Below are 57,221 nucleotides of genomic sequence, written 5' to 3' on the forward strand. Positions count from 1 at the left end.
ACCATTGCGGCACCATCCGATCCCGCCCACGTCACCGGCCTTTTCAAAGAGCATCTCGGCGACATTCGCACGCAAGGTGAGGTCGAAGTCTCGCTTGCGGGACGCCCGTTCCGGATCAAGCGCGAATTCCTCGACGACGTCGCCGAGCACGAGCTGATGAAAGACGTCGCCGGCCTGCATAAGGCGCTGTTGGTGATGCATTCTCCGGTCGACGATACCGTCGGTATCGACAATGCGACGAAGCTCTTCGTCTCCGCCAGGCATCCCAAGAGCTTCGTCTCGCTCGACCATGCCGATCATCTCCTGACCAAGCCGGCCGACGCGCTCTATGCAGCCGACGTGATCGCGGCCTGGGCGAGCCGGTACATCGACGCGGCCAAACCTGCGAAGGCGATGGATCTCCCCGAGGCGCCGCGCCGGGTCGTGGTGCAGGAGACCCGCAAGAGCAAGTTCAACCAGACCATCTCCGTCGGTCCGCATCAGCTCGTCGCGGACGAGCCGGTCGCCGCCGGCGGCGAGGATGCCGGCCCTGGTCCTTACGATCTCCTGCTCGCTGGCCTCGGGGCCTGTACCTCGATGACCATGCGCCTCTATGCCAACCGCAAGTCGTTGCCGCTCGATCGTGTCACCGTCTCACTGAAGCATTCCAAGATCTATGCAAAAGACTGCGCGGAATGCGAGACGCGCGATGGCATGCTCGACCAGATCGAGCGCGACATCGCGATGGACGGCGCGCTCGATTCCGAGCAGCGCAAGAAATTGATGGAGATCGCCGACAAGTGCCCGGTGCACCGGACGCTGACGTCGGAAATCCGCATCGTGACCAAGGCCGAGGATTAGCGCGACTGCGCTAGAAGCACGACGCCATTGTTCGCACCGCCGCGGTGATCTCGCTCTCGCGCCAGGCCGCGAAGCCGAGCAGCAGGCCGTGGTCGCGCGGCCTGCCCAGTGCCAAGCCGGACAGGGCACGCGTTTCAACGCCCGCTTCGACCAGCCGCTTGACCGCCACCTGATCAGCGCGACCGCGCTTGAGACGCGCGACGAGCTGAATGCCACCGGGGGGCACTTCGGCAGAGAGCACATCGCCCAAATGGCGCTCCAATCCCTCCACGAGGTGATCGCGGCGGGCGTGATAGATCCGGCGCACCCGGCGCAGATGCGCCAGGAAATGCCCGTCGGCAATGAACTCGGCCAGCGCCTCCTGGATGTGGCTCGCGGCGATCAGTCCGATGTGCCGCTGTACGATCTCGAGAGTACCGACCATGGCCGGCGGTACGACGAGGTAGCCAAGCCGGATATCCGAGGTCATGACCTTGGAGAACGTGCCGACATAGAACACGCGGCCGTGGGCATCGAGTCCCTGCAAGGCCGGCACCGGCCGGCTATCATAGTGGAATTCGCCGTCGTAATCGTCCTCCACGATCCAGGTCTTGCCGGGCCTGCTCAGGCCAAGAAACTCCCTGCGGCGCGAGAGCGACATCAGGCGGCCGGTCGGGTGCTGATGCGACGGCGTCATGAAGATCAAGGTCGGGGCCGCCAAGCCACGAATCCGCTGCATGCCCTGCTCGTCCAAACTCATCCCGATCACGCGCGCACCGGATGCGCGGAAGGCGGCCGCGGCGCCGGGATAGCCGGCATCCTCGACCCAGACATCGTCGCCGGGGGTGATGACGGCGGCCGCGATCAAAGTCAGCGCAGCCTGCGCGCTCGGCAGAATCAGGATCTGATCCGCCGTCGCGCGCACGCCCCTGCTGGTCGCAAGATAATGCGCCAGTGCCTCGCGCAGGCGCGGCCGATTGACCGGTCCGAGCTCGCGCCTCGCCGCGCGCACAGCGCTGCGGCGCAGGCAGCGCGCCCAGACCTCGTTGGGAAACTCCCTGAAATCGCCATGTCCGGGACGCAAGGGTCTCAGTCGCGCCTGATAAGACATCGGCCAGTCGGTCTGCGTGAGGCTCGACGCCCAGGGCGAAAGCCGCGGCTTGCCAGGGCGTATGCGAGATGCGACGGCGCCAGCCTCTGTGACGCGCTCGCCGCCGTCGACCGCAACCATCGGACGGCGGCCGTGCGAGGCTTCGAGATATCCCTCGGCGGCGAGTTGCTCGAACGCATAGCTGACGGTGTTGCGCGAGACGCCGAGATCGCTCGCAAGCCCACGGCTCGACGGCAGCGTGCGGCCTTTGACGAGACGCCCGGTCGCGATCAAGCTTCGGAGCTGGCTCGTCAGTTGAGCCACCGGCCCCTCGTCGTCGGCCCGGTTCAGGTCGATCAGGGCGGAGATCATGCTGTCCGGAACTGGCACCCTATTCCTTTCCGATCTGGCACTGTTTCAGGTGCCAGACGAGATGCTATCCGCTGGACTGGACTGCTTCAAGGACCTCCGAAATGAACTCCCTATCCCCCCGCGCAGCCGTTGGCCTGTTTCTCATCGTCGTGCTGGCTTGGGGCATAAACTGGTCGGTGACGAAGCAACTCGTCCAATTCCTTCCACCACTGTGGGCTTCAGCGATCCGGAGTTGGATCGCGCTGGCTGGATTGTTCGTGATTCTCGGGCTCAGCAACAATCTGATGATTCCGGAGCGTCGCGACATCCCGGTGGTCCTGAGCGTTGCACTGCTGCACATGACCGTGTTCTCGGTCCTGGTTGCGGCCGGTGTGCGCTTCCTACCCGCGAGCAAGGCCGTTGTGCTCGGCTACACCACGCCACTCTGGGTCGCGATCGCCGCGCCGCTGCTCGGGAAGGACACTTTGACGGCGCCGAAGCTCGCCGGCGCGCTGCTGGGCCTGATCGGCCTGATCGTCATCCTGAACCCGGCCTCGATCGACTGGACCAACACCAATGTCGTGCTCGGCGCCGGCATGGTGATCCTGGCCGCGATCTCATGGGCCGCGAACATTATCTATATCCGCGCCCATCGCTGGATTGCCTCGCCGCTCCAGCTTCTGATCTGGCAAGTGCTCGTGGCAACCATCGTGCTATCGGTGAGCGCGACCATCGCGGATGGCCTGCCGCATGTGGAGTGGTCGTGGAGACTCGTTTTGCTGTTCCTGTATTCCGGGCTGATCGGGACGGTGCTCGCCTATTGGGCGATGTCGATGGTGAATAAGAGCATCTCGGCCCTGACGACCTCGCTCGGCACCACCGCAACGCCGCTCGTCGGCATCGCCAGCGCCGCGATCCTGCTGGGCGAGCCGATCGACATGAGTCTGGTGATAGCGGCCGCGCTGATCATCACCGGCATCGGGCTCGCAACGCTCGGCGATCGCCTGCTGCGTGGTCAGGCTACCGCGAAGGGCTGAACGCGCAGCATCCCGCGCAATCCCGCCGTCGTGCCGAGCAGGATGCCGGCGACGGCGACGAATGAGCCGAGCGCGAGCGTCGACACGCCGGTGAGCCCTTGGCCGATCGAACAGCCGAACGCCATCACGCCGCCGATGCCCATCAGTGCGGCGCCAGCCGCCGATCGCAGCATATGGCGTGGCGAGGAATAGCCTTCGAGATGGAAACGGCCCGTCGCAAGCGCGGTGACCAGACTGCCGGCGAAGACACCTGCAACCGTCGCGATGCCGAAATTCAGCGTCAGGCCCGTCGAGAGCATGGCATATTGCAGGCTGTCCGCGATCGGCGCGACGAAGGTAAGCGAGGTCACGGGGACGGGGTTGAAATCATCCGCGCCGAGATAGCCGGTGACGAACCAGCCGCCGGCGACGAGGAGACCGACGACGACACCGGCTGCAATCTGGCCGGGCGAACGTCGGAACGCTGGGTGCGCGAAAGCAAACAGGATCAGCGTGACGACAACGACAGCAGCAGCCATTGCGCGCGAAAGCGCTTCAGCCGGACCGAACATGGCGAACAATGACGGCAGCGAATTCACGTTGACCGTGGTTTGCGAGGCCTGGACCACGGCGATGCGCGCCGGCGCGATCAGGCCCTTGAGCGTCATCTGCGCGGCGATGGCGAGCACGACCACCACGACGAAGGAGCGGAGATTGCCACGACCGAGCAGCACCAGCGCGCGCGAACCGCAGCCGTTGGACAGTACCATGCCGTATCCGAACAGAAGTCCGCCGAGAAACAGCACCGGCGTCGAGAAGGACTGTTGCAGGTAAATCGACTTGCCGAGATTGACCATGCCGGTGCCGGCGAGGAACTGGCTCGCTGTGGTCGCAACCGCGATCGCCAGCGCATAGGTTCGGACCAACCGCCCATCCCCCTCCGACAACCAGCCGCGCATGCTGCTCATCAGGCAGAAGCCGCTGAGCAGGCCGACAGCGCCGTAGACCAGGCCGACGACGAGGCCGGCGAGGATGATGAGTTGGGGAGACGAATCCATGATCAAGGTTTCAGGATCACGCGATCCCGCGAGGAGCCTGCAACGGCGACATAGGCCTCCTTCGCGCGTTCGAGCGGATAGACGGCGTTCGCCTTGATCGGAAACGGTTTCAGGTGCCCGCTCGCGAAGCCCGGGCCGAGGTCACGCAGCACAGCGCCTGTCGCGATCGACGACAGGCCGAGCGTGTCGATGCCGACATAGGTGTGTTGCCCGCGGTAGAATTCGAGAATGTTGAACTGCACGATGCGGTCGATGGCGGCGATCAGGATCTGGCGGCCGCGAAGCGCGAGCGACTTGTGCGCCGCCTGGAAATAGGGATCGCCGACCGTGTTGAAGACGATGTCGGCGCCTTTGCCATCGGTCAACTCGCGCACGCGTGTGGCGACGTCGGTCGCGGAAGCGTCGATCACCTCGATGGATGCATTGGTGTGGCCCTCATAAGGTTCCGCCTTGCGCACCACGCCGATGATACGCGCGCCCTGCCAGGTCGCGATCTGCACCGCCGCCTGACCGACCTTGCCGTTGACGCCGAACACCAGCACCGTTTCCCCGGGCTTTGGAATACCGGCGCGGCGAAAACCCTCCATGGCGGTGACAAAGGGCACGCCGATGCCGGCGGCCTCCTCCCAGGACACGGTCTTCGGCTTCTCCACCACCGCGTCGGATTCAACGACGAGATGGCTGGCGTGAGTGCCGTCGCGGCGGATGCCGAGATCGCCGGAGGAGCCGAACACCTCGCGGCCCATCGTACCGGCCGGCCCGTCGATCACCACTCCGGCGTAATCGCGCCCCGGCGTGCGCGGGAAGATGGCATAGGCCATTAGCCCAGTCGCGGCCTTGACGTCGGACGGATTGACGGCGGCGGCCTTGACCTCGATCAGGAGATCGTTCGGACCGCGCGCGAGCGTATGAGGCTCGACGCGAGGTGCAATCCCAGCGGCGTTCTCGGCCTTGGCATTGAGGCGGACGCAGCGCGCCTCGACGGCTTTGGGATCGGCTGACGACATGGAAAAGATCCGCGATTTCTCGCGGGCCTTGTCGCCTTTGGGGGCGGTCAAGTCAATCCGTCAAGTCAATCCCGTCAACTCAATCCTTCGGCCGCTTGTCGTAGAGCCGCTTCGCCTTGCCGAGCGAGCGTTCCAGCGTCGCAGGCGCAACCACCCGCACGTTGGAACTGATCCCGATCGTGTTCTTGATATGGGTTGAGATCCGATCGGCATGGTCGAGGAGACCCCGGCCATCCCAACTCTCCGGCCGCGCCTCGGCAATGATGGTCAACTCGTCCATGCGTCCTTCCCGAGTCAATTCCAGAATGAAATGCCCGCCGCACCAGTCGGTGGCGAGCAGAACCTCCTCGATCTGGGTCGGGAACAGGTTGACGCCGCGCAGGATGATCATGTCGTCCGAGCGCCCCGTGACCTTCTCCATCCGCCGCATGCCCGGCCGCGCCGTGCCCGGCAGAAGCCGCGTCAGGTCGCGGGTGCGATAGCGGATCACCGGAAAGGCTTCCTTGGTGAGCGATGTAAACACCAGTTCGCCCTTCTCCCCGTCGGGCAGCACCGCACCGGTGTCGGGATCGATCACTTCGGGATAGAAATGATCCTCCCAGATATGCAGGCCGTCCTTGGTCTCGATGCATTCCTGCGCGACGCCGGGGCCGATCACCTCGGAGAGACCGTAGATGTCGGTCGCATCCATGTCGAAGGCATCTTCGATCTCGCCGCGCATCGCATTGGTCCACGGCTCCGCGCCGAAGATGCCGACCTTGAGCGAGCATTGGCGCGGATCGAGCTTCTGACGCTTGAACTCGTCGAGGATCGCCAGCATATAGCTCGGCGTCACCGTAATGATGTCGGGCCGAAAATCGTTGATGAGCTGCACCTGCCGCTCGGTCATGCCCCCGGAGATCGGCACCACAGTGCAGCCGAGTTTTTCGGCGCCGTAGTGCACGCCAAGCCCGCCTGTGAAAAGACCGTAGCCATAAGCATTGTGGATGATCATGCCGGTGCGGCCGCCCGCGGCGCGGATCGAGCGTGCCATCACGTCCGACCAGGTGTCGATGTCGCGTTGCGTATAGCCCACCACGATCGGCTTGCCCGTCGTGCCGGAGGACGCATGCACGCGCACCAGTTTCTCACGGGGCACGGCAAACATGTTGAAGGGATAATTGTCGCGCAGGTCCGTTTTTACGGTGAACGGAAATTTCGCAAGCTCCGAGAGCTCGCGAAAGTCGGACGGGTGCACGCCGGCCGCGTCGAAGGCCTTGCGATAGTGCGCGACGTTGTCGTAAGCGTGCTTCAGCGACCAGGCCAGCCGCTGCACCTGGAGTGCCATGATCTCGTCGCGCGATGCACGCTCGTGCGCATCCAGCTCGGCCTTATAGGTGTTGCCACCTTCCTTGAGCCTCGTCAGAGCCATCCTCGTTTCCCCGTATCATTGCTTTTCTTTATTGATCCTGCGCCGGCAGCCAGTTTCCGGGCATGACCCGCGAATGCCCGCGGAATTCGGCGATGACTGTATCGCCGGCGGTGACGCGCACGTCATAGATGCCGGAGCGGCCGCCACGCGTGACCTCGCGGGCCTTTGCGACGAGGCGATCGCCGAGCTTGCCTGGCTTGATGAAGGTGATCTGGCCCTGCGCCGCCACGACGCGGTCGTTGTGCGAGTTGCACGCGAAAGCGAAGGCGGAATCGGCCAGCGTGAAGATGAAGCCGCCATGGACGATGCGCTGACCGTTGACCATATCCGGCCGCACATTCATCGCCAGCGTCGCGAACCCCGGGCCGATCTCGACGATCTCCATGCCGAGTCCTTTGGAGGCATCGTCCTCCGCCCACATCGCATCGGCGCAGGCGCGGGCAATATCCTCGGGCGACAAGGCGGCTTTGACGTTCACGCGCTTCTCCCGTCCGATTGTTTGGACACGATGTTCTGCTGCCTGGCTAAAACTGTCAAACGTGGTCGTAGTCGACCACGACCCGCTCCGACGATGGCTTGGCCTGACAGGTCAGGACAAAGCCGGCCTTCAGCTCCCAGGGTTCCAGCGAGTAGTTGATGTCCATCGGCGCCTCGCCCTCCACCAGTTTGGCACGGCAGGTCGAGCACATGCCGCCCTTACAGGCGAAGGGCAGATCGACACCGGCGCGTAGCGCGGCATCGAGGATCGCCTCGTCCTCTGCCACCGGCACGTCGCGGCGCTTGCCGTCGATGATCAGCGACGCGATCGCTTTCGGCGGCGCGTCCGGCGCAACGATCTTCTTCGGCCGCGGCTTGCCACCGAACTCCGAGACAAACCGCTCGACATGGATACGCTCCTCCGCGATGCCGAGATCGCGACAGGTCGCCTCGATGTCCTCGCTCATGCCGGACGGACCGCAGATGAAGACGTGATCGACGCTTTCCGCCGGTACCAGCGAGCGCAGCAGCACCCTCACCTTGTCGCCGTCGAGCCGGCCGTGCAGGATCGGAATGTCCTGTTCCTCGCCCGAGATGACGTGGAAGATCGAGAGGCGGTCGATGAAGCGATCCTTGAGCTCTTCGAGCGCCTCGAGGAACATGATGTTGTCGGTCGTGCGATTGCCGTAGAACAGGAAGAAGCGGCTGTCGGCTTCGCGCGCGAGGACGCCCTTGACGATCGACAGGATCGGCGTGATGCCGGACCCAGCGGCAAAGCCGACATGGATGCGGCCGCCGCCGGCCGGCGGGATCACGCCGAAGCGTCCCGTGGGCGTCATCACGTCCAGCGCGTCGCCACACTTCAAATCGTCCGCTGCCCAGCTCGAAAACGCGCCTCCATCAACCTTCTTGACGGCGATCCGTATCTCGCCGTCGTCGGGGCCGGAGCAGATCGAATAGGAGCGGCGCACTTCCTCGCCATCCAGCATGGTGCGGAGTGTGAGGTATTGACCGGGCGTGAAAGCGTAGTCGGTCGCAAGCTCCGTCGGGATGGCGAATGTCAGCGATATGGCGTCCGACGCCTCGCGGCGGAGGTCGTTGACGGCCAGGCGATGAAAGCGTGGTGCGACTGCTGACATGGTCAATGACACTTGAAATAATCGAAGGGTTCGCGGCACGCCCTGCAGCGCCAGAGTGCCTTGCAGGAGGTGGAGCCGAATTCGGACAGCAGCTCGGTATTCGCCGAGCCGCATTGCGGGCACACAACGGCTTGCTCGCCGAACAGCGCGCGGCGTGAATTCGAGGCCTGCGGCGGTGCGATGCCGTAGGCATGAAGCTTCCGGCGGCCCTCTTCGCTCATCCAGTCGGTGGTCCAGGCCGGCGACAGCACGGTGCGGACCTTTGGACTGCGGAAACCGGCGCGCTCCAGCGCGACCTCGATTTCCAGCGCGATCATGTTCATGGCCGGACAGCCCGAATAGGTCGGGGTGATCGCGACCTCGACCTGATCGCCGTCGAGGACGACATCACGAAGCACGCCGAGATCGGCGATGGTCAAAACCGGGATTTCGGGATCGACCACGCTCGCCGCGGCATCCCAGGCCCGTCGGCGCAGGTCGCTATGGGGCTCCAGCACCGTCACCATGTCTGCCCCGGGAAGGTACGCTGTATCGATTGCAGCTCTGAGAGGAGATGGCCGAGATGCTCGCTGTGCCGGCCCACGCGGCCGCCCTGCTGCATCCAGTCGTTCTGCGGCAGCTTGAGCGTTGCTTCGCCGATCACATCCGAAAGTGTCGTCAGCCAACGACCCCGCAAGGTGCCTGGGTCTACGGCGATACCGGCATGGATCAAGGCGTGCTCGCCGTCGTCGACGGCAAACATCTCGCCGGTGAAAGCCCAGAGATGATCGATCGCAGCCTGCGCGCGGGCATGGCTCTCGTCGGTGCCGTCGCCGAGCCGGATCATCCACTCCGAGGAATGCCGCAAATGATAGGCACTCTCCTTCTCCGACTTCGCGGCAATCGCAGCGAGCGTCGTATCGCGCGAGGTCATCATGGCGCGCCAGTAGAGATCGGCGAAGGCGGAATAGAAGAACTGCCGCACCAGCGTCTGGGCAAAGTCGCCGTTCGGCTGCTCGAGGAGCAGCAGATTGCGATACTGCCTGACATCGCGAAGGTAGGCGAGCTTGTCTTCGTCGTTGTCCTTGCCTTCGGCTTTGGCTGCGTAGGTGTAGAGCTCGCGGGCCTGGCCGATGAGGTCGAGCGCGATGTTGGAGAGCGCCATGTCCTCTTCCATCATCGGCGCATGCCCGCACCATTCCGACAGGCGGTGGCCGAGGATCAGCGCGTCGTCGGCGCGGCGTAATGCGTAGAGCACCAGCGGTGTTTCGGAGACCTCGATGTTCGCCATCACATGTGTCCTACTTCCTCAGGCACCTCGTAAAACGTCGGGTGGCGGTAGATCTTTGATTCCGCCGGCTCGAACATCATGCCCTTCTCGGCGGGATCGCTTGCGGTGATCGCCGTCGACGGCACGACCCAGATCGAAAGGCCCTCACCGCGACGCGTGTAGATATCGCGGGCGGCTTGCAAGGCCATCGTGGCGTCGCTCGCATGCAGCGAGCCGACATGCTTGTGCGCGAGCCCGTTGCGGCTGCGAATGAAGACTTCCCACAGCGGCGTGTTCGGCGTGGCCATCGCGATCTCCCTACTCTGCCGCTTGTGCAGTTCGACGCTGCGCGCGCTTTGCGGCATTGCTAGCTGCCGCCTCGCGCACCCAGGCGCCCTCATCGTGCGCCTTGCGGCGTGCCGCGATGCGATCCCGGTTGCATGGGCCGTTGCCGGCGAGCACCTGCTTGAACTCGGTCCAGTCGATCTCGCTGTAGCGCCAGTGCCCGTCGGCGTCCTGAATCATGCCGGGATCGGGAATGGTCAGGCCGAGATATTGCGCCTGCGGCACGGTGGCGTCGACGAACTTCTGCCGCAGCTCGTCATTGGAGAAGCGCTTGATCTTCCACTTCGTCGAGGTGTCGCTGTGCTGGCTGGTGGCATCGGGCGGGCCGAACATCATCAGCACCGGCCACCACCACCTATTCAAGGCATCCTGCGCCATCGCCTTCTGCTCGTCCGAGCCACGGCACAGCGTCAGCATGATCTCGTAGCCCTGGCGCTGGTGGAACGACTCCTCCTTGCAGACGCGGATCATCGCGCGGGCATAGGGACCGTAGGAGCAGCGGCACAGCGGTATCTGGTTCATGATCGCGGCGCCATCGACCAGCCAGCCGATGGTGCCGATGTCGGCCCAGGTCAGCGTCGGATAATTGAAGATCGAGGAATATTTTGCCTTGCCCGCGAGCATGGCGTCGACCAGCTCTTCGCGCGAAGTGCCGAGCGTCTCGGCCGCGGCATAGAGGTAAAGCCCGTGGCCGCACTCGTCCTGCACCTTGGCGAGCAGCGCGGCCTTGCGGCGCAAGGACGGCGCGCGCGTGATCCAGTTGCCTTCGGGCAGCATGCCGACGATTTCGGAATGAGCGTGCTGGGAGATCTGGCGGGTCAGCGTCTTGCGATAAGCCGCAGGCATCCAGTCGTTCGGCTCGATGCGCTCCTCGGCATCGATGCGCGTCTGGAACTGCGCAGCCTTGGCCGCATCCTCGAGGCCGCGATCATCGGTCTCGGCCGTGTTCAGCGCCTGGGTATACATGCGCATCCTCCCATTTTATTGAGAGGCAATATATAACAAGAATAAGATCACGCAAGATATTTCTGTAACGTAACAATCAAGTCTCGAATCTCCTCTCCAGGAGTTTCCGCGCCAGCGGCAATGGCCCCTTTTCATTGGTCCCATGACCATCAAGCCATTGTTCCGATGGGACAAGCAGCGCGCGATAGATGTCGCCGCACAACGCACGGGCGGCCTTGCCTGGCCAGTTCGCCGGAAGCAGGCTTTCGGGCAGCAGCGGATCGCGCAGCACGACTCGGCGATAATGGTGGATCAGGAGGATGCGCGCCGTGAAGGCGTCGGCCTCGGACAAGTCGCTGCCGCGCGCGATCGCGGCGCGCAGCGGCTCGAACGTCTTCATGAACTTGAGATAGGCGTCCGCGGTGCGATCCAGCGGCCAGCTCGCACTGAGCAGCCGGCGACCACTGTCATCCTCGGCCGAGACCTCCAGACGGATGGCGCCCGCGGCCTCGCCGGGCACTGGCACGCCTGACGGGGCGACCCACACGCCCGGCAGCGGGCTGCCGAAGCCGGCATTGCGGAGCGCCTCGCGCGAGGCATCGCGATCCTCGCCATTGCCGATCAGAAGCAGCTCGAAGCGCCCGGTCCAGTCGGATGGCGGCGGATCGTAGATATGCCGCGTCGCGGCCTCGAATATCTGGCGGCCCTTGTCGGCCAAGCGGTAAAAACTATTGCGGCCGACCTTTTCGCGCGTCAGCCAGCCATCGGCAGCAAGCCGCGACATCGCGGTACGCACCACGCCGCTGTCGATGTCCAGGGTCTCGAAGAATTCCAGCAGCGTGCCGAGCCATACCGAACCGCCACGCGGCACGATGGCATCACCGAATACCGTGATGACGATAGAGCCGGTGCGCGACGGCTCGCGCTTGAGCTGATCGATGATGCGGGACAACGGATGCGCCATGCGCGAGGCATAGCGCGTTTGGTGCGGGCACGACAATGGACGGGTGCGACGCTCTTCTCCCTTGCCCCGTTCTTACGGAGAGAGGCAAAGAATTACCGATGCGGATCGGGATAGACCACGCTGCGCCAGCCGCTGCGGTCGAAGGGCCGCCAGCTGCCTTCCTTCTGCGCAAGGCGATCAGCCACCGCGAAGACGGCGGCGGGATGATGGCCCATGCCGCAATGGCTGCTCTCGATCTCGATGCTCTCGGTCTGCGCGCCCGTCTTCTCCATGCAGCCCTGCCAGGCGCAGACGCCGTCGGTGCGGCTGAAGATCGCCGTGGTCGGCACCGGCGGCGGAACGGCGAGATCGCCGCCGAACTGCGGGTCGACCTCGTTGGACTTCCGGCCGCTCGCCCATTCATAGACTCGCCAGGCATTGGTCGAATGCGGATCGCCGGCAAAGGGGCTGCCGAGCGTGATCACCTGGCGTACGCGGTCGGGCATCATCTTGGCGAGTTGGCGCGCATAGAGACCGCCGAGGCTCCAGCCGACCAGGCTGATCTTGCGGCCGTGCCTGTCGCTGAGCTCCTGAACCAGATCCACCATCGCGTGCTGCACGCCCTCGCGCAGGCCATAGTTGCGGCCCTGGCGCCAGCCGCTCACCGCATAGCCCTTGCCGGACAGAAAGGTGCGCAGTGCACGCGTGGACCCGTCGGAGGCCACGAGGCCCGGCAGAACCAGCACCGGATGCCCATCGCCGCGCGGCGCGAGGCTGAGCAGCGGCAGCGCGCCGAGGAAGGCGCCGAACTCGTGGATCGCTCGCCCTTCCAGGAACATCAGGGTGCGAGACGGCGGGCTCAGCGTCTGGGCAGTAGCGGTCATCCATGGTCCCCTTGGGAAAATTGCTGAAAAGGCCACCGGTTGTTTGCCGGCAAATGGGTATGGGATTCCAACACGCCGGCTTCTTGATCGTTCCGCAACGCAACATGAATCAGCTAGGCAGCGGGTTCCCGACATTCAAGCGGGAGACACCCCGGGCCACAATAGGCCCGCGCGTTAATGCTGACGTCCGTGACGCAAAAGTCACAACAATCGAAGCAGGAATTCTACGGAGTAAAGCGCAAGACCCGCCAGCCCGCCGATCAGCGAGCCGTTGAAGCGGATGTATTGCAGGTCGCGGCCAATGTTGATTTCGATCAGCGAAATCAGCTGCGCCATATCCCACGATTTGACCTGGTCGGAGATGAAGGTCGAGACGCCGCTCTTCTGGTCCGCGACGAAACTGCGCAGCACCGCGACCAGCCCCTTGTTGATCTCGCCGCGCAGCTCGGCATCGCCCGCAAGCGCTTCGCCCGCCGCGACACACATGCCCGCGAGATGATGCTGCAGCACCTGCGTCTCGCCGCTTGCACTACGTTCGATGAAGGACCGCGTATTGGCCCAGACGGTGCGGGCGAGATCGGCAAGCTCGGGACGCGCGAGCAGATCGCGCTTCAAGCCGTCGATGCGGTCGATATAGGCCTGGTCGGTGCCGAGCCGGTCGACGAAGCTCAGCACCATGCGATCGAACTCGCCGCGAAAAGGATGTTTGGGATCGCTGCGCACTTCATTGAAGAACGCGGTGGCGGAGGCCACGATCTTGTTCACCAGAAACTTGTCGGCGCGATAGAGCCTGAGCAAGGTTGGCAATTCCGCGCGCACCTTCTCGCGGATGATCGCCATCGTCTCGGTCTGGTTCAGCGTCTCGTGCATCACGCGCAGAAGATCGTCGAACAGGATCTGGTGCCGCCCTTCCGCGACGAAGCCGCGCAACGTGCCGGCCGCGAGCGGCGCCAGATCGACGGCCTGGAGCTGCGAGGACATGCGGCGGATGATGAAGGTCATCAGACCGGAGCTCTCGGTCGCGGAGACAGCCTCCGGCAGCAGGCGCAGCGCAAAGCGCGCGAGGTCATCGCTGCGCTTGCGATCGCGCAGCCAGTCGGCGACGAAGGAGCCGAAATCGATCTCCTTCAGCTTGGCCTCGACGGGAGCGGCCTCGAGGAAATGCACCTGGATGAACTCGCCGAGCTTGTCGGCGATACGGGCCTGGTTGCTCTGGATGATCGCGGTGTGTGGGATCGGCAGGCCGAGTGGACGCTTGAACAGCGCGACCACCGCATACCAGTCGGCGAGCCCGCCGATGGTCGCGGCTTCGGCGAAGGCCGCGATGAATCCGAACACGGGATGTACGGGCAGCAGCCATTTCGCAACGACGAACAGGACAAGCGTCGAGCCCAGCACCAGCGTCGCCAGCGCTTTCACGCGGCGCAATTCGGCTGCGCGTTCGGCGTCGCCGGGAGTGTCGAAAGAGAAGGCGCCTGATGGAGTCATCACAGCATCACCCTATCCGTCATTGCGAACGAAGCGAAGCAATCCAGAGTCTTTCCAAGGAGGCAGACTGGATTGCTTCGCTTCGCTCGCAATGACGGCTACGGCGGAATAACAAAAGGCCCGCCGAAGCGGGCCTCAAATTCAGTTTTTACTCAGGGGGCCGTATCAGGCGGTCTTGTTGTAGACCTTGGCAAAATTGTCCTGAGCGGACTTCGCACCGTTAGCGGCGAGCTTGCCGAAATAGTCGGTGGTCGCCTTGGCGCGCGAGACGAACGCTTCGCCGCGGGCGCGGAGCAGGCCGGACTGGATCTCGACAGCTTCGCTGAACGACTTGGCGGACGCGAGCTTGTCGATGCCCGCGAAGAATGCCTCGGCGTCCTCGTAGATCGCCTGCTGGATGTTGCGGCTGATCTTGCCGGCTTCGGTGACGGTCTCGGTCACCGCGTTTTCGACGGCGGCGGTCACGCGCTCAGAGCCAGCGAACACCTCGGCAGCACGGTCCTTGGCAGTGTTGGCGGACTTCTTGACGAACTCGCGGGCGGCCTCGGGAACTTCCAGGTTCTGGATGTTCTTGAACGCGTCCTTGAAGCCTTCGAAAGCGGTGTTGGTTTCGGTGGTCATTGGGGGTCTCTCCATCCTCATTGGTTGAGCTATGGGCTCACCCCGTCCGGTTTTGGCCCGGGGCACGGCTTATATGTCATAGTTAATTGTGCGATGCAATATCCATATTGCAGTGCGATATCACGAAACCGTGAATAGCCATGTTGAGAGGCATCTGGCGCCTCCCTGACCATCCGGGTTCCCGAACACCGTCCAGCGGTTCTCAATGCTGGACGGCGCCAAGCAGCCCATAGGCCTCCATCTGGGCCTGGACCTGCGCGATGTTGTGCCCGAGCACCACGATATCGTGGGTCTTGCCGTCGACGTCGCGAACATGGTCGCGCAGCAGTGCCTCGGCCTTGAAGCCAAGGCTCTCGAACAGCGTGATCGCCGCCTGCTGATCGACCGTCATTTGGACCGAGAGCTTCTCGAGGCCGGCCCCGAGCGCGAGGGCGAAGGTCTCCTGCGACAGCGTCCTTCCCACCCCCTTCCCGCGCACGTCGAGCGAAACCACCATTCGGATCTCGCCGACATGAGGCGACCAGGAGTGCGGATCGCGCACCAGCGTGCCGCAGCCGACGACCGTGCCGTCCCTGACCGCGAGCAGGCTCGTGATCGCGCCGCGCGCGATCTCCTTGACCCAGGCGGAGAGCACCTTCGGCTCACTGATGTTGCGCGGCAGGAACAACAGGTCGTGGGTCGGCAGGCCCTTGCCGAAGGCGAGCACCGCGGCTTCGTCCGCCGGGGACATCAGGCGGATCTCGATATCGCCCGCGTCCGTCTTCACATGGCGCGGATAGGAACGCTGCTCACTCATGTCGATCTCTTCCCCAGCCAGGAATCCAGTTTCGGCCACAGCCGCTTCACCGCATTGGCGCCGGCGACCAGCGAGACGTGACCGCCCTTCAGCATCACCTCCTCCTTGTCCTCCGATCCGATCTTGGCGATCAGGTGCTTTGCCGCCTCATACGGCACGATGTGGTCATGCTCGGCGACCGCATGCAGGAACGGCACCTTGATGTCCTCGAGCTTCGCCGCACGGCCGCCGACCGACATGGTGTCGTTGAACAGCTTGTTGTCCCACATCAGGTCCTTGGTGATGGTGCGGAAATATTCGCCGGCCAGCGGCAGCGTGTCGGTCGCCCAGCGGTCGAACATCCGGTAGGATTTGACGAACTCGTCGTTCCAGATGTTTTCCCAGAGCTGGATCTGGCTGACGGTGCGGGAGGCCGGGCGCAGCATCTCGAACGACGACAGGATCATCTCGGGCGGCACGTTGCCGACGCTGTCGACGAGGCGATCGACGTCGAAATAGCGACGGTCGGAGAAGTTCGAGAACAGCTTCATCTCGCGAAAGTCGATCGGCGTGGTGAAGCAGATCAAATTCTTCATCGGCCCATCCTTGTGGATCGAGCCGTAGAGCAGCGACAGCACGCCGCCGAAGCAATAGCCGATGACGGAGACGTCCTGTTCGCCGGAATCCTGCTGCACGCGGCGGATGCAGTCCGGGATGAAGTCGAGGACATAATCCTCCATGCGGAGGCTCTTCTCCTCCGGCCGTGGCGCGCTCCAGTCGAGCATGTAGACGTCGTAGCCGCGCTTCAACAGGAACTCGATGAAACTCTGGCCGGGCACGAGGTCGAGAATGTAACCGCGATTGGTGGTCGCCATCACGATCAAAATCGGAATTCGATAGATCTCGTCGGACATCGGTCGATAGTGGTAGAGGCTCATCGTGCCGCGTGAATGCAGCACGTCCTTCGGCGTCGACCCGAGCGTGGGGCCGGACGTCGAGAAATATTCGACGCCCTTGATGCTTCTCTGGATGGCGCGTTGCACCTCGGACTGGATGCGCTCCGGGATCCCTGCGAAGTCTAATCCGGCGGGTGCATTCATGTCTTCTCTCCGCCTTCAGACGGCGGGCGCTTGGTGCGCGGCGGGCGCAATGCAGTATCGGAGCCCTGAGAAATTCCGGAACTTGCCGCCATCTGGCTCAGCATCGACTTGATCTCACCGATCTGTCCTTCGATGGACTGTAGCCGTTCCGCAAGGCCGGTGACCTGGTCCCGGCTCGGCAGATTCATGGAGACCAGATATTTCTCCATGAGGTCGCCGAGCTGCTTCTGAGCACCTGCAGCAACGCCGCCGGCCCGGTTCACGGCTTGCGAAAACTCGGGCGACGACATGGCCTGATTGGCGAAGGAGTTGAACCCCTTCTCCATCTCGCCAACCATCTTCTGCCACATGGCAATGGGGTCGTTGCTTTTGTCGGTCATCGGCGTCCTCCTGAAAGCGAGAGCTTCGATGCCCTTCCTTTTTCGCCATACCACACCGTTGCGCGGTGCCGGTCAACCGGCAAGCAGCGGGTCCGGTGTCGCGGACGCGGCTTCATTGCGAGGGGAAACCGTGCGATACAGCATTAATCAAAAGCCGAGGGAACGCACCCGTGAACGCCTATCATCCGCCGCAAACCGTCCACGCCAACGGCATCGACATCTGTTACGAGACTTTCGGCAACGACAGTGCCGAGCCGCTGCTTCTGATCATGGGGTTAGGCGCCCAGATGATCCACTGGGACGATGCGTTCTGTGAGCAGCTCGCCGCGCACGGCTTTCGCGTCATCCGGTTCGACAATCGGGACATCGGCAAGTCGAGCCATCTCACAGGCGGCAAGCGTCTGACGCCGCTCGAGCTGTTGAAGCTCCGGTTTCTCAGGATTCCTGTGGCCGCAACCTACAAGCTGATCGACATGGCAAAAGACACTGTCGGGCTGATGGATGCGCTCGGCGTCAAGTCGGCGCACCTGGTCGGGGCGTCCATGGGCGGCATGATTGCGCAGGAAGTGACGTTGTCGTTTCCCGAGCGGGTGGCGCTCGCTCACCTCGATCATGTCGACGACCGGCAATCCGCGCCTGCCGCCCCCGACACGCGAGGCCGCCGCGATGCTGATGGCGCCGCCGCCGCGCAGCAAGGAGGAGTTCATCGTCCGCTACGGCCAGACCTGGAACGTGTTGCGGGCCGGGTCCTTCCCGGAGGAAGAGGCGCTCGATCCCGGTCGTGCCGAGCGCGTGTTCGCGCGCGGGCTCAATCCGGCCGGTGTCGGCCGGCAGCTCCGCGCGGTGCTCGCCTCGGGTAGCCGCAAGGAGCGGCTGCATGGCGTCAAGACGCCGACACTCGTCATCCACGGCACCGTCGATCCGCTGGTCCGCCCCGAGGGCGGCAGGGACACGGCAGAGTCAATTCCGGGGGCCAAGCTGCTGATGATCGACGGCATGGGCCACGCGCTGCCGATGCGGTTCTGGCCGGACATCATCGACGCCATCGCCAAGCACGCCCATGGCGCGGAGGTGCAGGCGGCGTAGATTGACCGACGCAGACAGTCTCCTCACGGTGACCATGTGAGCTGCCGGTTACTCTCTTAACGCGTGCCGGTGCGAAAGCTATACAGGCCTCCTTCAATCGCTGAGAACCTCAATCGCCAACAAAGAGGCCGCGGCCTCTCGGAGTTCACATGCATCTCATCGTCCGGTCGGCCGCAATCGTCGCTGCTTCAGTCCTCACGCTGTCCCTCGCCAGCGGCGCCGCGATGGCGGGTGGCGCGCAAGAAGAAGCCAATCGCAAAACTGTCCTTGCGTTCTACGAGAAGGGGCTCAACCAAAAGGACGCCGATGCAGCCCTCGCCTATGTCGGCGACCGCTACGTCCAGCACAATCCAAACGCGGCCGATGGTCCGGACGGATTCCGAAAGTTCATTGGCTTCCTGCGCGAGAAATTCCCGAACTCGCACAGCGAGATCAAGCGCAGCTTCGTGGATGGCGACTACGTCATCCTGCACGTTCACGCGGTTCGCGAGCCCGGCAGCAGGGGCAATGCGATCGTCGACATCTTCAAGCTGGAGAACGGCAAGGTTGTCGAACACTGGGACGTCGTGCAACCGATCCCGGAAAATCCGGCGAACAACAACACGATGTTCTGACGGATCGAACCGGTTGCTGGGCAGGCGGCCTAGCTCTTCCTCGCCAGCCAGATCACGTGACGTGCGCCACCGCCTCTTCCGGTGGCGCGGATATTGACTTCGTTGACTTCGAATCCGGCGCTCCCGAGCCGCTTTGTGAAGGCCGGGTTGGGCCCCGAGGACCAGACCGCGAGCACGCCGCCCGTCCGCAGCGCCGTCTTCGCCGCCTTCAACCCACTCGCATTGTAGAGCGCATCATTGCCCTTCCGGGTCAGCCCTTCCGGCCCGTTATCGACGTCGAGGAGGATGGCATCGAATGCCGACCGCTGCGCCCGGATGATTTCGCCAACGTCGGTTTCCCGGATGCTCACCCTGACGTCATCGAGACTGTCACCGAACACCTGCGCCATCGGACCCCGCGCCCAGGCGACCACCGCCGGCACGAGCTCGGAGACAACGATCTTCGCCTTGCTTCCGAGCACGGTCAGCGCCGCACGCAGCGTAAAACCCATGCCCAGGCCCCCGATGAGGACGACAGGTTTTGCGACCGTCTCGATCTGCTTCGCCGCGAGCGTGGCGAGCGCGGCCTCCGAGCCCGACAGGCGGTTGTTCATCAGCTCGTTGGTGCCGAGCTTGATTGAGAACTCCTTGCCTCGCCGCATCAGGCGAAGCTCTTCATCGGAGCCGGGGATTTTGGCGGTATCGATCTTTTCCCAGGGAATCATGCGAGAGCTTTAGCACGTCCGGCTGCCGGGTTATCCACCCGCCCATACGTCCAGAACATACCGGTTCTTTGCACCCATCTCCTCGATCCAGCGGGCAGCCGTGGCGGCATCGCTGCCGCTCTTCTCGCGATGGATCGCGACCAGCGCCGCCTTCACGTCGGGCTCCATCTTGCTGCCGTCGCCACAGACATAGACGATCGCGCCCTGCTCGATCAGCGGCCAGATCTTGTCCTTCTGCGCAGCGAGGACGTGCTGCACATAGGTCTTTGGCCCCTCCGCGCGCGAGAACGCCGTGAACAGCTCGGTGATGCCGCTCGCCGCCAGCGCCTTCAGCTCGTCCGCGTAGAGAAAATCCTGATCGGGATGACGGCAGCCGAAAAACAGCATGGCCGGACCGAGCGCGGCGCCCTTGACCTTGCGCGCGGCGCGCTCCTGGAGGAAGCCGCGGAACGGCGCCAGTCCCGTGCCCGGGCCGATCATGACGATCGGCACGGATGGATCGTCCGGGAGCCGGAAGCCGGCCTTGGTCTCACGCACGGTTGCATGGATCACGTCGCCCGCGCGTCGATTGGCGAGATAGTTCGAGCAGATACCCTTGTAGGTGCCGCGGCCGGAGGCGGCCGGTCCTTCAACCACGCCGACCGTGACGCTGCAACGAACCGGGTCGACCGACGGCGAAGACGAGATCGAGTAATAGCGCGGCGCCAGCAGCGAGAGCATTTCCAGATAGACGTGGAACGGCAATTCGCAGGCCGGATATTCGAGCAGCAGATCGAACACCGATTTTCGCCTGGCCAGAATCTCGCTGCGATAGCGCTCGAGTGTTTCGGCCTCCTCGCCAACGAAGGCCAGCAGTTTTGGTTTCGTGACCGGACAACGCGTATGCTCGGCCATGATCTGAATCTGCTTCCGTGTCGCCACTTGCTGGAGCTCGACGAACTCGCTGAGCAGGCGGCCCACTGACACGGCATCGCCGACCGGCAATTGCGCGCGGCGGCCTTCGGCGACCTGAAGCCTGATTTGGTCGGCCGGCAGGAAGCCGAAGCGACGGGCAACCGAATCCACCAGCGTCGGATCGTTGCGCGGGACCACACTCAGATGATCGCCGACGCGGTACGTGATGTTGGACGGCAGCTGCACCTCGATGTGGCGCGTCGAGCGCTCCGACGGATTGGAACCGGCCTTGTTCTGAAGCTCGTCATTGACCACCACCTTCATGGCCACCGCGCCGCCCTGGGCGACGATGGTGTTGACGGCGGTCACCGCGACCGGCTCGATCGCGTAGAGCGGATCATCCTCCGCGGTACGGGTGAAATTCCAGTCGATGCCGAATTCCTTGGTCGCGACCTGGGCGGCCGCCGGGAACCATTTCTGAAACTGGCCGTCGAGATCGCTGCGCGCATCGCCTTCGCCACGCGGATAGACCGCGCGCGCACCATGCGCCGATAATTGTTCATCGATGAAGCGCGGTACCGATTGATAGGTCGCGGCCCAGTCGCTGTTGCCGCAGCCGAACACGGCGTAGCGCACATCGGCAAACGCATCCTTCGGCAGCTCGTCGCCGAGCCATTTGACAAATTGTGTCGCATTGTCCGGCGGCGCGCCGTTATAGGAGGCGCAGATGATCAGGACGCCGCCCTCCCGCGGCAGCTTGCCGACGTAATCGTCGAGCGGCCCCAAATGCACGGCAAAGCCGTTGATCTCGGCAAGGTCGGCCATCCGCGTCGCCAGCTCTTCGGCGGTGCCGAGATTGGAGCCGTAAAGTACGAGCATCGGCGTGTTGTGGCCGGGACGCGCGGTGGGCTGGCGCGGTGCCTTCGGCGCCGACGACACCGCTACAGGTCCACCATAAGCGCCGCGCTCGCGATCGGCGCGCGGACGGACCTTGATCTTGAAGCCTTCCGGCTTCATCGTGAGCGTTTCCTTCAGATGCATCTGGTAGCGCTGGTGGTCGACCAGCTTGAAGCGCTGGAGGATCATGCCGAGCGCGAGCGCGGCCTCGTGCATGGCGAAGCCGCGGCCGATGCAGGCGCGCTGGCCGTTGCCGAACGGCTTCCAGGCATTGATCGGCCGTTTGGCTTCCGCCTCTCGGCTGAAATTCTCCGGATCGAACGCATCCGGGTTGGGACCCCAGACAGAGGGATCGCGATGCAGCGCGGTCACCAGGATGGTGGTGAACGTGCCCTTCCTGAGCTTGTACTTGCCGCCCCCGATAGCCTCGTCGTTCAGTGGGGAGATGCCATAGGCCGGCGCCGGCGGCCATAGCCGCAGCGCCTCCTTGAGGATCTGCGTGATGTAAGTGAGCTGCGTGACCTGTTGATAGGTCGGACGCACGTCGACATTGGGACCGAGGACGCGGTCGACCTCGTCATAGGCTTTTTTGAGAATGTCGGGGTGCTTGAGCAACGCATAGAGCGCGCAGGACAACAGGCCGCTGGTGGTCTCGTGGCCTGCGATCAGGAACGTGTTGATCTGGTAGCGGATGTTGACGTCGTCGAGCTGCTCGCCGGTCGAGCGATCGACGCCCGTCATCATCGCCGCAAGCATATCCTTCTTGTCGTCGGTCGCCTCGCCTCCCTTGCGGCGCTCCGCAATGATCTCGTCGACCATCCTGTTCATGAAGTCGACATCTTCAGCCATGGTCTTGCGCCGCTTCTGCATCCAGAGCTGCTCGAACGGCAGGCCGCGCGTCATCATGATGGTTTCGAGCGAGCGCACCAGCGACTCGACGAAGGGGTGGTAATCGCGCCGGTAGAACGAATTGAAGCGGTAGTCGAAGCCGCACAGGCCGATCGTATCCAGCGTCAGCGCCGTCATGTCGTGGACGACGTCGATCTCGTCGTCGGCGTTGAGCCGTTCCCATTTGCCCACGAGCTGCTCCGCGATGTCGACCATGCTCGGGTGATAGGACTGCATGGCGCGGTTGCCGAAAGGCTGGAGCAGGATGTTGTGCGCCTTGCTCCAGTTCGGCTCCCTGGTGTCGGCCGTGAACAAGCCGTCGCCGCCGACCGCGCGCACCCGCCGCAGGGCACCGCGCACCGTCTTGTCGAAACGCTTCTCGTCGGAGAGCTCGTCGACGAGATCGTGGCCGGAGACGACCACGATCGGCGAGCCCATCATGTCGAGCCAGAAGATCGGCCCCAGCTCCTTGGCAAGCCGGGTCAGATGCTGCACCGGTGCGGCCGAATCCAGCGACAGCATGTTGCCGACCACCGGCTTGGTCGGCGGCTGCGGGATCGGGTCCAGACGGTTCTTCGATGACATTAAAAGTGCTTCCCCTGCCTCGGTATTCAACGCCCTCGTTGCGAGCTAGCCAAACCGCCTTCTACGCCATTCGATCAGCTTGGCGCTGACTTCCTCCGGCTTCTCCTGCTGCGTCCAATGGCCGCTGTCGCGGACCAGATATTTTTCCAGATCGGGGATCAGCTTGTCCATGCCATCGGCGGAAGACGGCGGCAACACCGCGTCGTTCTCGGCCATGATCATCAGCGACGGCACGCGCACCGTATGATCGAGCCCTTCGGCGCGCATCCAGTTGCGGGACATATTGCGGTACCAGTTGATGCCGCCGGTGAAGCCCGTCCTGGTGAAATTGTCCACGAACACCTTTTTCTCTTCCGGCGACAGGATCGGCGTGCGAGGATCGTGCTTCGCATCGTAGCCCGCGATCATCTGCGGAAATGCCAGGTTCAGTCGCGGGGAGGCACCGACACCCGCGACGACTTCCTCCGCCGGAGCATCTGCCGGGCGCGCTACGGGCTTGCGCATGAAGGCATCGAAGGTCTGCTCGACGCGACTGCCAAAGATCTTGTCGGGCTCACGCGCGGGATCCTGGAACTGCACGATATACATCTTTTCGCCGAAGCGCGCGCGCAGGAGCTCGATCGGATCGGCCCAGGCGCGGTTGGTATGAGGCGTATTGATGCCGACCACGCCGGCGACCCGGTCGATGTGCCGGAGTGGCATCTGCCAGACGATAAAACCGCCCCAGTCATGGCCGACGAAGATCGCCTTGTCGATCTGAAGATGGTCGAGCAGGCCGATCAGATCGCCGGTCAGGTGCTCGATGTCGTAGTCCTCGACCGGCTCTGGCCGGTCGGTCGCGCCGTAGCCGCGCTGGTCCGGCGCGATCACGCGGATGCCGGCCTCGCTCAGCGCCTTGATCTGGTGGCGCCAGGAAAATGCGAGTTCGGGCCAGCCATGGCACAGCACCATCGGCGGCTTGTCTGTAACCGGGCCCGCCTCGTAATAGCCCATGCGGATTCCGTTCGTCTGTACGAACTTGAGCGGTGGCATTTCAATCATCGGAACATTCCTACTCAGCGGCGCCCTTGATGTCCGCCGCGGGCGAAGCATAGGCAGCCTCGAGCGCGGCGAATTCTTCCGGCAGCATGTCGCACATCACCTGCACGTGCGGAATGATGTTGGCGCCGACGATGAAGCCGAAATCGAGCTGGTCGCGATAGCTCTGCACGGTGATGTTGAGCGCCTGTCCGTGCGTCGAGATCGATACCGGGAAGATGTGCAACAGCTCCGCGCCCGCGGCGTAGAGCGTCTGCCGCGGCCCCGGCACGTTGGACACCGTAATGTTCGCAGCCGGCGGCAACACATTCGACAAGTCGGAGCGGCTGTAGAGCAGCGCCATGATCTGCACGACAAGCGGCGCGCCCAGCATCGAGATATTGGAGATCTGCGGCATCAGAGCCCGCAGCGGATGCGACATCTCCTTGGACTTGGTCGATTGCGCGATAATGGCTTCCAGGCGTGCCTTGGGATCGTCGATGTTGGTTGCGATCGAGCAGATCATGCCGAACACCTGGTTGTTGGCGTCGGTGTTGCCCTCCTCGCGCAGCGAGATCGGTACGGCAGCGGTCAAGGACTTCGCCGGCAACGTTCCATGTTGCTGCAGGTAGCGCCGGACCACCCCGGAAGCGAGCGCCAGCACGACGTCGTTGAGTTTGCCGCCGGCCTGCTTGGCCAGCGCCTTGGATCGCGACAGCGAAATCGAGACACCGGCGAAGCTGCGCTCGGACGAGATCGATTTGTTGAGCATGGTCGGCGGCGAGACCATGCTGGCGAGGCTCTCGCGCGATTTTGGATCGGATATCTTGCCGAGCACGTCCGAGACGCTCTTGACCATGGTTGGGATGTTGCCGGCAAAGCGCACCGCACTCTCGATCTGGTACATCGCATTGTCGAACAGGATCGAACCGATATCGCTCTTGCCGGTGCGTGGCAGCTGCAGATTCTTCGCGGCCGCCGATGCATCGAGCGGCTGGGTGAAAAGCTGCTGGTAGGAATCGACCAGGTTCGCTGCGATGTCGCGCGGCTCCTGCCCGGGCTTCGCTCCCGCGGTCGGCGGATCGACCTTCCGCGGGATCGGCGAGATGTCGTAGATCATGTTGGTCAGCGCCGCACCGGCGCCGCCGTCGATGGCGGCATGATGCATCTTGGAATAGAGCCCGACCTCGTTGTCCTTCATGCCCTCGAACACGTAGAACTCCCAGAGCGGGCGGGCACGGTTCAAGAGCTTGGCGTGCATCCAGCCCACGATGCGTTCGAGCGTAGCGCGGTCGCGCGGCTGCGGCAGGCTGGCGCGGAAGATGTGACGGTCAATGTCGAACTGATCGTCCTCGATCCAGGAGGGATGATCGATATCGAGCGGCGCCTTCTCCAGCCGCGCTTTGAGGATCGGCGCGATGTGCAGGCGCGAGACGATCATCGCCTTGAAATCTTCGAAGAAGTCGCCCTTGTAGTCGTCCGGCAGACGAAAGATCGCCATGCTCCCGACATGCATCGGCATTTCCGGCGTTTCCAGATAGAGAAACGACGCGTCCAGCGACGACAGCTTCTTACCGTCAGCCATAGTTCCCTCCCGAGTATTTGACGGGCGCCTTAGGCGGCGCTTCTCGTCAGGCCGATACTGCCTGTTCCGGCGGGGCATATGCAATGGCAAACGGCCCTGCCCTGTCAAATGGCCAGAACTCTCCCTCCGGTTGCGCAAGGCGGTCCGCCACGGCCCACAGCGCCGCGGGATTCACCCCAAGCCCGATATGGCTCGCCAGGTGCACCTCGATGTTCTCGGCACGGTCGGAGGGACGCAGCAGGCAGGTCCGCCAGTTCACAATCCCGTCGGCGCGCGAATAGATCGACGTCGCCGGCACCGGAAGATCGCCGGCGATCGCCACGCGCAGCTCGGCGAAATCCTCGACACGCTCGCCGGACATCATCTCGTAGAGCCGCGTCGCATTGGTCGCCCGTATGTCATTGGCAAAAGGGCTGCCGAGCGTGATGGCATTGCGGACCATGTCGGGCGCCTGGAGCGCGAGATCGCGCGCATAGACGCCGCCGAGACTCCATCCGACCAGGCTGACCTTGCGGCCGCTCGCAGCATGGATTTCGGCTAGACGGGCGCGCAACGAATCCCGCATCCGTCCGAACCCGCCGAAATTTCGGCCCATCCGCCAGGCATGTGCCTCATAGCCAAGCTCGCTGAGATAGCGCCGCATCGGCGCCATCGAGAGATCGCTGGCGAGGAAGCCAGGCAGCGCCAGCACCGGATGGCCGTCGCCTTTTGGCGCCCGCATCAGGACCGGCGACAGCAGCAGGCTGGCGTTGAGTTCGAGCAACCCACGGGCTTCGGCGAGCAGCAAAGCAAGGCCCGGCGGACGAAGCCGGCCTGAGGTCTGCGGCCCGTCCGGACCGGGCGGCATTATTTCTTCTTATCGCCGCTGCGCGTGCCGCCGAGGCCGGCCATGGTGACGAACATGTCCTGAAATCGCTCGGCAAGCTTTGGATCGAAGGTGAACCAGCTCTGGATGAGCGATTCCGGCGAGACCTTGTCGATGTTGCTCAGAACCTGCTGCTGCAGCTTGTCCATGACCGCCGTCTGCATTGGTGCCAGGTCGGGCAATCCGATGAACTGACGGGCTTCGAGGGGGGTACAGTCGATTTCGATGTTAACTTTCATGTCCCCTCCAGATGAGATTCGAGCGGCCTACTGCAGTATCGCCGCGAGGCGGTGTACAACGCAAGCGACCTGAAGCCGGTGGCGGCGCTCCGGCTTCCCCGATCGGCGGATATGGTCAATCAAAATCGGCCGCGGCCGCGCCCGTCCTCCCGTCATGCCGGTCAGCATTGCTGCACAGCGGTGCAACTTGGCGCGTTCCTTGCTGGAATGGCGCTTGCACGGGTCGAGAACTCTGGGCAACATGGTTCGATCAGCCCCGCCGAACAATCAAAAATGACGGTGCGGGCGAGTGGAGAGGTCAAGAATGTCAGTCGGACGAAGTCTGTTTGCGGCGACGCTCGCCAGTATGCTTGCGTTGGCGGTCTCGCCGGCGTCGAGCCAGACGCTGCGCTACGCCAACCAGGGCGATCTCAAGTCGCTTGATCCGTATTCGCTGAACGAGTCCACCACGCACGCTCATCTCGGTCACGTCTATCAAGGCCTCACCGCGCGCGACAAGGACCTGAAGATCATCCCGGCGCTGGCTGAGAGCTGGGAGACACCGGAGCCGACCCGCTGGCGCTTCCATTTGCGCAAGGGCGTCAAATTTCATAACGGCGACCCCTTCACCGCCGACGACGTGCTGTTCTCCGCCGATCGCGTCCGCAACAAGAACTCGAACATGCAGACCCGGCTGGCGCCCAACGTCAAGGTCGTCAAGGTCGACGACTACACAGTCGATTTCGTCCTGCCCTCGCCCAATCCCATCCTAAATTCGTCGTGGGATGTCTGGTACATCATGGACAAGAAATGGGCTGAGGAGAACAAAGCGGTCGAGCCGACGCCGGTGTCCGCGACCTCTCCGAGCTATGCCTCGCTTCACGAGAACGGCACCGGTCCCTTCATCATCGAAAGCCATCAGCCCGGTGTGAAGACCGTGTTCAAGGCCAATCCCAACTACTGGGGCAAGATGGAAGGTAACCTGAAGGAGATTATCTTCACCCCGATCTCGTCCGATGCCACCCGCGTCGCCGCGCTGCTCTCGGGTGAAGTGGACGTGATCGAGCCGGTGCCGATCCAGGACATCTCCCGCGTCGATGCGAGCCCGAATGCCCAGGTGCTGAAGGCCCCTGAGTTGCGCACCATCTTCATCGGATTCGATCAGACGCGTGACGAGCTGCTCTACTCCAACATCAAGGGCAAGAACCCGTTCAAGGATGTCAAGGTCCGCGAAGCCTTCTACAAAGCCATCGACATCGAGCTGATCAAGACGCGGGTGATGCGCGGGCTGTCCACGCCCTCGGCGCTGATGATCGCTCCGGAATTGTTCGTGCTGTCCAAGGAGTTCACCCGGCCGAAGTTCGATCCAGATGGTGCCAAGAAGCTCCTGGCCGAGGCCGGGTACCCCGAAGGCTTCGAGGTCACCATGGATTGCCCGAACGATCGGTACGTCAACGACGCGGCGATCTGCCAGGCCGTCGTGGGCATGCTTGCCCGCATCGGCGTCAAGATCAATCTGCTGGCGCAGCCCAAGGCGCAATACTTCGCCAAGGTGTTGAAGCAGGGCGGCTATCAGACCTCGTTCTACATGCTGGGCTGGACGCCGAGCACGATGGACTCCCATAACGTGCTCTACGACATCATGGGCTGTCGCGACGATGCGAAATCATCGCGCGGCGAGGCCAATCTCGGCGGCTATTGCAACAAGGAATTCGACGCCATCACCGACAAGGTGCTGGTCGAAACCGAGACCACAAAGCGCAACCAGCTGATCAAGCAAGCGTATGAGATCAGCATCAAGGACTGGGCTTATATTCCGCTGCACCAGCAGGCGCTGGCCTGGGGCGTATCGAAAAAGGTCAACCTGCCGCAGCGCGCCGACAATCTGGTCATGTTCCACTGGGCGACCAAGAAGGAATAGCGTCAGTTGAACACAAGGTCCCGGCAGCGTCAGGCTACCGGGACCTTTCCTTTTTCGGCTGACAAAGACGTCGGCCAGACGCACACTCAAGGAAAGTGGAAGGCATGCTCGCTTTCACTCTTCGCCGGGCCGTTCAGGCCATCGGCGTCATGTTCGCCGTCGGCATCATCGCGTTCTCGATGTTCCGCTTCGCCGGCGACCCCATCAACCAGATCGTCTCGCTTGATACGCCGGCGGCCGAACGCGCCGCCGTGCGCAAGTCGCTGGGCCTCGATGATCCCGTGCCGGTGCAGTTCGTGCGCTATTTCGCCGATGCGGCGCAATTCAAGTTCGGCGTCTCCTATCAGTTCCGCCAGCCGGTCTCGACGCTGTTGATGGAGCGTATGCCGGCAACGCTGGAACTTGCGATCTGCGCGACCGTATTTGCAATGATCTCCGGCATCCTGATGGGCGTCTATTCGGCGCTCAGGCGCGACACCCTGCTCGCCAAATTATTCCAGGCGGTTTCGCTGATTGGCATCTCGCTGCCGACTTTCCTGATCGGCATCCTTCTGATCTACCTGTTCGCAGTGACGTTGGGCTGGTTGCCCTCGTTCGGCCGGGGCGAAGTCGTCAAGCTGGGTTGGTGGACCACGGGCCTGCTCACATTGTCGGGCCTGAAGGCGCTGATCATGCCCTCGATCACGCTCGGCCTGTTCCAGATGACCCTGATCATGCGGCTGGTGCGCGCGGAGATGCTGGAAGTGCTTCGGACAGATTATATCCGCTTTGCCCGCGCCCGCGGGCTGACAACCCGTGCCATTCATTTCGGCCACGCGCTGAAGAACACGCTGATTCCGGTGATCACGGTAGCCGGCCTGCAGTTTGGCTCGGTTATTGCATTTTCGATCATCACCGAAACCGTGTTCCAATGGCCCGGCATGGGACTTCTGTTCGTACAGGCCGTGCAAAACGTCGATATCCCGATTATGGCCGCCTACTTGCTGATGGTCTCACTGATTTTCGTCACCATCAATCTGGTGGTCGACATCCTCTACACCGTCGTCGATCCGCGCCTGCGCGCGACCGTCGGCCGCGCCACATAAGGCAGCCTGTATGTCCGAAGTGGTCGCCTCTCATCCCGACAAGCCGAGCACGCTGCCGACGCATGCCGCCCGCAGCTGGTTCAGTCGCGCACTCAACAGCGACATCTTCTATTCGTTTCGCCGATCCAAGCTGACCATGGTGGCGGCAGTCATTACCGTGCTGTTCTTCCTGCTCGCGATCTTTGCCTCCGCGCTCGCGGTGCAGGACCCGTTCGATCCGGCACAGCTCCAATTGATGAATTCCCGGATCTCACCGCTCTGGACCGCCGAGGGGCAGAGCCCGTTCCTGCTCGGCACCGACGAGCAGGGCCGCGACGTGTTCTCCGCCATTCTCTACGGGCTGCGCATCTCGCTCGCCGTCGGCGTGGCCGGCGTGATCTTCGCCGGCGCGCTCGGCATCGCGCTTGGCCTGGTCGCCGGCTATTTCGGGGGCGCGGTGGACGGCGTGATCATGCGGATCGCCGACGTGCAACTCACTTTTCCCGCCATCCTGATCGCGCTGCTGGTCAACGGCATCGCCAAATTGATCCTCGGCAACCGGCTGGATGCAACCAGCATGCTGGTGGTGCTGGTGATCTCGATTGGCCTGAGTTTCTGGGTCGGGTATGCCCGCACGGTGCGCGGTTCCGTGATGGTCGAGAAGAACAAGGATTACGTGGCGGCCGCGCAATTGATCGGCCTTCCCGCACCAAAGATCATGTTCCGCCATGTGCTGCCAAACACGATGGGTCCGATCCTGGTCATCGCCACGATCAACCTTGCGCTCGCCATCATCACCGAGGCAACGCTGTCCTTCCTTGGCGTCGGCCTGCCCGACACAATGCCCTCGCTCGGCACGTTGATCCGCATCGGCAACAACTACCTGTTCGCGGGCGAATGGTGGATCGTGGCCTTTCCTGGTATCGCGCTCGCTGCCTTGATCCTGTCGATCAACCTGCTCGGCGACTGGCTGCGCGACGCGCTCAACCCGAAGCTCCGATGAGCAACATTTCGATGGGCAAGACTCGGATGAGCAAGACTTGGATGAGCAAGACCTGGACAAGCATGATTCGGATGAGCAAAACCTGGATGAGAGCGTCTCGCTCATGACCGACCCCATCCTCTCCGTGCGTAATCTTCAGGTCGAGTTCGCCTCCCGCCGCGGCACGCTACGCGCCATCGATGGCGTCTCCTTCGACATCGCCAAGGGCGAGGTACTCGGCGTGGTCGGCGAATCCGGCGCCGGCAAGTCCGTGACGGGCTTGGCTGTGATCGGCCTGATCGATCCGCCGGGCCGCATCGCCGGCGGCGAGATTCGCCTTGCGGGCCTGCGCATCGACAATTTGCCGGCGGAGGAGCTGCGCCGTATCCGGGGAAAACGGATCGGCATGATCTTCCAGGACCCCCTCACCTCGCTCAATCCGCTCTACCGCGTCGGCGACCAGCTCATCGAGACGATCAGAACGCATCTGAACCTGTCCGAGACCGCCGCCCGCCGCCGAGCCATCGACCTGCTCGCCGAAGTTGGAATCCCGGCTCCGGAAAAGCGCATCGACGGCTATCCGCACGAATTCTCCGGCGGCATGCGCCAGCGCGTTGTGATTGCGCTCGCGATCTGCGCCGAACCGGAGCTGATCATCGCCGACGAGCCGACCACCGCGCTCGACGTTTCCGTGCAGGCGCAGATCATCTCGCTGATCAAGCGTCTCGGCCGCGATCATGGCACTGCGGTGATGCTGGTGACCCACGACATGGGCGTGATCGCCGAGACCTCCGACCGGGTCGCGGTGATGTATGCCGGCCGCGTCGCCGAGATCGGTCCGGTGCAGGACGTGGTCAGAAACCCGCTGCACCCCTACGCCAAGGGCCTGATGGGCGCGATCCCGACCCTTGCCGGCGACGACAAGCGTCTGGTGCAGATCCCCGGCTCCATGCCGCGCCTGTCGGCGATCCCGCGCGGCTGTTCGTTCAATCCGCGCTGCGCATTCGCATTCGACCGATGCCGCGTGGAGAGGCCGGAGCCGCTGCCGCGCGGCACGCAATCCGTCGCCTGCCATCTCTATGACGGCGTGCCGGCCGAGAGCGCGGCATGAGCACTCCCTTCGTCCAGGCCACGAATCTGCGCCGCGTCTTCGACGTCTCGAAACCCTGGCTCAACCGCATGCTCGAAGGCGGGCAGCTCGAATATCTCAAGGCCGTCGATGGCGTCACCTTCGATATCAGGAAGGGCGAGACCTTTGCACTGGTCGGCGAATCCGGCTCGGGCAAGACCACGGTGGCGCGGATGGTCGTCGGCTTGCTGCCGCCAAGCTCCGGCAACGTCTTGATCGACGGCATCTCAATGACCGATCCGCGGCAGGCCCAGGCGCGGCGGAAACTGCGCCGCCGCATCCAGATGATCTTTCAGGATCCCTATGCGAGCCTGAACCCACGCTTCCGAGTCGACGCCATCATCTCCGAGCCAATCCGCGCGTTCGACCTGATCGAGGGCGAGCGCGACATCCAGGCGCGGGTCGGAGAGCTTCTCACCCTCGTCGGGCTGCATCCCGACGACAGGTTGAAATTTCCGCACGAATTCTCGGGCGGCCAGCGCCAGCGCATCGCGATCGCGCGCGCGCTCGCCTCCGACGCCGAATTCATCGTCTGCGACGAGCCGACCTCCGCGCTTGACGTCTCCGTGCAGGCGCAGATCCTGAACCTGATGCGCGACCTCCAGGACAAGTTCGGCTTGACCTACATGTTCATCAGCCACAACCTCGCCGTCGTCCGCCACATGGCGAGCCGCGTCGGTGTGATGTATCTCGGCCGCATCGTCGAGATCGCGGAAGGGCGCGAGCTGTTTGCCCATCCGCGCATGCCCTATACCAAGATGCTGCTTGGCGCCGTGCCTGATCTTGCCATGAGCGGCCGCCAGCGCATCCCCGTGAAGGGCGAGATCCCGAACCCGATCAACCCGCCGTCCGGGTGCGCCTTTAATCCGCGCTGCCCGCTGGCGTTCGATCTCTGCCGCAGGGAAGCACCTGAATTGATCGACGGCGTCGCCTGCCACGCGGTCAACACCGCGCCGGTACCGGCGTGACGCGCGCGTGCCATGCAGCCTGCGCATTTGGCGGCGGCCTGGCCCTGTGATCAATTGCGCGCGCCGCAAATGAGGTAGTCCATGGCCAGCATCGTCAATCCCGATCCCTTCACGACACGCCCCGAGATCGAAGGCACCTTCGGGGTCGTTGCGACCACGCACTGGATCGCGACCGCTATCGGGATGGCCATTCTGGAAAAGGGCGGCAATGCCTTTGACGCCGGCGTCGCCACCGCTTTCACGCTCCAGGTGGTCGAGCCGCATCTGAACGGCCCCGGCGGCGACGTTCCGATCATCGTGCACGACGTGAAGCGCGGCCGCACCGAGGTGATCTGCGGCCAGGGCCCGGCACCGGCCCGCGCCACCATCGCGCATTACAAGAGCGAAGGCCTCGACATGGTGCCCGGCACCGGCCTGCTCGCGGCCTGCGTCCCCGGCACCTTCGAATCCTGGATGATGCTGCTCCGTGACTACGGCACGATGCGCGTGCGCGATGTGCTGGAGCCCGCGATCTCCTATGCGCGCGACGGCTATCCGCTGGTCGAGCGCGCCTGCGCCACGATCCAGACCGTCGAGCAATTATTCCGCACGCACTGGCCGACATCGGCCGCCGTCTATCTCCCGAACGGCGAAGTGCCAAAGCCCGGCACGCTCTTCACCAACAAGACACTTGCGGCGACCTATGCGCGAATCCTGAGCGAGGCCGAAAGCGGCGGCGGCGGCCGCGATGCCGAGATCGAGCGCGCACGCAAGGCTTGGTCGCAGGGCTTCGTCGCGGAAGCCATCGACAAATTCTGCCGGACGCAGGACGTGATGGACGTCAGCGGCTCGCCGCATCGCGGTGTGCTGTCGGCCGACGACATGGCGCGCTGGCAGCCGACGGTCGAGGCTCCGCTCACCTACGATTATGGCCGCTACACGGTCTGCAAGGCCGGGGTCTGGAGCCAGGGTCCCGTGACGCTGCAGCAACTCGCGCTGCTGAAGGGCTTTGCCCTCGATGGGCTCGATCCGACCGGACCGGAGTTCATCCATCTCCAGATCGAATGCGCAAAACTCGCCTTTGCCGATCGCGAAAAATTCTACGGCGACCCCAAGTTCAGCGAAATCCCGATCGCAACGCTGCTGTCAGATGCCTATAACGACGAACGTCGTAAGTTGGTTACCGAGAAAGCTTCGCTCGATCTCCGGCCCGGCACGGTCGAGGGCCTTGGCGGCGTGGTCAAGCTGCGCCGAGCTGAGGGCCAGCGCGAGGCCGTCGGCGCGCTCGGCGCCGGCGAGCCAACCGTGGGGCGCTTCGGCGAGGTGCGCGGCGACACCGTGCATTTCGACATCATTGACAAGGTCGGCAACATGGTGTCCTCGACGCCGTCGGGAGGCTGGCTGCAATCCTCGCCTGTCATTCCCGAGCTGGGTTTCTGCCTCGGCAGCCGCGCACAAATGTTCGATTTGGAGGAGAACCAACCGAGCTCGCTCGCGCCGGGCAAACGGCCCCGCACCACGCTGTCGCCGACCATGGCACTGCGCGACGGCGAGCCTTATCTCGCCTGGGGCTCGCCCGGCGGCGACCAGCAGGACCAGTGGATCACGCAGTTTTTCCTCCGACACGTCCACTGCAATCTCAATCTCCAGGAGTCGATCGACGCGCCGGCCTGGCATTCCGAGCATTTCCCGATCTCGTTCTGGCCCCGCACCGCGCGCCCCGGCGTGCTCGTGATCGAGAACCGCGTGCCGAAGGCGACGATCGAGAACCTGCGTGAGCGCGGACATATCGTCGAGGTCGGTCCGGACTGGTCCGAAGGCCGCCTCACCGCGGCCTCGCGCGTCGGTCCGCGCCGCCGCGCCGCCGCCAATCCGCGCGGCATGCAGGGCTACGCCGCAGGACGCTAAAGGCAGCACATGACCTGGTCGATCATCGCGCGCGATTCTGCTACCAGCCAGTTTGGCATCGCCGTTGCCACGCGCTTCTTCGCCGTCGGCGCGCGTGTCCCCTACATCGCGGCGGGCCTTGGCGCCATCGCGACGCAGGCTTTCGTCAATCCTTATTACGGTATCGACGGCGTCAAGCTGCTGCGTGAGGGCCTCAACGCGCACGACGTGCTGGCCGCCCTGCTCGCGACCGACGACGGCCGCGAGAGCCGCCAGATTCACATCATGGACGCCAGCGGCGCGATTGCCGCGCATACCGGGCGCGACTGCGTGGATTGGTGCGGGCACATTGCGGGCAGCGGTTTCTCGATCGCCGGCAACATGCTCGCGGGCGCCGACGTGCTCGACGAGACCGCAAAAACCTATATCGCCAATGACAGCCTGCCCTTCCCGCGCCGCCTGCTTGCCGCGCTGCGCGCGGGCGAGGCCGCTGGCGGCGACAAGCGCGGCAAGCAGTCCGCCGCGCTTCTGATCCACGGCGAGGAGGAATGGCCGGCGCTGGACCTGCGCGCCGACGATCATCCCGATCCGCTCGGCGAGCTCGAGCGGCTCGAGCGCGTCAGCCACGAACTCTGGGTCCACTTCCGCGTTTCCATGCCAACCCGGCAGAACCCTGCCGGCAACACCGATCGCAGCGTCATCGACGCCAGCATCGCCGCAGCGCGCGCAATACGCTCATGAACCCGAGCCCCCTCATCGAGATCAGCGATCTGCGCATTCATTTCCACGGCGACGACGGCCGCGTCACCCATGCGGTCGACAGCGTCGATCTCAGCGTCGCCAATGGCGCGACGCTCGGCCTCGTCGGCGAATCCGGCTGCGGCAAGAGCGTGACGTCGCTGGCGATCATGGGCCTGCTGCCGAAGCAGAGCGCGGAGATCTCCGGCGCGATCCGCTTCGACGGTTTCGACCTGCTTAAGACGTCGGACCAGACGTTGCGGGACCTCCGCGGCAACCGGCTCGCGATGATCTTTCAGGAGCCGATGACCTCGCTCAATCCGAGCTTCACCATCGGCGACCAGATCATCGAGACGATTTTGCGCCACCGCGGCGGTTCGCGCAGGAGTGCGCGCGAGCGGGCGATCGATCTGCTGCGTCGCGTCCACATCCCCTCGCCCGAGCGGCGGATCGACGAATATCCGCACAAGCTCTCCGGCGGCATGCGCCAGCGCGTCATGATCGCGATGGCGCTCGCCTGCGACCCGCGGCTGCTGATCGCGGACGAGCCGACCACCGCGCTCGATGTCACGCTGCAGGCGCAGATCCTGGAGCTGATGCGCGAATTGAAGGCGGCGAGCGGCGCTGCCATCATCCTGATCACCCACGATCTCGGCGTCGTCGCCGAAGTCTGCGACGAGGTCGCGGTGATGTATGCCGGCGAGATCGTCGAGCGCGCGCCGGTGGACGAGCTGTTCTCAGCGCCGCAGCATCCCTACACCGTCGGCCTGCTCGGCTCGATCCCGCGGCTTGACCATCGCGCCGACCAGCTCGCCACGATCGAGGGCATGGTCCCGAACATGATGCAGCCGCCCGCGGGATGCCGCTTCGCCGCACGCTGCCCCTTCGTGCTGGACGCCTGCACCAAGGCGCCGCCCCCGCTGCTCGAAGTCAGCCCCGGCCACCTCTCGCGCTGCCTGCGCGCCCCGCTCGAACGTCTGGTGTCGTGATGGCTCTGCTCGAGGTTCAGGGTCTGCTCAAGCATTTCGTCGCCGAGCGTTCGCTGTTCGGCCGGGCGCTGGCGCATGTCAAAGCCGTCGATGGCGTTTCCTTCTCGCTCGATGCCGGCAAGACGCTAGCGCTGGTCGGTGAATCCGGCTGCGGCAAATCCACCGTTAGCCGCCTGGTGCTGCGGCTGATCGAGCCGGATGCAGGCACGATCCGTTTCGAAGGCCGCGATCTGCTCTCGCTCGACGCCGGCGCACTGCGCGCCTTTCGCCGCGAGGCGCAGATCATCTTCCAGGACCCCTACGCCTCGCTCAATCCGCGCATGACCGTCGGCCAGATCCTGACCGAGCCGCTGGCGCTGCACAATCTGGTGCCGCCCGCCCGGCGGCGCGAACGCGTCGAGGAGATCCTGCGGCTGGTCGGGCTGGAGCCGCGGCTGGCGCGTCGTTACCCGCACGAGTTTTCCGGCGGCCAGCGCCAGCGTATCGCCATCGCCCGCGCGCTCGCGGTCGAGCCGAAACTGATCATCTGCGATGAGCCGGTCTCGGCGCTCGACGTCTCGATCCGCTCGCAGATCCTCAATCTGCTGCGCGAGCTGCAGGACCGGCTCGGGCTGGCCTACATTTTCGTCTCGCACGACCTCGCGGTGGTCAAGCACATCGCCGACCACGTGGCGGTGATGAATCTCGGCCAGATCGTCGAGACGGCGGCGGCGGACGCGCTGTTTGCCGCACCGCGTCATCCCTACAGCCGGGCTCTATTGTCCGCGATTCCCGTGCCTAAACCGCGGGCAAAGCGCAGCCGCATTGTGCTGCAGGGCGAAATCCCCAGCGCGCTCAATCCGCCGCCGGGATGCCGCTTCCACACCCGCTGCCCCTACGTGGTCGACCGTTGCCGCAACGAAATGCCTCAGCTCGTGCAGGATGGCATCGGACATGCAACGGCATGCCACCGAACGTCGGAACTGCCGTCGTCCGAGGCGATCGTCCCAACGGACGGCGGCTTCTCCCCGGTTCTCGAAAAATTGGTCGCCGCCTTCAGCGGCGGCCCGGAAGCAGTCCGCGGCAGCGGGGTTAGTTCATTGGGGACGAACCCGGCATAGCCGTAAAACAGAGGTTGAGAGCGATGAGTCCTATGCGTTTGGCACTCCTGGCGTCGGCATTGCTGACGTCGCTCGTAGGCGCGGCCCAAGCCCAGACCACACTTCGCATCGGCATCGCCGAGGATCCTGACATCCTCGATCCCAGCATCGGCCGCACCTATGTCGGCCGCATCGTGTTCTCCGCCTTCTGCGACAAGCTGTTCGACATCGACGAGAAGCTCAACATCGTGCCGCAGCTCGCGCTGTCGCATGAGACCTCGCCCGACGGCAAGGAGATGACTATCAAGCTCCGGCCCAACGTGAAATTCCACGACGGCGAGCCGCTCGACGCGGAAGCCGCAAAGTTCTCGATCGAGCGTCACATGACGCTGCCGACCTCGTTCCGCAAGTCCGAGCTCGCCAGCGTCGACCATGTCGAAATCGTAGACCCTCTGACCATCAAGCTGGTGCTTAAGACACCTTACTCCCCGCTGATCGCCCAGCTGACCGACCGCTCCGGCATGATGGTGTCGCCGAAGGCTGCCAAGGAGGCCGGCGACAAGTTCGGCCTGCATCCGGTCTGCGCCGGTCCCTACAAGTTCGTCGAGCGCGTGCAGCAGGACCGCATGGTCTTCGAAAAATTCGCCGACTATTGGAACAAGGACAACATCCATATCGACCGGGTGGTCTTCCTGCCTATCGTTGACGCCACGGTGCGCCTTGCCAACCTGAAGTCCGGCGGACTCGATCTGATCGAGCGCGTGCTCGCCACCGACATCAAGGACGTGCGTGCGGATTCGCGGCTCGTGCTGTCGACGGCACCGGAGCTCGGCTATTACGGCCTGACCGTCAATATCGGCAACGACAAAGCAAAGGGGCCGCTCAGCCAGTCGGCGAAAGTACGCCAAGCGCTCGATCTGTCGATCGATCGCGAAGCTCTCAACCAAGTTGTCTTTAACGGCGAGTTCACCCCAGGCAATCAATGGGTCAGCCCGACACATCCCTATTACCAGAAGGCGTTCCCGGTCCACGGCCGCGACGTCGCGAAGGCCAAGGCGCTGCTGAAGGAAGCGGGCATCACCTCGCCGGTGACCGTCGACTACATGATCCCCAAGGGCGCGGAGAACGAAGCGGTTGCCCAGGTGATCCAGTCGATGGCGGCGGAAGCGGGCTTCGACATCAAGATCCGCGCGGTCGAATTCGCGACCACCTTCAAGCAGGCCCAGGCCGGCGAGTTCCAGATCTTCCAGATCAACTGGAGCGGCCGCATCGATCCCGACGGCAACTCCTACATCTTCATGCGCAGCAAGGCACCGCAGAACGATGGCGTCTATTCGAACCCGGAAGCCGACAAGCTGATGGAAGACGGCCGGCTGACCGCCAAATTCGATGAGCGCAAGGCGATCTACGAAAAGCTGACCGGGATCGTGCTCAACGATTTGCCGATCATCTACATCTACCACCGCACGCTTCTGATTGCGCATACGACTAAACTCCAGGGCTATAAGCAGATGCCAGATGGCCTCGTGCGCGTGGTCGGGCTGAAGTTCAAGTGAGCGTGGCCTCGCCTGACACGCGGCCGGCGCCATGCTGAACTTCCTCGCCCGCCGCATCGCGCAGATCGTGCCGACACTGTTCTTCGTGTCGGTGCTGATCTTCTCGCTCCAGCAATTGTTGCCAGGTGATCCAGCGCTGGTGATGGCCGGTGAGGAGCGCGATCCCGCCGTGATCGAGCAGATCCGCCAGCAATACCGGCTCGATCAGCCGATCCCCGTGCAGTACGTTTATTGGCTCAAGGGCGTTCTATCAGGCAATTTCGGTGAATCGCTGCGCAACAAGATGCCGGTGCGCGAGCTGATCGCGCAGAAGCTGCCGGTGACGCTCCAGCTCGGCTCGATGGCAATGTTGATCGCGCTCTTGATCGGCATTCCCGCCGGCATCGTCTCCGCCGTGAAAAGGGGCACCGTCTGGGATTATGGTGCCAATTTGTTCGCGCTGTGGGGCATCTCGACGCCGAATTTCTGGCTCGGCATCATGCTGATCTTCCTGTTCTCGATCGAACTCGGCTGGCTGCCGGCGTCCGGCTACGTGCCGTTGACTGAGAACTGGCGCGCGAGCCTCGCCGCCACCATCATGCCGGCCTTCGTGCTCGGCAACGCAATTTCCGCGGTCCTAATGCGGCACACCCGGAGCGCCATGCTGCAGGTGCTGGAAAGCGACTATGTCCGCACCGCGCGCGCCAAGGGATTGTCCGAACGCTCGGTCATCCTCAAGCACGCCATGCGCAACGCACTCACGCCAATCATTACGCTCGGCGCGCTCGAGCTCGGCACGCTCTTGTCGGGCGCGGTTCTGACTGAGCAGATCTTCTCCATTCCGGGCTTCGGCAAACTGATCGTGGACGCCGTGTTCAACCGCGACTACGCGGTGGTACAGGGCGTCGTGCTGGTGACGGCGACGGTCTACATCACACTGAACCTGGTTGCCGATGTCGCCTACATCCTCGTCAATCCGCGGCTACGGGGCTAGACTCATGACTGATGCCGCCCTGCCCGCTGCTCCCATCGCGCAAGCTGACGAGCTGGACAGCCCGGCGCGTCGCGCCCGGCGGCGCCTGTTCAAACGCAAGGCCGCAGTGTTCGGACTTGTCATGATCAGTTTGTTCGTCGGCTTCGCGGCTCTCGCGCCGCTCGTCGTTCCCTACGATCCCATCGCGACGAGCTGGAGCCTGGTTCGCAAGCCGCCCACGGCGGCGCACTGGTTCGGCACCGACGAGCTCGGTCGCGACATCCTGAGCCGCGTCGTCTACGGCGCCCGCGCCTCGCTGCTCGCCGGCCTCACCTCGGTGGCGATCGCTCTGGGCGTCGGCGTTCCGCTCGGCCTGCTTGCCGGCTATCGCGGCGGCTTCGTCGATGCACTGATCAGCCGGATGACTGACGCGATGCTGGCCTGCCCATTCCTGATCCTGGCGATCGCACTCGCCGCATTCCTCGGTCCGAGCCTTGGCAACGCCATGATCGCGATCGGCATCTCGGCAACCCCGATTTTCATCCGCCTGACCCGCGGCCAGGTGCTGGTTGTCAAGGCTGAGGACTTTGTCGAGGCGGCGCGCGCGCTCGGCAATCCGCCGTGGCGGATCGCGTTCTCGCACATCCTGCCGAACATCCTGCCGGCACTGCTAGTGCAGGCGACGCTGTCGATTGCGGCCGCCATTATCGCCGAAGCCGCGCTGTCCTTCCTTGGCCTCGGCCAGCAGCCGCCGGCGCCATCCTGGGGCAGCATGCTCAACGCAGCGCAGCGCTTCCTGACCCAGGCGCCGTGGATGGCGATCTGGCCGGGGCTTGCGATCTTCCTCGTGGTGCTGTCGCTGAACCTGCTCGGCGACGGCCTGCGCGACGCGCTCGATCCACGCCAGCGCTAGATCACGACCTCGCGCATCACGCGGCGGCAATCCATCTCGTATTCGAGATCGACCACCGGCGGCCGGGCATAGTGCCAGGTCAGGCCGGACCGCAACGCCCCGCGGCGGACGAGTTCGTCGACCAGCGCGTGGTGGAAGTTGTGCACGGAATAGGCCTGCACGCCGGTCGTGTCCTTCCAGCCGAAGCCGAAGGCCGTCATCCTGTTCTCCATCTGGGACGTCGTCGTGAAGCGCACCTTCTCGCGAAGGCCTTCCGGGCTGAGGTCGCGGTAGCGCACGGTGCGCTCGACATAGGTCCCGCCGCCCTCGCGCGCCTCGGCGCCGCCGGAAATCACGAAGCTCGGCGTCTTCGAGCTTGTCGGCCGCGTGAAGGAGAACGCGTAGAACGACGGCTCGGCCGGTGGATCGATCTCTGGACAGACATTGCTGCGCGCCACCGGATTTGTGGTGCCGTCGAAGATGCCCCATTCGGACAACGTCTTCACATAGTGCAGGTTGAACGCGCGAAAACCTTCTTCGCTGAAGGCCGCGGGCGAGCGCAGTTCGCAAGCGCAGAAGGCCGTCAGCGGCCGCCCCGCCTCCTGGATATGCTTCGCGGCAAGCGCAAAGCCTTCTGCGAGCGGCACCAGCCGGTCGAAGCGGACGCGCTCGATCTCATAGCCATCGTCTGCGGCCGCACCGGCCGAATACTGGAATACGGACGGAATGAAACGGTAGTTGCCGGCGGAGAATTCACCAACCATGTCGGACTCCTATTCCAGTTGCATGCGAATGCCCTTGTCGCCGTTAAGCAGGCGCTTCAGGTGAAAGCCGGCCAGGGAATCGCCGGCATGCATGCCGACCAGCGCCGCGAAGGCAGGCATGGCGGCGGCATCACCGGCTTCCATCTTGGCAAAAGCTTCGGAATACAGCGCCGTTTCCGGCGCAGCGAATTGGGCCGGCGTCAGCGGCTCGAACGCGCGCAACGCTTCGCTGCGTCCGCGCAGCATCAGCTCCCCGACGGGACGACCTCGAAAATTCTCAGCCGCCTCGGCGATGCCGGCACTGACGCAAATCCGCGTGCCCAGATGCTTGTTCGCGGCTTCCAGTCGCGCCGCGATGTTGATGGAGTCGCCATACGCGGTGTAGTCGAAAAACCGGTTGCCGCCGAAATTTCCGACCAGTGCCGGCCCGGCGTGAATGCCGATGCGGGTGGTGCCGAAATTCACCCCTCTCGGCTTCCAGCGCGCGGAAAAATCCTCCGCCCAGGCGTCGAGCTCGTGCGCGCAGGCAACCGCACGCGTCGCATAATCGGGCTGATCTCCGGGCGCATTGAAGAGCACCTGGATTGCATCGCCGATGATCTTGGCAACCGTCCCCTCATGCGTGAAGACGATTTCGGTCATGCCGCCGACATATTCGTTGAGAAGCGCGCCCAGCGTCTCCGGCGGCGCACTCTCGACCAGCGAGGTGAAGCCCGTTATATCCGTGAAGATGGTCGCGATATCGCGCCACTGCACTTCGATTCCCTCGCTCTCACCGCCGGCCGCCAGACGCTTGGCGAGCTCGGGCGAGAAATGACGCGAGAGCGCGGCGTGAGCGCGCTCGGCTTCCGTCTGGCGGCGCCGCACCTCCCGCAGCATCTCGATATGGCGGATGGTCTTCTCGATCGTCATCTCCAGGTCGGCGAAATCGATCGGTTTGGTCAGAAAGTCGAACGCGCCGCGGTTCATCGCAGTGCGAATGTTGCTCATATCGCCATAGGCCGACAAGATGATGGTGGACTTCTTGTCGTCCGCTTCCTGGAGCTTCGCCAGCAGCGACAACCCATCCATCCTTGGCATGTTGATGTCGGAGACCACCATGTCGACATGCGGATTCTGCTCGAGCGATTGCAACGCCTCGACGCCGTCTCGCGCGAACATGATGGTCACCGACCCATCGCGAATCTGCTTGCGGAATTTTTGCAGGACCAACGCCTCGAGATCCGGCTCGTCGTCGACGAAGAGGATGGTCGCGGTCATGCGGCTTTCTCGAGCCTTGTGTCGATTTCCTGCCGCAGCAGCGCGAAATCGATCGGCTTGGTGAGGAGTGCGACCGCGCCGCGCTCGATCGCCTTCCGGCGCGTCTCGGCGTCGCCATAGGCGGTGATCATGATGACGGGAACGTCCGGATGCGCAAGACGCACCTTCGGCAGCATGTCGAGCCCGCTCATGCCGGGCATGTTGATGTCGGACAAAATCAGGATCAACGAGGGATCGCGCACCTCGGCGGCGAGCTTCAGCGCATCGGGTGCCGACGACGCGAATTCCATCTGGAAGCGGCCGGCGCGCAAATCGCGCCGAAACTGCTGCCGGAACAGCGCCTCGACGTCGGGCTCGTCATCGACGACCAGGATGTAAACGTTCAAGTCTTGCCTCCGGAAGTGCCGTCCGCCGCCCTTACGCGCGGCAGGGTGATGATGAATTCGGTGAATACGCCTGGTGCGGTGTTCACGTCGATCGTGCCGCCGTGCTGTTTCACCACGATGTCATGGCTCATGGAAAGGCCGAGCCCGGTGCCCTCGCCAGCCGGCTTGGTGGTGAAGAAGGGATTGAACATCTTCTCCTTCACCTCGGACGGGATCCCGGTGCCGTTGTCGCGAATGCGGATTTCGACCCTGTCGCCGAGCGTTCTGGTTGCTGCGCGCAGGGTGGGCTCGAAGGCGTCTGCGGCGCTCTCCTTGCGCTGGGCAGTGGCGTAGAAGCCATTCGAGATCAGATTGAGGACGACTCGCGTAATTTCCTGCGGATAGATATCGACCATGCCTGCGGCGGGGTCGAAGCCGCGCTCTATCGTGACGTTGAAGCCAGGCTTCTCGGCTCGCGCGCCGTGATAGGCGAGGTTGAGGCTTTCCTCGACGATGGCATTGATGTCCGCCGGACGGCGCTCTCCGGAGCCCTCGCGCGAATGCAGGAGCATGTTCCTGACGATGGAATCGGCGCGCTTGCCGTGCTGCACCACCTTTTCGAGGTTGCTCCTGAGCATGCCAGTCAGCTCGTCGACCTCCGCCTTCGTCTTGCCGTCGAGCGAGGCCGCCTGCAGCGCCTCGTTGAGCTCGTCGATCAACTCGGTCGACACCGCCGAGAAATTGTTGACGAAATTGAGTGGGTTCTTGATCTCGTGCGCGATTCCCGCCGTGAGCTGGCCGAGCGACGCGAGCTTCTCGGTCTGGACCAGGCGGTCCTGCGCGGTGCGAAGATCGTCGAGGGATTGCGACAGCTCCGTCGTGCGCTTGCGCAATTCGTTCAGCAGTCGCGTATTCTCGATGGCGATGACGGCTTGCTTCGTGAAGTTCTCAACCAACGCGATTTGCTTGTCGGTGAACGGCCGGACCTCCTTGCGATAAACCGCGACGGTTCCGATCAGCTCGCTTTCCCTCATCATGGGCACGATTACGATCGTACGGGCGCCGGCGACGTCTGAGATTCCACGAATGGTCGGACCTCCGGCAAGATAGGCCGGAGTTTGTTGCACATCGTGAACGTGGACGACTTGACGTGTTCTGACGACCACGGCAAGCGCGCTCTCCGGATGGGGACGGATCGCCATATCTTTCCGCGAAGCCGCGAACGCAGGCGGCACATTGTAGTCCGCAGCAATTGTGAAATTCTCTCCATCCCACAAATTCATGACGCCGAAACTCGCGCCACAGACTCGTGTGGCATTCTCGAGCATCTTGTGGAACACCGGTGCGAGTTCGCCCGGAGACGAACTGATGACCTGCAACACTTCCGACGTCGCCGTCTGCTGCTCGAGCGACTCGGTCAACTCGGCGGTTCTCACCTCGACCTTCTTCTCCAGGTCCGCATAGGATTCCTGCAGGCGCTCGCCCATGTCATTGAACTGGTCCGCGAGCCCCTCCAGTTCGTCTCCGGTTCGGATCGAGATGCGCTGGGAGAAATCGCCACTGCCGATGCGCTCGGCACCGCTGCGCAGCGCCTGGATCGGCCCGACCATGCGGCGCGCGAGGAATATCCCGGCAAGCACCGCGAAGATCGACGCCGCGAGCAGCACGAATGCAAGCCGTTCCAACGCGGCATAGAGCGTCGCATAGGCCTCCTCGACCGGGAGCTCGACGAACATGGTCCAGTGCAGCGGCGCGATCGGGGCCGACGCGGTCAGCACCGTCTGTCCCTGGAGATTGCGCGCTTCGGAAAGCGGGTCGAACGCGGCGCTGCCTCCGGCAAGCGCGGCGCGCACCTGGGTGAGACCAGACATGTCGGTGTTGCGCAGGACCAGGCTGATATCGGGGTGCGCGATCAGGCGTCCCTCCGGACCCACCACGTAGGCGTGTCCGTGCTCGCCGACCTTGATCTGGGACACGACGTCCCAGATCAGCTTGAGATTGACCTCCGCGATACTGACGCCGGCATCCTTGCGCGACCCAGCCTGCGCCAGGGTCATATACGGCTCGGACTCCCTGCGGAAATAGACCGGACCGTAATAGACCTTGTGCGCGACCGCCTCGGTAAACTTCGGATCCTCCGACAGGTCGATCCCGCTGTCGGTCGCGTCCATGGCAAGCCGCGAGACCCGCAGCCGCTCCTTGCCGGTCGCATCGACCTGCGCGAGCTCGGTGACCGCAGGGACCTGGCGCAGCAGCCGCAGCGCATCGAAGCGGCGCTGCTCGAGCGAGCCCGCCGACCAGGGCAGCTGCGTGGTCCAGCCGAGCTGGCTCTCGATCTCCTTGACGAACTGACCGATCTTGGCAGCGGCCGCCTCGGCCTGTTCATGCTGAACCCGGATCAGCGCGGCCTTGTGCTCGCGATAATAAAAGACGACCTCGAACAGGCCGTTGGCCAGCAGCGCGATCGCGACGACGGCCACGAACAACGCGACATATTTGGTGAACAGCCGCGTCCTGATCCCCTGCCCCGGCATCGTACCGGACGCGACGCCATCCCCCGCGGCGCTCGGCAGCGTCCGTGCTTGCGGGGTGTCGGGATGGAGGGGAAGGCTCATCCCGCTGAACCTAGCAAGAAGACCGGACCTTGTCTCTCGCGAGCGCGGGAAAGCCTGATGGCAGCCGGGCCCCCGAGGCAAATAGAAAAGGGCGGCAGCGGATTGGCCGCTGCCGCCCTCGGGTTCGCTTTATCGGCGGCCTCAGGTCGGCCGCAGCGCCTTGGCGTTGAGGTCGAGGTCGTTGACCTGCTTGTTCCGCTCGGAATCGGCCGCCGCGCGATGGTCGGTCGCCAGCACCACGTAGACCGCCGGCAACACGAACAGCGTGAACAACGTGCCGATCGACATGCCGGCCACGACCACCAGACCGATCGAGAAGCGGCTGGCGGCCCCTGCGCCGGTCGCGGTCAGGAGCGGGATCAGGCCCGTCACCATCGCGGCCGTGGTCATGAGGATCGGCCGCAGACGAATACGGGCCGACATTTCGATGGCGGAGCGGCGATCGAGCCGCTCGTTGATCTGGAGCTCGTTGGCGAACTCCACCATCAGGATGCCGTGCTTGGTGATCAGGCCCACCAAGGTCAGCAGGCCGACCTGGGTGTAGATGTTCATGGTCGCCACGCCGAAGAACAGCGGGATCAGTGCGCCAACGATCGCCATTGGCACCGAGATCATGATGACCAGCGGATCGCGCAAGCTCTCGAACTGCGCCGCCAGTACCAGGAAGATGATGATCAGCGCGAAGCCGAAGGTGATCGCGAGCTGGTTGCCTTCCTGCACATACTGTCTGCTGTCAGCCAGATAAGCATGGCTGAAGCCTTGCGGCAGGTTTTTGGCCTCGCTCTCGAGGAAGTCGACCGCCGCACCGACGGTCACGCCGGGCATCGGCACGGCCGAGAAGGTCGCTGAATTGAGCTGATTGTAATGTGTCAGCGAATTCGGCTCGGTCTTGGTCTCGATCGACACAACCGTCGAGAGCGGAAGCTGCTGGCCGGTATTGGTGGTCACGTAGTAGCCGGCGAGCGATTCCGGCGAGAGCCGCTGGCCGCGCGGCACCTGCGGGATAACTTGATAGGAACGGCCCTCGAGGTTGAAGCGGTTGATGTAGTTGCCGCCGAGCAGCACCGCGAGCGTGCTGCCGAGGTTCTGCATGTTGACGCCGAGATCCTGCGCCTTGGTGCGGTTGATCGTCACCTTCACGTTCGGCTGGTTGTAGGCAAGATCACTGTCGGAGACGATGAACATTCCGCTCTTGCGGGCGGCGGCCTTCAGCTTCTCCATCTGTTCGTAGACAGTCTGGAAGCTGGCGGTGGAGTTGATCACCATCTGCACCGGGAGGCCGCCCGGACCGCCCGGCAGCGGCGGCAGGTTGAAAGCGAACGCCTGCACGCCCTCGATCTTGGAAAGCTCGGCTTGCACCAGCGACTTCAGCTGGATCGACGAGCGCTTGCGCTCCTCCCAGGGCTTGAGCAGCATGCCGGCGATACCGCCCTGCGGGCCGTTGATGCCGTTCAGCACGAAGCGCAGATCGGTCTCGGGGAATTTCTGGAATTCCTTGTCGAGCTTCTCGCCGTAAAAATCGACATAGTCGATATTGGCGTATTTCGGCGCCTTGGTCACCGCGAACACGATACCCTGGTCTTCCTCAGGCGCCAGCTCCTTCGACGTGTGCATGTAAAGGAAGCCGACGAGCCCGAGGATGGTCACCGCAAACAGGCCGGTGATGGCCTTGTAGTCGAGCGAGCGGTCGAGCCTGCGCCCGTACCACCGCGTCAGCGCGCCAAACACCTTGTTGACGAACTTGGCGAAGCGCCCCTCTTCCGTGTTCTTCAGCAGCACCGAGCACATCATCGGTGAGAGCGTCAGCGCGATCACGCCGGACACGATCACCGAGCCCGCAAGTGTGAAGGCGAATTCGCGGAACAGCGAGCCGGTCAGACCGCCGAGGAAACCGATCGGAGCGTACACGGCTGCGAGCGTGATGGTCATCGAGACGACGGGACCCACGATTTCGCGCGCGCCTTCCAGCGACGCCTGGACCGGCGTTTTCCCTTCCTCCAGATGACGATGGATGTTTTCCACCACGACGATGGCGTCGTCGACCACGAGGCCGATCGCCAGCACCATCGCGAGCAGGGTCAACAGGTTGAAGCTGAAGCCCAGCGCCAGCATCAGCGTGCAGACGCCGATCATCGACAACGGGATGGTGACAACGGGAATGATGACCGAACGGAACGACGCCAGGAACAGGAAGATCACCACGATCACGATGATCACGGCTTCACCCAGTGTCTTCTCGACCTCGTCGATCGAGGATTGGATGAACTTGGTCGAATCGTAGGCGACCTTCATCTTCATCGACGGTGGCAGATTGCGCTCCAGCTCGGGGAATAGCGCCCGCACGCCCTTGACCAGCGTCAGCGGGTTGCCCTGCGGCGTTGCCTGCACACCGATGAAGATGGCGTGCTCGCCGTTGAAGGCGACGCTCGCGTCCGTGCTTTGGGCCGCAAGTTCGACGGTGGCGATGTCCTCCATCCGCACGAAGCCGCCGTCCTTGGCCTTGACGATCATCTTCTTGAACTGGTTGACGTCGGTCAGGCCCGTATTGGTCGATACGTTCGAGACGATGAGATAACCCTTGGTCTGCCCCGCCGCTGACTGGAAGTTGTTGGCGGTGATCGCGGTCGCGACATCCGCAGGCGACACGTTGCGGCCGGCCATCTTGAGAGGATCAAGCCACAGCCGCATCGCAAAGGTCTGGCCGCCGAGAATGTCGGCGGAGGCGACGCCGTCGACGGTCGACAGCACCGGTTGCACAACGCGCGTCAGGTAGTCGGAGATCGCCGAGCCCGACAGCTCTTCGGACGAGAATCCGAGATACATCACGGCCGTGGTCTGGCCCGTGGTCTTGGTGACGATGGGATCGTTGGATTCCTTCGGAATCAGGTATTTGACCGAGTTCGTCTTGGCCAGAACTTCGGTCAGCGCCTGGTTCGGATCGAAGTTCAGCTTGATGTAGACCTGGATCGTCGAGGTGCCGAGCACCGAGGACGAGGTGATGTAATCAACACCTTCGGCGGAGGCGACCGCCTGCTCGATCGGCGTGGTGATGAAGCCCTGGATCAGGTCCGCGGACGCGCCCGGATAGACGGTCGTGATGTTGATGACCGTGTTCGACAGCTTCGGATATTGCCGGATCGGCAGCGTCGTCGCCGCGCGCAGGCCGATCAGCAGGATCAGCAGGCTGACGACGACCGACAGGACCGGGCGTTTGATGAAAATATCAGTAAAGCGCATCGCGGCGATCTCGATTTCTTTGACTTGCAAAGCGCATGACCCGGCCGTGCCGGATCATGCTGCAACGTGTACGATGTCAGTAGCGCGGCGGCTGCGCCGGGATCTGCGGAGCCGGGTCGGTCGAAATCGACACCGCCGCGCCCGATTGCAGCTTGAGCTGGCCGACGGCGACGACCTTGTCGCCCGGCTTCACGCCCTTGACGATTTCGACGCGGCCTTCGACCCGGTTGCCGGTCTGCACGAAAGTGCGCACCGCGCTCAGGCTGGTCTTGCCGTCGGCTTCCTTCTTCTCGGTGATCACGAACACCGAGTCGCCGTACAGCGTGTAGTCGACCGCCGTCTCCGGCACGGTGACTACGGCCGGCTTGTCCGGCAGCACCACCGTGGTGGTCACGAACATGCCGGGCTTCAGGATCTTCTCCGGATTAGCGATGGTCGCCTGCACGCGGATGTTACGGGTGTCGGTCGAGATCTGCGGCTCGATCGTGGTGATCTTGGCGTCGAAGGTGCGGCCGGGATAGGCGTCGACCTTCAGCCGGACCGGTTGACCGACCTTGAGGCTGCCCGAGTCCTTTTCCGTCACCGTGAAATTGGCCCACAGCTCCGACAGATCCGTCAGCGAAACGATGGCCGTGCCGGCGGTCAGATACTGGCCGACCTCGACCTTGCGGACGCCGAGATCGCCGGAGAACGGCGCGCGGACCAGCTTCTGCGAGATCAACGCTTCGGTCTTGGCGATACCCGCCTGCGCCTGATCGTACGCGGCCTGCGCGGTGTCGACGGTTGCCTGCGGCCCGAACTGGCGCGACGCCAGTTGCTTGGCGCGATCGAGCGACAGCTGTGCGACGGTGGCCTGCGCCTTGTAATTGGCGAGGTCGCCCTGCTCCGGCGCGTCGAACATCTGCACGAGCGGTGTGCCGGCCTCGACATGCGTGCCCGGCTCGAACTTGATCTCGGTGACACGGCCGTTGACGTCGGCGCTGACGTCGACCTGGTGCACGGCGGCGAGACCACCGACGGCGGTCAACAGGTTCGGCACCACCTCGGACTTCGCCTCGGCGGCGCTGACCGCGACCGGCGGCGGCTTGTTGTTGGCGAAGAACTGCTTGATCATCTGGCCGCGGAAATAATTGAACCAGACGAGGCCACCGACGAGCACGGCCAGAAGCGTGCCGACGACGATGAACCAGAGCACCGGCCGGACCGGACGCTTGGGAGCCTTGTTGTCGATCGGTTCGCCCGAAATCTTGTGTTCGGTCACGATGTTCATGTCATGCACTTTCTGCAATCGCCGTCTTGCCCGCACAACCGGCCTGATCGCGGCCCAAATGCGAAACAATTGCGGCGTCGTTAAGTCCGATACCCCTCAGGAGAAACTCACAGAGCTGCCGCTCGAGGTCGTTCGCCTTGCCGTAAGCGAGACACGGCGTGGCCGGCAGCCTGGTCAGCGCAGCCGTCATCACGGTGTGATGCGCAAACCAGAACAGGTTGAGCGGTTCGCCGTTGTATGGCCGCGCGTCCCCCGCGGCAACCGCACGCTCGAGCGAGGCGACGAAGGCCGCCCCGATCAGCGCCTCGATCTTGGCATATAGCAACCGGGCAAATTCGCCATCCTCCAAATGACTCGTGGTCATCAGTCGCAGGCGCTGGGCCTCTTCCTGGTCAGGGCCATCGGCGATGTGCATGAAATGCCCGACCATGCCGCGGATCACTTCGACCAACGTAGCGGTCGACGGCTCACGTTCGAGCAGCTCCATGAGCGCCGGGTCCGCCTCGCATTCATCGCTGAGAATTTCGGCGTAAAGCGCGGCCTTGGACGGGAAATGCTTGAACAGTAGCGCTTCGGAAATGGCAGCGGCGGCCGCCACGCTCTTGGTCGTGGTGCCGGTATAGCCGTGTCGGGCAAAGCAACGCTTTGCGGCGCCGAGGATCAATTGACGCCTCAGGTCGCTCGTCATACGCAATGAGCTCATGCTAGTGAGTAAGCACTCACCCACGCAAAAGTCAAGCCGAATGGTGCGATGCAACCTACAAGAATCGTCTCTTAGAGGTATCCCAAGTTCTAAATCGGGCGGAAGCCGAGGTCGCCGCGGATCCGGTTGAGAATGTAAGTCCCATCCCGGCTGGGCAAAATCCGCTCCAGATTGGCGCTGTCGATCTTCACATTGGCAAAGCGCGGCCCGACCGTGACGTCGTGGACGGCTTTGGCGAAGGCCTCCACCTCGGCCATGGTCGTCACAGACCGGCTATCCCCGATGCCGCAGGCCCGGGCGACGCCGACCAGGTCGGCGGCCGCGGCCGTGTGGCTGGTCTGACCGCCGGTCTCACCATAGGCCTCGTTGTCGAGCACCGCGATCGAGAGATTGGACGGCTTTTGCAGACCGATAGTGGCAAGGCTGCCCATGCCCATCAGCATCTCGCCGTCGCCGGTGATGACCAGCACCGGCAATTTTGGCTGCGCCAGAGCGAGGCCCAACCCGATCATCGCCGCCCCGCCCATGCCGCCCCAGAGGTAGAAATTGCGCGCATGATCGCCGGCCGCGCACATGTCGTTGGTGGAGGCGCCGAGGCCGCCGATCGCAACCACGTCCTTGCGGTCCGCGAGAAGCGTGGACACCACCTGACGGCGGTCGAGGAGATTGGCCTTGCTCATTTGGTGAAAACCTTGGCGCCGATCAGGCGCTGCGACAGCAGGACGGCGGTGGGTGTGAGCGCGTTATAGGCCTGCGCGGCCGCCGCCTCTAACACGGCCGGCACCTCGGCTGCGTTAGACGCCCGCAGCACCTTGACACCCGAGAGCTCGAACACGCCCTGCGTGGTCGATCCCATCGGCACCTGCCATGGATTGAACTCGCCCCACTCGCCACGCATCGTCACCAGCGTGAGGAAGGGAAAGCGCAGGATCGGGATCAGCGAGAGCATGTTAATGCAATTGCCGACCCCGCTCGACTGCATCAACAGCACGCCGCGCTGGCCCCCCGTCCAGGCGCCGGCGAGAAGCGCCACGCCCTCCTCCTCCGTCGTGAGCGGAATGCCGCGCATCGTGGACGATGCCAGCACGCGCTGGATCAGCTTTGAATGGCCGGCGTCGGGCACGTAGGGCACCTGCCGAACGTCGAAGCGTTGCAAGGTCGCGAAAATATCGTCGGGCCAATGAGTGCTGGACTCGGCGGCCGTGTCGGCAGCGTCAGCGCGGGCGTGCATTTTCCTGTCCGGTCGGCTTGCAAATCGCGGCTCGACTGTAGACGGTGAACCGAGCCGCTCAAAAGAGCGAATACAGCATATCGGACTCAACCGGCGAGTATGGCGGCATGAACGCAAGTGCGAATGAACTGGCGGCCAGTTTCGATCTGGAACAGCTGACGGCGGAATTCTACCACAATCCCTACCCGACCTATCGTGCACTGCGGGAGAACGAGCCGGTCAAGCGCCTGCGCAACGGCACCGTGTTCCTGACCCGCTATGACGACCTCGTTACGACCTACAAGAACACAAAATCGTTCAGCTCGGACAAGAAGCGCGAGTTCGCGCCGAAATACGGCGACACCCCGCTCTACGAGCACCACACCACGAGCCTCGTCTTCAACGATCCGCCGGCGCATACCCGCGTGCGGCGTCTGATCATGGGCGCGCTGTCGCCGCGCGCGATCGCGGGGATGGAGCCTGACATCATCAAGCTGGTCGACGGCTTGCTTGACGCCATTGCCGCCAAAGGTGATTGCGAGCTGATCGAGGACTTCGCCGCCTCGATCCCGATCGAGGTGATCGGCAATCTGCTTGACGTGCCCCATGACGAGCGCGCGCCGCTGCGCGACTGGTCGCTGGCGATCCTGGGCGCCCTCGAACCGGTGGTGTCGCCTGAAGTGGCTGCCCGCGGCAACAAGGCGGTGACGGACTTCCTCGCCTACCTCCGAACGCTGGTCGCGCGCCGGCGCGAAAGGCCCGGCACCCCCGAGCGCGACGTGCTGACGCGCCTGATACAGGGTGAAGACAACGGCGAGCGGCTGACCGAGAAGGAGCTGCTGCACAACTGCATCTTCCTGCTCAATGCCGGCCACGAGACCACCACCAACCTGATCGGCAACGGCCTCGTGGCGCTCGACCGGAACCCGGATCAGAAGCGGCGGCTGATCGACAATCCTGAGCTGATCAAGACTGCGGTCGAAGAGATGCTGCGCTACGAGAGCTCGAACCAGCTCGGCAACCGCATGACCACGGAGCGGGTCGAACTCGGCGGCGTCATGCTCGAAGCCGGCACATCCATCACGCTCTGTATCGGCGCTGCCAACCGTGACCCCGCACAGTTTCCGGACCCGGAGAGATTCGACATCGCGCGCACGCCGAACCGGCATCTCGCCTTCGCCACCGGCGCGCATCAATGCGCCGGCATGGCGCTGGCACGATTGGAAGGCGCCATCGCGGTCTCGCGCTTCTTGGCGCGCTTCCCGAACTATGCCGTGAGCGGACAGCCGGTCAGGGGCGGACGGGTGCGGTTCCGCGGCTTTTTGAGCGTGCCCTGCGCGATCGGCTGAGGCATCAAAACAAAAAATCGCGAAAACAACCCCATGCACAGTAGAAGGTTACCGGCGCGGGATGGGCCAGCGATTCCGCGCAACCATTTGACATCCCAGGCCATCGGCGCCGCCGCGCGCAACAATTGCCGGAAGGCCTAAACCACCGTCTTGTGCCGCGCGATGCAGGTTTGCAGCACCTCGTCCAACGGTTTACCCCACCAGTCGTTGGAGAAGATTTCGATCTCCGAATAGCCGGCAAAGCCCTGCGCTTCGACCGCTGCGCGCACCGATTTGATGTCGATCACGCCGTCGCCCATCATCCCGCGGTCGTTGAGAATGTCCCTGGTCGGCACCAGCCAGTCGCAGACATGGAAGGCGAGCAGGCGATCTCGGCCGGCGCGCGCGATCTGCCCCATCAGCTCCGGATCCCACCAGATGTGATAGACGTCCAGCGCGACGCCGAGCATGCCGCTGCGATCAGGGTCGAGCCGGTCGCAGATGTCGAGCGCCTGCTTCGTCGTGTTGACGCAGGCGCGGTCGGCCGCATAGGCCGGATGCAGCGGCTCGATCGCCAGCGGCAGCTTGGCCTGTTTGGCGTAGTCGAGCATTTCGGCGAGCGCTTCCTCGACCTGCGTCCGCGCGCCGGCGATGTCCTTCGACGCCTCGCTGCCCGGCCGCGAATATTGCGGCAGGCCGCCGACGACGAGCACGACGCAGGGGGCGCCCAGTGCCTTGGCTTCATCGACGCAGCGCCGGTTGTCGTCTCGCACCTCGCCGCGGCGCGCTGCGTCGGAGGTGAACATGCCGCCACGGCAATAGCCCGATAGGTCGAGACCGGCATCGCGCACCGCACGCGCGGCACGATCGAGGCCGACGGTTGCGACCTGGTCGCGCCAGGGGTCGATGGCGCGGATACCGTGCCTGGCACAGGCGTCGATGATCTCGACGAGATCACCCTGTTTCCGGATTGTCGCCGTGTTGAGCGACAGCCAACGATGGTCGGACGAGAAATCACGCATCAGGATTCGATTCCGTGCGTTGAGAGCACCGCCTGCATCCGCCGCGTCGCCAGCTCCGGATCGGCGAGCAGTCCGGCCTTGTCGGCCAGCCGGAACAGTTCGGCCAGATGCAGCGTCGAGCGCGTGCTCTCCTGCCCGCCGACCATGGTGAAGTGGTCCTGGTGGCCGTTGAGATAGGCCATGAAAACCACGCCGGTCTTGTAGAACCGCGTCGGCGCCTTGAAGATGTGCCGCGACAGCGGCACCGTCGGCCCCAGCACGTCGTGGAAGCCGGCTTCGTCACCCGCTGCCAGGCGCGACAAGGCGTAGGACGCCGCCGGCGCGATCGCGTCAAAAATGCCGAGCAGCGCGTGCGAAAAGCCTTCGACGTCGCCGGCGATCAGCTCCGCATAATTGAAATCGTCGCCCGTATACATCTTGATGCGCTTGTCGAGACGACGGCGCATGTCGATCTCGCGCTGCTTGTCGAGCAGCGATACCTTGACACCGTCGACCTTGGCGGCGTTGCCGTTGATGATGGCGACCGCAATATCCATCGCCTTGTCGAGATCGTTGGTGCCCCAATATCCCGTCAGCGCCGGATCGAACATGTCGCCGAGCCAGTGGATGATCACGGGCTCGCGAACCTGCGACAGCACGCGATCATAGACCTTTGCGTAATCGTCGGCATTACGGCCAAGCTTCGCCAGCGCGCGCGACGCCATCAAGATGATGCGGCCGCCGACCTTCTCGACCGCCGATGTCTGCTCCTCATAGGCGCGGATCACGTCGTCCATATTTCTGGCGTCCTCCACCGCGAGATGGTCGGTGCCCGCTCCGGAAAACACCAGCGCGTTGCGACGCTTGGCGGCAGACACCGAGCGCGTGATCAGCTCCAGCGAGGTCGGCCAGTCCAGCCCCATGCCGCGTTGCGCGGTGTCCATGGCTTCCGCAACGCCAAGCCCGAGGTCCCAGACGTGCTCGCGGAAGGCGATAGTCTTGTCCCAGTCGACAGCGGCGGAGAGCCACGGGTCGTTGTCGGCAAAGGGATCGGTCACGGTATGGACGGCCGAGAACGCGATGCGGCTCAGCGGCCCCTCGAGCTTTGCCGGAAACGTTCGCGAGGCCGCGAGCCGGTAGGTCTCGATCGAGCGATCGGCTTTCGGCAGCTTGAGCGACAGGGACGACGTTGACGGAACGGGCTTGGGCTGGACGGGCTTGTTCATTATTCCCTCCTCAGACCTTAATCGGCGCGACGTCGATCCAGCGCCGCTCCTTCCAGCTCTTCAGCGCGCATTCGGCGAGCTGCACGCCCTTGACGCCTTCGAGCAGCGTGAACTTGTAGGGCGCATCCTCGTAGACGTGGCGGATGAACATCTCCCACTGCTCCTTGAAGCCGTTGTCGTAGGTGACGTTGTCAGGCAGCTTCTGCCAGTCGCCGTAGAAATCGTGCAGCCGCTTCTCGTCGGGATTCCATACCGGCCGGGGCGTCGCCTGCCGCGCCTGGATCATGCAGTCGGAAAGGCCGGCGACGGCCGAGCCCAGCGTGCCGTCGACCTGGAAGGTGACGAGATCGTCGCGATAGACGCGCGTCACCCAGGACATGTTGATGTGGGCGATGGCGCCGCCCTTGAGCTGGAACGTGGCATAGGCGGAGTCGTCGGCGGTCGCCTTGTACTTCTTGCCCTGCTCGTCGAAACGCTCGGGGATGTCGGTGTTGCCGATGCAGCTCACGCTCTCGACCTCGCCAAAGAGATTGTCGAGCACGTAGCGCCAGTGGCAAACCATGTCGAGGATGATGCCGCCGCCGTCCTCGTCGCGGTAATTCCATGACGGCCGCTGCGCCTCCTGCCAGCCGCCTTCGAACACCCAATAGCCGAACTCGCCGCGCACCGAGAGGATGCGACCGAAGAAGCCGGAGTCGCGCAGGAAGGCGATCTTCTTCAGGCCGGGCAGGAACAGCTTGTCCTGCACCGTGCCGTGCTTGATGCCCTTGGAATTGGCGAGCTTGACGACCTCGAGCGCCGCCTCGAAGTTCGTCGCGATCGGCTTCTCGCAATAGACGTGCTTGCCGGCATTGATGGCCTGGGTCAGCAGCCCGGGGCGCGCCTGCGTGGTCGCGGCGTCGAAGAACATGGTGTCGTTCTTGTCGGCAAGGGCCGCATCGAGATCGGTGGTCCAGCGCGTGATGTTGTAGCGCTTGGCGAGCCCCTCGACCTTCTCGGCGCTGCGGCCGACCAGGATCGGGTCCGGCATCACGCGGTCGCCGTTCTTCAAGCGGACGCCGCCCTGCTCGCGGATCGCAACGATCGAGCGGATCAGATGCTGGTTGAGGCCCATGCGGCCGGTGACGCCGTTCATGATGAGGCCAAGGCGTTGGGTGGTCATACCGATTGCTCCTGCAGTGATTTGGGCTGTTCGAGCGGGCGTAGCGCCGACCAGTCCGGATGGACCGACGTCGCAAATCCCGTTGTGCGAAGCGATCCCGTCAGGAGATCGCCGTCGTGAATGGAGAGACGGACGCCCTGCCCCGCATCGGCGTAGAGATCGGGGTGCGCGGCGGCGAACGCCTGAGCCTCCGCGGCGGGCGTGTCACCGAAGCCGTCGACGTAGTGATGGCCGTTGCGTTCGGCATGGGTGATGCCGATGAAGGCGCCCAGCGCAAGGTCCTGCTGCACGGCGAGGCCGGCTTGGCAGGTGAGGTCCTCACCGGTCACGAAAAATCTTTCGCCGGCCGGGCTCCATTTCGCCGCGCGCGTCGCGTTGACGATGGACTTGTAAAGCCCTTTGCAGGATTTGGAGGAGATGCCGCAATAGCCGAGCGCCCGTGCCGCGGGAAACGCGTCGTAGGAATCGTCGGCTTCGTCGATGATGAAGCCGC

Annotated in this window: 52 protein-coding genes and 1 pseudogene (2 of these 53 cut by a window edge); 17 read left to right on the plus strand and 36 right to left on the minus strand. The window is 63.8% G+C overall.

What is annotated here, in order from left to right; genetic code table 11:
- A protein-coding gene (locus tag IVB07_RS26650; RefSeq protein WP_247363475.1) for a bifunctional alpha/beta hydrolase/OsmC family protein crosses the window boundary here: on the plus strand, window positions 1-840 show its 3' portion. Its footprint begins 384 nt before the window's first position; 840 of the gene's 1,224 nt are visible here — the last part of the coding sequence; its start codon lies off the left edge, out of view; it ends in the stop codon at window positions 838-840.
- 10 nt (window positions 841-850) lie between these two features.
- Here the strand turns inward: IVB07_RS26650 and IVB07_RS26655 are convergent, their stop codons facing one another.
- Window positions 851-2,281, minus strand: a complete 1,431-nt coding sequence (locus tag IVB07_RS26655) for a PLP-dependent aminotransferase family protein (RefSeq protein ID WP_247767810.1) — start codon at window positions 2,279-2,281, stop codon at window positions 851-853.
- Between the two features lie 101 nt (window positions 2,282-2,382).
- Between IVB07_RS26655 and IVB07_RS26660 the strand changes: the two genes are divergently transcribed.
- Entirely contained in the window at window positions 2,383-3,297 is a 915-nt protein-coding gene (locus tag IVB07_RS26660; RefSeq protein WP_247363476.1) for a DMT family transporter, read from the plus strand.
- Here the strand turns inward: IVB07_RS26660 and IVB07_RS26665 are convergent.
- From IVB07_RS26665 to IVB07_RS26740, 16 genes are all read right to left on the minus strand, one after another.
- Complete coding sequence (locus tag IVB07_RS26665; protein ID WP_247363477.1) at window positions 3,276-4,334, minus strand: YeeE/YedE family protein; 1,059 nt, start codon at window positions 4,332-4,334, stop codon at window positions 3,276-3,278. The genes IVB07_RS26660 and IVB07_RS26665 overlap by 22 nt on opposite strands.
- Window positions 4,335-4,336: 2 nt before the next feature.
- Complete coding sequence (locus IVB07_RS26670; RefSeq protein ID WP_247363478.1) at window positions 4,337-5,341, minus strand: zinc-binding alcohol dehydrogenase family protein; 1,005 nt, start codon at window positions 5,339-5,341, stop codon at window positions 4,337-4,339.
- 79 nt (window positions 5,342-5,420) lie between these two features.
- Entirely contained in the window at window positions 5,421-6,752 is a 1,332-nt protein-coding gene (gene paaK / locus IVB07_RS26675) for a phenylacetate--CoA ligase PaaK (RefSeq protein WP_247363479.1), read from the minus strand.
- Window positions 6,753-6,780: 28 nt separating this feature from the next.
- The gene (paaI, locus tag IVB07_RS26680; RefSeq protein WP_247363480.1) at window positions 6,781-7,230 is read right to left on the minus strand and encodes a hydroxyphenylacetyl-CoA thioesterase PaaI; all 450 of its coding nucleotides are present in this window, start codon (window positions 7,228-7,230) and stop codon (window positions 6,781-6,783) included.
- 55 nt (window positions 7,231-7,285) lie between these two features.
- On the minus strand, window positions 7,286-8,368 hold the full coding sequence (paaE, locus tag IVB07_RS26685) for a 1,2-phenylacetyl-CoA epoxidase subunit PaaE (protein ID WP_085352162.1): 1,083 nt from the start codon (window positions 8,366-8,368) through the stop codon (window positions 7,286-7,288).
- A 2-nt stretch (window positions 8,369-8,370) separates the two neighbouring features.
- Entirely contained in the window at window positions 8,371-8,874 is a 504-nt protein-coding gene (gene paaD / locus IVB07_RS26690) for a 1,2-phenylacetyl-CoA epoxidase subunit PaaD (RefSeq protein ID WP_018457018.1), read from the minus strand.
- Window positions 8,868-9,638 carry a 1,2-phenylacetyl-CoA epoxidase subunit PaaC gene (gene paaC / locus IVB07_RS26695; protein ID WP_085352161.1) on the minus strand — a complete coding sequence of 257 codons (771 nt, stop codon included), beginning with the start codon at window positions 9,636-9,638 and terminating at the stop codon, window positions 8,868-8,870. The genes paaD and paaC overlap by 7 nt, the downstream gene beginning before the upstream one ends.
- Complete coding sequence (gene paaB / locus IVB07_RS26700; protein ID WP_008136594.1) at window positions 9,638-9,925, minus strand: 1,2-phenylacetyl-CoA epoxidase subunit PaaB; 288 nt, start codon at window positions 9,923-9,925, stop codon at window positions 9,638-9,640. The genes paaC and paaB overlap by 1 nt, the downstream gene beginning before the upstream one ends.
- A 10-nt stretch (window positions 9,926-9,935) precedes the next feature.
- Window positions 9,936-10,928, minus strand: a complete 993-nt coding sequence (gene paaA / locus IVB07_RS26705; protein WP_166520826.1) for a 1,2-phenylacetyl-CoA epoxidase subunit PaaA — start codon at window positions 10,926-10,928, stop codon at window positions 9,936-9,938.
- A gap of 76 nt (window positions 10,929-11,004) precedes the next feature.
- Window positions 11,005-11,871 (minus strand): phenylacetic acid degradation operon negative regulatory protein PaaX, encoded by an 867-nt coding sequence (gene paaX, locus IVB07_RS26710; protein ID WP_247363481.1) that lies wholly within the window; start codon window positions 11,869-11,871, stop codon window positions 11,005-11,007.
- Between the two features lie 92 nt (window positions 11,872-11,963).
- On the minus strand, window positions 11,964-12,734 hold the full coding sequence (locus tag IVB07_RS26715) for an alpha/beta hydrolase (protein ID WP_018457022.1): 771 nt from the start codon (window positions 12,732-12,734) through the stop codon (window positions 11,964-11,966).
- Window positions 12,735-12,935: 201 nt separating this feature from the next.
- Window positions 12,936-14,222, minus strand: a complete 1,287-nt coding sequence (locus IVB07_RS26720) for a DUF445 domain-containing protein (protein WP_018457023.1) — start codon at window positions 14,220-14,222, stop codon at window positions 12,936-12,938.
- Window positions 14,223-14,387: 165 nt separating this feature from the next.
- The gene (locus IVB07_RS26725) at window positions 14,388-14,843 is read right to left on the minus strand and encodes a phasin (RefSeq protein WP_204510614.1); all 456 of its coding nucleotides are present in this window, start codon (window positions 14,841-14,843) and stop codon (window positions 14,388-14,390) included.
- A 202-nt stretch (window positions 14,844-15,045) separates the two neighbouring features.
- Entirely contained in the window at window positions 15,046-15,639 is a 594-nt protein-coding gene (locus IVB07_RS26730; RefSeq protein ID WP_166517674.1) for a GNAT family N-acetyltransferase, read from the minus strand.
- The gene (locus IVB07_RS26735; RefSeq protein WP_026233284.1) at window positions 15,636-16,718 is read right to left on the minus strand and encodes an alpha/beta fold hydrolase; all 1,083 of its coding nucleotides are present in this window, start codon (window positions 16,716-16,718) and stop codon (window positions 15,636-15,638) included. The genes IVB07_RS26730 and IVB07_RS26735 overlap by 4 nt, the downstream gene beginning before the upstream one ends.
- Complete coding sequence (locus IVB07_RS26740) at window positions 16,715-17,098, minus strand: hypothetical protein (protein ID WP_018457027.1); 384 nt, start codon at window positions 17,096-17,098, stop codon at window positions 16,715-16,717. The genes IVB07_RS26735 and IVB07_RS26740 overlap by 4 nt, the downstream gene beginning before the upstream one ends.
- A 170-nt stretch (window positions 17,099-17,268) precedes the next feature.
- Between IVB07_RS26740 and IVB07_RS26745 the strand changes: the two are divergent.
- Together IVB07_RS26745 and IVB07_RS26750 are read left to right on the plus strand one after the other, a co-directional pair.
- A pseudogene (locus IVB07_RS26745) lies at window positions 17,269-18,184 on the plus strand (alpha/beta hydrolase).
- A gap of 149 nt (window positions 18,185-18,333) precedes the next feature.
- Complete coding sequence (locus IVB07_RS26750) at window positions 18,334-18,798, plus strand: nuclear transport factor 2 family protein (protein ID WP_204510611.1); 465 nt, start codon at window positions 18,334-18,336, stop codon at window positions 18,796-18,798.
- A 29-nt stretch (window positions 18,799-18,827) separates the two neighbouring features.
- Here IVB07_RS26750 and IVB07_RS26755 read toward each other — a convergent pair whose 3' ends face one another.
- Genes IVB07_RS26755 through IVB07_RS26780 form a run of 6 tightly spaced genes read right to left on the minus strand, consistent with a single transcriptional unit; the run spans window position 18,828 to window position 26,472 of the window.
- The gene (locus IVB07_RS26755) at window positions 18,828-19,502 is read right to left on the minus strand and encodes a spermidine synthase (protein ID WP_204510610.1); all 675 of its coding nucleotides are present in this window, start codon (window positions 19,500-19,502) and stop codon (window positions 18,828-18,830) included.
- A 30-nt stretch (window positions 19,503-19,532) separates the two neighbouring features.
- Window positions 19,533-22,766 (minus strand): cytochrome P450, encoded by a 3,234-nt coding sequence (locus IVB07_RS26760; protein ID WP_247363482.1) that lies wholly within the window; start codon window positions 22,764-22,766, stop codon window positions 19,533-19,535.
- 45 nt (window positions 22,767-22,811) lie between these two features.
- A complete protein-coding gene (locus tag IVB07_RS26765) occupies window positions 22,812-23,807 on the minus strand; it encodes an alpha/beta hydrolase (protein WP_085385882.1) in 996 nt (331 codons plus the stop codon).
- A 10-nt stretch (window positions 23,808-23,817) separates the two neighbouring features.
- Window positions 23,818-25,368 carry a wax ester/triacylglycerol synthase family O-acyltransferase gene (locus IVB07_RS26770; protein ID WP_247766763.1) on the minus strand — a complete coding sequence of 517 codons (1,551 nt, stop codon included), beginning with the start codon at window positions 25,366-25,368 and terminating at the stop codon, window positions 23,818-23,820.
- Between the two features lie 46 nt (window positions 25,369-25,414).
- The gene (locus IVB07_RS26775; protein ID WP_018457034.1) at window positions 25,415-26,215 is read right to left on the minus strand and encodes an alpha/beta hydrolase; all 801 of its coding nucleotides are present in this window, start codon (window positions 26,213-26,215) and stop codon (window positions 25,415-25,417) included.
- A complete protein-coding gene (locus IVB07_RS26780) occupies window positions 26,215-26,472 on the minus strand; it encodes a DUF6489 family protein (RefSeq protein WP_007593837.1) in 258 nt (85 codons plus the stop codon). The genes IVB07_RS26775 and IVB07_RS26780 overlap by 1 nt, the downstream gene beginning before the upstream one ends.
- 304 nt (window positions 26,473-26,776) lie before the next feature.
- Here IVB07_RS26780 and IVB07_RS26785 point away from each other — a divergent pair, with 304 nt between their 5' ends.
- From IVB07_RS26785 to IVB07_RS26840, 12 genes are all read left to right on the plus strand, one after another.
- On the plus strand, window positions 26,777-28,372 hold the full coding sequence (locus IVB07_RS26785; RefSeq protein WP_085362291.1) for an ABC transporter substrate-binding protein: 1,596 nt from the start codon (window positions 26,777-26,779) through the stop codon (window positions 28,370-28,372).
- A gap of 104 nt (window positions 28,373-28,476) precedes the next feature.
- Window positions 28,477-29,457, plus strand: coding sequence for an ABC transporter permease (locus tag IVB07_RS26790; RefSeq protein WP_085362290.1), 981 nt, complete (start codon window positions 28,477-28,479; stop codon window positions 29,455-29,457).
- A gap of 10 nt (window positions 29,458-29,467) precedes the next feature.
- Window positions 29,468-30,439 (plus strand): ABC transporter permease, encoded by a 972-nt coding sequence (locus tag IVB07_RS26795; protein WP_247363483.1) that lies wholly within the window; start codon window positions 29,468-29,470, stop codon window positions 30,437-30,439.
- A 103-nt stretch (window positions 30,440-30,542) separates the two neighbouring features.
- Window positions 30,543-31,529 (plus strand): ABC transporter ATP-binding protein, encoded by a 987-nt coding sequence (locus IVB07_RS26800; RefSeq protein WP_247363484.1) that lies wholly within the window; start codon window positions 30,543-30,545, stop codon window positions 31,527-31,529.
- On the plus strand, window positions 31,526-32,515 hold the full coding sequence (locus IVB07_RS26805) for an oligopeptide/dipeptide ABC transporter ATP-binding protein (RefSeq protein ID WP_247363485.1): 990 nt from the start codon (window positions 31,526-31,528) through the stop codon (window positions 32,513-32,515). The genes IVB07_RS26800 and IVB07_RS26805 overlap by 4 nt, the downstream gene beginning before the upstream one ends.
- Before the next feature lie 81 nt (window positions 32,516-32,596).
- The gene (locus IVB07_RS26810) at window positions 32,597-34,402 is read left to right on the plus strand and encodes a gamma-glutamyltransferase family protein (RefSeq protein WP_085352149.1); all 1,806 of its coding nucleotides are present in this window, start codon (window positions 32,597-32,599) and stop codon (window positions 34,400-34,402) included.
- 9 nt (window positions 34,403-34,411) lie between these two features.
- Complete coding sequence (locus tag IVB07_RS26815; RefSeq protein WP_018457040.1) at window positions 34,412-35,122, plus strand: DUF1028 domain-containing protein; 711 nt, start codon at window positions 34,412-34,414, stop codon at window positions 35,120-35,122.
- A complete protein-coding gene (locus tag IVB07_RS26820) occupies window positions 35,119-36,108 on the plus strand; it encodes an ABC transporter ATP-binding protein (RefSeq protein ID WP_018457041.1) in 990 nt (329 codons plus the stop codon). Before IVB07_RS26815 ends, IVB07_RS26820 begins: the two co-directional genes overlap by 4 nt.
- Window positions 36,108-37,208, plus strand: coding sequence for a dipeptide ABC transporter ATP-binding protein (locus IVB07_RS26825; RefSeq protein WP_018457042.1), 1,101 nt, complete (start codon window positions 36,108-36,110; stop codon window positions 37,206-37,208). Before IVB07_RS26820 ends, IVB07_RS26825 begins: the two co-directional genes overlap by 1 nt.
- A gap of 23 nt (window positions 37,209-37,231) precedes the next feature.
- Window positions 37,232-38,743, plus strand: a complete 1,512-nt coding sequence (locus tag IVB07_RS26830; RefSeq protein WP_026233287.1) for an ABC transporter substrate-binding protein — start codon at window positions 37,232-37,234, stop codon at window positions 38,741-38,743.
- 31 nt (window positions 38,744-38,774) lie between these two features.
- Entirely contained in the window at window positions 38,775-39,716 is a 942-nt protein-coding gene (locus tag IVB07_RS26835) for an ABC transporter permease (protein ID WP_018457044.1), read from the plus strand.
- A gap of 4 nt (window positions 39,717-39,720) precedes the next feature.
- The gene (locus IVB07_RS26840) at window positions 39,721-40,608 is read left to right on the plus strand and encodes an ABC transporter permease (protein WP_247363486.1); all 888 of its coding nucleotides are present in this window, start codon (window positions 39,721-39,723) and stop codon (window positions 40,606-40,608) included.
- On the opposite strand, the gene IVB07_RS26845 is transcribed toward IVB07_RS26840, so the two are convergent.
- From IVB07_RS26845 to IVB07_RS26885, 9 genes are all read right to left on the minus strand, one after another.
- Window positions 40,605-41,351, minus strand: a complete 747-nt coding sequence (locus IVB07_RS26845; protein ID WP_247363487.1) for a hypothetical protein — start codon at window positions 41,349-41,351, stop codon at window positions 40,605-40,607. The two genes, IVB07_RS26840 and IVB07_RS26845, sit on opposite strands and share 4 nt — an antisense overlap.
- 9 nt (window positions 41,352-41,360) lie before the next feature.
- Window positions 41,361-42,611, minus strand: coding sequence for an adenylate/guanylate cyclase domain-containing protein (locus IVB07_RS26850; protein WP_018457047.1), 1,251 nt, complete (start codon window positions 42,609-42,611; stop codon window positions 41,361-41,363).
- Entirely contained in the window at window positions 42,608-42,997 is a 390-nt protein-coding gene (locus IVB07_RS26855) for a response regulator (RefSeq protein WP_018457048.1), read from the minus strand. Before IVB07_RS26855 ends, IVB07_RS26850 begins: the two co-directional genes overlap by 4 nt.
- Entirely contained in the window at window positions 42,994-45,591 is a 2,598-nt protein-coding gene (locus tag IVB07_RS26860) for an ATP-binding protein (protein WP_247766764.1), read from the minus strand. Before IVB07_RS26860 ends, IVB07_RS26855 begins: the two co-directional genes overlap by 4 nt.
- A gap of 141 nt (window positions 45,592-45,732) precedes the next feature.
- The gene (locus IVB07_RS26865) at window positions 45,733-48,828 is read right to left on the minus strand and encodes a MexW/MexI family multidrug efflux RND transporter permease subunit (RefSeq protein WP_026233289.1); all 3,096 of its coding nucleotides are present in this window, start codon (window positions 48,826-48,828) and stop codon (window positions 45,733-45,735) included.
- Window positions 48,829-48,904: 76 nt separating this feature from the next.
- Entirely contained in the window at window positions 48,905-50,098 is a 1,194-nt protein-coding gene (locus IVB07_RS26870; protein WP_018457051.1) for an efflux RND transporter periplasmic adaptor subunit, read from the minus strand.
- A gap of 1 nt (window position 50,099) precedes the next feature.
- Window positions 50,100-50,801, minus strand: a complete 702-nt coding sequence (locus tag IVB07_RS26875) for a TetR/AcrR family transcriptional regulator (RefSeq protein ID WP_083926457.1) — start codon at window positions 50,799-50,801, stop codon at window positions 50,100-50,102.
- Between the two features lie 89 nt (window positions 50,802-50,890).
- Complete coding sequence (locus IVB07_RS26880; RefSeq protein WP_018457053.1) at window positions 50,891-51,481, minus strand: thiamine pyrophosphate-dependent enzyme; 591 nt, start codon at window positions 51,479-51,481, stop codon at window positions 50,891-50,893.
- Window positions 51,478-52,032, minus strand: coding sequence for a sulfopyruvate decarboxylase (locus IVB07_RS26885; protein ID WP_018457054.1), 555 nt, complete (start codon window positions 52,030-52,032; stop codon window positions 51,478-51,480). The genes IVB07_RS26880 and IVB07_RS26885 overlap by 4 nt, the downstream gene beginning before the upstream one ends.
- Before the next feature lie 107 nt (window positions 52,033-52,139).
- Between IVB07_RS26885 and IVB07_RS26890 the strand changes: the two genes are divergently transcribed.
- Complete coding sequence (locus IVB07_RS26890) at window positions 52,140-53,360, plus strand: cytochrome P450 (protein WP_018457055.1); 1,221 nt, start codon at window positions 52,140-52,142, stop codon at window positions 53,358-53,360.
- A gap of 137 nt (window positions 53,361-53,497) precedes the next feature.
- On the opposite strand, the gene IVB07_RS26895 is transcribed toward IVB07_RS26890, so the two are convergent.
- The 4 genes in view from IVB07_RS26895 to IVB07_RS26910 are tightly spaced (at most 10 nt apart) and all read right to left on the minus strand, a layout consistent with a single transcriptional unit that may run on beyond the window.
- The gene (locus IVB07_RS26895; RefSeq protein ID WP_018457056.1) at window positions 53,498-54,361 is read right to left on the minus strand and encodes a sugar phosphate isomerase/epimerase family protein; all 864 of its coding nucleotides are present in this window, start codon (window positions 54,359-54,361) and stop codon (window positions 53,498-53,500) included.
- Window positions 54,361-55,566: a dihydrodipicolinate synthase family protein gene (locus IVB07_RS26900; protein WP_018457057.1), complete on the minus strand. Its 1,206-nt coding sequence runs from the start codon at window positions 55,564-55,566 to the stop codon at window positions 54,361-54,363. Before IVB07_RS26900 ends, IVB07_RS26895 begins: the two co-directional genes overlap by 1 nt.
- Window positions 55,567-55,576: 10 nt before the next feature.
- On the minus strand, window positions 55,577-56,728 hold the full coding sequence (locus tag IVB07_RS26905; protein WP_018457058.1) for a Gfo/Idh/MocA family oxidoreductase: 1,152 nt from the start codon (window positions 56,726-56,728) through the stop codon (window positions 55,577-55,579).
- A protein-coding gene (locus IVB07_RS26910; protein ID WP_085352141.1) for a hypothetical protein crosses the window boundary here: on the minus strand, window positions 56,725-57,221 show its final stretch. It continues 901 nt past the right edge of the window; only the last 497 of its 1,398 coding nucleotides appear in the window; its start codon lies off the right edge, out of view; the stop codon is at window positions 56,725-56,727. Before IVB07_RS26910 ends, IVB07_RS26905 begins: the two co-directional genes overlap by 4 nt.

This window comes from Bradyrhizobium sp. 172 (genome assembly GCF_023101065.1).
GTDB lineage: Bacteria > Pseudomonadota > Alphaproteobacteria > Rhizobiales > Xanthobacteraceae > Bradyrhizobium > Bradyrhizobium canariense_D.

Coding starts and splice junctions, on each gene's coding strand:
- IVB07_RS26655 (WP_247767810.1), bottom strand. CDS start 2,281: ATGATCTCCGCCCTGATCGACCTGAACCGGGCCGACGACGAGGGGCCG.
- IVB07_RS26660 (WP_247363476.1), top strand. CDS start 2,383: ATGAACTCCCTATCCCCCCGCGCAGCCGTTGGCCTGTTTCTCATCGTC.
- IVB07_RS26665 (WP_247363477.1), bottom strand. CDS start 4,334: ATGGATTCGTCTCCCCAACTCATCATCCTCGCCGGCCTCGTCGTCGGC.
- IVB07_RS26670 (WP_247363478.1), bottom strand. CDS start 5,341: ATGTCGTCAGCCGATCCCAAAGCCGTCGAGGCGCGCTGCGTCCGCCTC.
- paaK (WP_247363479.1), bottom strand. CDS start 6,752: ATGGCTCTGACGAGGCTCAAGGAAGGTGGCAACACCTATAAGGCCGAG.
- paaE (WP_085352162.1), bottom strand. CDS start 8,368: ATGTCAGCAGTCGCACCACGCTTTCATCGCCTGGCCGTCAACGACCTC.
- paaD (WP_018457018.1), bottom strand. CDS start 8,874: ATGGTGACGGTGCTGGAGCCCCATAGCGACCTGCGCCGACGGGCCTGG.
- paaC (WP_085352161.1), bottom strand. CDS start 9,638: ATGGCGAACATCGAGGTCTCCGAAACACCGCTGGTGCTCTACGCATTA.
- paaB (WP_008136594.1), bottom strand. CDS start 9,925: ATGGCCACGCCGAACACGCCGCTGTGGGAAGTCTTCATTCGCAGCCGC.
- paaA (WP_166520826.1), bottom strand. CDS start 10,928: ATGTATACCCAGGCGCTGAACACGGCCGAGACCGATGATCGCGGCCTC.
- paaX (WP_247363481.1), bottom strand. CDS start 11,871: ATGGCGCATCCGTTGTCCCGCATCATCGATCAGCTCAAGCGCGAGCCG.
- IVB07_RS26715 (WP_018457022.1), bottom strand. CDS start 12,734: ATGACCGCTACTGCCCAGACGCTGAGCCCGCCGTCTCGCACCCTGATG.
- IVB07_RS26720 (WP_018457023.1), bottom strand. CDS start 14,222: ATGACTCCATCAGGCGCCTTCTCTTTCGACACTCCCGGCGACGCCGAA.
- IVB07_RS26725 (WP_204510614.1), bottom strand. CDS start 14,843: ATGACCACCGAAACCAACACCGCTTTCGAAGGCTTCAAGGACGCGTTC.
- IVB07_RS26730 (WP_166517674.1), bottom strand. CDS start 15,639: ATGAGTGAGCAGCGTTCCTATCCGCGCCATGTGAAGACGGACGCGGGC.
- IVB07_RS26735 (WP_026233284.1), bottom strand. CDS start 16,718: ATGAATGCACCCGCCGGATTAGACTTCGCAGGGATCCCGGAGCGCATC.
- IVB07_RS26740 (WP_018457027.1), bottom strand. CDS start 17,098: ATGACCGACAAAAGCAACGACCCCATTGCCATGTGGCAGAAGATGGTT.
- IVB07_RS26750 (WP_204510611.1), top strand. CDS start 18,334: ATGCATCTCATCGTCCGGTCGGCCGCAATCGTCGCTGCTTCAGTCCTC.
- IVB07_RS26755 (WP_204510610.1), bottom strand. CDS start 19,502: ATGATTCCCTGGGAAAAGATCGATACCGCCAAAATCCCCGGCTCCGAT.
- IVB07_RS26760 (WP_247363482.1), bottom strand. CDS start 22,766: ATGTCATCGAAGAACCGTCTGGACCCGATCCCGCAGCCGCCGACCAAG.
- IVB07_RS26765 (WP_085385882.1), bottom strand. CDS start 23,807: ATGATTGAAATGCCACCGCTCAAGTTCGTACAGACGAACGGAATCCGC.
- IVB07_RS26770 (WP_247766763.1), bottom strand. CDS start 25,368: ATGGCTGACGGTAAGAAGCTGTCGTCGCTGGACGCGTCGTTTCTCTAT.
- IVB07_RS26775 (WP_018457034.1), bottom strand. CDS start 26,215: ATGCCGCCCGGTCCGGACGGGCCGCAGACCTCAGGCCGGCTTCGTCCG.
- IVB07_RS26780 (WP_007593837.1), bottom strand. CDS start 26,472: ATGAAAGTTAACATCGAAATCGACTGTACCCCCCTCGAAGCCCGTCAG.
- IVB07_RS26785 (WP_085362291.1), top strand. CDS start 26,777: ATGTCAGTCGGACGAAGTCTGTTTGCGGCGACGCTCGCCAGTATGCTT.
- IVB07_RS26790 (WP_085362290.1), top strand. CDS start 28,477: ATGCTCGCTTTCACTCTTCGCCGGGCCGTTCAGGCCATCGGCGTCATG.
- IVB07_RS26795 (WP_247363483.1), top strand. CDS start 29,468: ATGTCCGAAGTGGTCGCCTCTCATCCCGACAAGCCGAGCACGCTGCCG.
- IVB07_RS26800 (WP_247363484.1), top strand. CDS start 30,543: ATGACCGACCCCATCCTCTCCGTGCGTAATCTTCAGGTCGAGTTCGCC.
- IVB07_RS26805 (WP_247363485.1), top strand. CDS start 31,526: ATGAGCACTCCCTTCGTCCAGGCCACGAATCTGCGCCGCGTCTTCGAC.
- IVB07_RS26810 (WP_085352149.1), top strand. CDS start 32,597: ATGGCCAGCATCGTCAATCCCGATCCCTTCACGACACGCCCCGAGATC.
- IVB07_RS26815 (WP_018457040.1), top strand. CDS start 34,412: ATGACCTGGTCGATCATCGCGCGCGATTCTGCTACCAGCCAGTTTGGC.
- IVB07_RS26820 (WP_018457041.1), top strand. CDS start 35,119: ATGAACCCGAGCCCCCTCATCGAGATCAGCGATCTGCGCATTCATTTC.
- IVB07_RS26825 (WP_018457042.1), top strand. CDS start 36,108: ATGGCTCTGCTCGAGGTTCAGGGTCTGCTCAAGCATTTCGTCGCCGAG.
- IVB07_RS26830 (WP_026233287.1), top strand. CDS start 37,232: ATGAGTCCTATGCGTTTGGCACTCCTGGCGTCGGCATTGCTGACGTCG.
- IVB07_RS26835 (WP_018457044.1), top strand. CDS start 38,775: ATGCTGAACTTCCTCGCCCGCCGCATCGCGCAGATCGTGCCGACACTG.
- IVB07_RS26840 (WP_247363486.1), top strand. CDS start 39,721: ATGACTGATGCCGCCCTGCCCGCTGCTCCCATCGCGCAAGCTGACGAG.
- IVB07_RS26845 (WP_247363487.1), bottom strand. CDS start 41,351: ATGGTTGGTGAATTCTCCGCCGGCAACTACCGTTTCATTCCGTCCGTA.
- IVB07_RS26850 (WP_018457047.1), bottom strand. CDS start 42,611: ATGACCGCGACCATCCTCTTCGTCGACGACGAGCCGGATCTCGAGGCG.
- IVB07_RS26860 (WP_247766764.1), bottom strand. CDS start 45,591: ATGAGCCTTCCCCTCCATCCCGACACCCCGCAAGCACGGACGCTGCCG.
- IVB07_RS26865 (WP_026233289.1), bottom strand. CDS start 48,828: ATGCGCTTTACTGATATTTTCATCAAACGCCCGGTCCTGTCGGTCGTC.
- IVB07_RS26870 (WP_018457051.1), bottom strand. CDS start 50,098: ATGAACATCGTGACCGAACACAAGATTTCGGGCGAACCGATCGACAAC.
- IVB07_RS26875 (WP_083926457.1), bottom strand. CDS start 50,801: ATGAGCTCATTGCGTATGACGAGCGACCTGAGGCGTCAATTGATCCTC.
- IVB07_RS26880 (WP_018457053.1), bottom strand. CDS start 51,481: ATGAGCAAGGCCAATCTCCTCGACCGCCGTCAGGTGGTGTCCACGCTT.
- IVB07_RS26885 (WP_018457054.1), bottom strand. CDS start 52,032: ATGCACGCCCGCGCTGACGCTGCCGACACGGCCGCCGAGTCCAGCACT.
- IVB07_RS26890 (WP_018457055.1), top strand. CDS start 52,140: ATGAACGCAAGTGCGAATGAACTGGCGGCCAGTTTCGATCTGGAACAG.
- IVB07_RS26895 (WP_018457056.1), bottom strand. CDS start 54,361: ATGCGTGATTTCTCGTCCGACCATCGTTGGCTGTCGCTCAACACGGCG.
- IVB07_RS26900 (WP_018457057.1), bottom strand. CDS start 55,566: ATGAACAAGCCCGTCCAGCCCAAGCCCGTTCCGTCAACGTCGTCCCTG.
- IVB07_RS26905 (WP_018457058.1), bottom strand. CDS start 56,728: ATGACCACCCAACGCCTTGGCCTCATCATGAACGGCGTCACCGGCCGC.